The organism is Duganella phyllosphaerae (assembly GCF_001758785.1).
Taxonomy (GTDB): domain Bacteria; phylum Pseudomonadota; class Gammaproteobacteria; order Burkholderiales; family Burkholderiaceae_D; genus Rugamonas; species Rugamonas phyllosphaerae.
The window spans coordinates 57672-114515 of record NZ_LROM01000082.1 but is presented as its reverse complement, the minus strand read 5'-3'; the positions used below and the strand labels follow the sequence as shown (position 1 = coordinate 114515).

General features: G+C 63.6%; 54 protein-coding genes and 1 other RNA gene (2 of these 55 running past the window's edge). 37 read left to right on the top strand and 18 right to left on the bottom strand.

What is annotated here, in order from left to right; all coding sequences use genetic code 11:
• From DUPY_RS11840 to DUPY_RS11805, 8 genes are all read left to right on the top strand, one after another.
• On the top strand, nucleotides 1-142 hold the 3' end of the coding sequence (locus DUPY_RS11840) for a TerD family protein (protein WP_070248245.1). It extends 434 nt beyond the left edge of the window; 142 of the gene's 576 nt are visible here — the last part of the coding sequence; its start codon lies beyond the left edge, outside the window; the stop codon is at nucleotides 140-142.
• A gap of 18 nt (nucleotides 143-160) precedes the next feature.
• Complete coding sequence (locus DUPY_RS11835) at nucleotides 161-856, top strand: TIGR00266 family protein (RefSeq protein ID WP_070248243.1); 696 nt, start codon at nucleotides 161-163, stop codon at nucleotides 854-856.
• 24 nt (nucleotides 857-880) lie between these two features.
• Nucleotides 881-1462 (top strand): TerD family protein, encoded by a 582-nt coding sequence (locus DUPY_RS11830; RefSeq protein ID WP_070248241.1) that lies wholly within the window; start codon nucleotides 881-883, stop codon nucleotides 1460-1462.
• Nucleotides 1463-1569: 107 nt separating this feature from the next.
• A complete protein-coding gene (locus DUPY_RS11825; protein ID WP_070248240.1) occupies nucleotides 1570-2388 on the top strand; it encodes an HDOD domain-containing protein in 819 nt (272 codons plus the stop codon).
• A 127-nt stretch (nucleotides 2389-2515) separates the two neighbouring features.
• Entirely contained in the window at nucleotides 2516-3289 is a 774-nt protein-coding gene (locus tag DUPY_RS11820) for a FadR/GntR family transcriptional regulator (protein ID WP_084640670.1), read from the top strand.
• A 186-nt stretch (nucleotides 3290-3475) separates the two neighbouring features.
• Nucleotides 3476-4384, top strand: a complete 909-nt coding sequence (gene kdgD / locus DUPY_RS11815; RefSeq protein WP_070248238.1) for a 5-dehydro-4-deoxyglucarate dehydratase — start codon at nucleotides 3476-3478, stop codon at nucleotides 4382-4384.
• 71 nt (nucleotides 4385-4455) lie between these two features.
• Entirely contained in the window at nucleotides 4456-6030 is a 1575-nt protein-coding gene (locus DUPY_RS11810) for an aldehyde dehydrogenase (NADP(+)) (RefSeq protein ID WP_070248236.1), read from the top strand.
• Nucleotides 6018-6893, top strand: a complete 876-nt coding sequence (locus DUPY_RS11805; RefSeq protein WP_070248234.1) for an SMP-30/gluconolactonase/LRE family protein — start codon at nucleotides 6018-6020, stop codon at nucleotides 6891-6893. The genes DUPY_RS11810 and DUPY_RS11805 overlap by 13 nt, the downstream gene beginning before the upstream one ends.
• 59 nt (nucleotides 6894-6952) lie before the next feature.
• Here DUPY_RS11805 and DUPY_RS27895 read toward each other — a convergent pair whose 3' ends face one another.
• The 6 genes from DUPY_RS27895 to DUPY_RS11780 form a co-directional block, all read right to left on the bottom strand.
• Nucleotides 6953-7402, bottom strand: a complete 450-nt coding sequence (locus DUPY_RS27895) for an STY0301 family protein (RefSeq protein WP_141749516.1) — start codon at nucleotides 7400-7402, stop codon at nucleotides 6953-6955.
• Between the two features lie 16 nt (nucleotides 7403-7418).
• The gene (locus DUPY_RS11800) at nucleotides 7419-7796 is read right to left on the bottom strand and encodes a BPSL0067 family protein (protein WP_084640669.1); all 378 of its coding nucleotides are present in this window, start codon (nucleotides 7794-7796) and stop codon (nucleotides 7419-7421) included.
• 126 nt (nucleotides 7797-7922) lie between these two features.
• Nucleotides 7923-9773 (bottom strand): glycoside hydrolase family 28 protein, encoded by a 1851-nt coding sequence (locus DUPY_RS11795; RefSeq protein ID WP_070248232.1) that lies wholly within the window; start codon nucleotides 9771-9773, stop codon nucleotides 7923-7925.
• Between the two features lie 12 nt (nucleotides 9774-9785).
• Complete coding sequence (locus tag DUPY_RS11790) at nucleotides 9786-11213, bottom strand: pectinesterase family protein (RefSeq protein ID WP_229255335.1); 1428 nt, start codon at nucleotides 11211-11213, stop codon at nucleotides 9786-9788.
• An 8-nt stretch (nucleotides 11214-11221) separates the two neighbouring features.
• The gene (locus DUPY_RS11785) at nucleotides 11222-12016 is read right to left on the bottom strand and encodes a rhamnogalacturonan acetylesterase (RefSeq protein ID WP_084640677.1); all 795 of its coding nucleotides are present in this window, start codon (nucleotides 12014-12016) and stop codon (nucleotides 11222-11224) included.
• Between the two features lie 132 nt (nucleotides 12017-12148).
• On the bottom strand, nucleotides 12149-12847 hold the full coding sequence (locus DUPY_RS11780) for a FadR/GntR family transcriptional regulator (RefSeq protein WP_070248231.1): 699 nt from the start codon (nucleotides 12845-12847) through the stop codon (nucleotides 12149-12151).
• Nucleotides 12848-13261: 414 nt separating this feature from the next.
• On the opposite strand from DUPY_RS11780, the gene garD reads away from it, so the two are divergent.
• Both garD and DUPY_RS11770 read left to right on the top strand, forming a co-directional pair.
• Nucleotides 13262-14782 (top strand): galactarate dehydratase, encoded by a 1521-nt coding sequence (gene garD / locus DUPY_RS11775; protein WP_070248366.1) that lies wholly within the window; start codon nucleotides 13262-13264, stop codon nucleotides 14780-14782.
• A 71-nt stretch (nucleotides 14783-14853) separates the two neighbouring features.
• Nucleotides 14854-15660 (top strand): NAD-dependent epimerase/dehydratase family protein, encoded by an 807-nt coding sequence (locus tag DUPY_RS11770; protein WP_070248230.1) that lies wholly within the window; start codon nucleotides 14854-14856, stop codon nucleotides 15658-15660.
• On the opposite strand, the gene DUPY_RS11765 is transcribed toward DUPY_RS11770, so the two are convergent.
• The 4 genes from DUPY_RS11765 to DUPY_RS11750 are packed head-to-tail and all read right to left on the bottom strand — an operon-like array spanning nucleotide 15657 to nucleotide 21119.
• Entirely contained in the window at nucleotides 15657-18053 is a 2397-nt protein-coding gene (locus tag DUPY_RS11765) for a type II CAAX endopeptidase family protein (RefSeq protein ID WP_229255334.1), read from the bottom strand. The two genes, DUPY_RS11770 and DUPY_RS11765, sit on opposite strands and share 4 nt — an antisense overlap.
• Nucleotides 18040-18780 carry an ABC transporter ATP-binding protein gene (locus tag DUPY_RS11760; RefSeq protein ID WP_070248226.1) on the bottom strand — a complete coding sequence of 247 codons (741 nt, stop codon included), beginning with the start codon at nucleotides 18778-18780 and terminating at the stop codon, nucleotides 18040-18042. Before DUPY_RS11760 ends, DUPY_RS11765 begins: the two co-directional genes overlap by 14 nt.
• A gap of 10 nt (nucleotides 18781-18790) precedes the next feature.
• Nucleotides 18791-20551 (bottom strand): gamma-glutamyltransferase, encoded by a 1761-nt coding sequence (ggt, locus tag DUPY_RS11755; RefSeq protein WP_070248224.1) that lies wholly within the window; start codon nucleotides 20549-20551, stop codon nucleotides 18791-18793.
• A 58-nt stretch (nucleotides 20552-20609) separates the two neighbouring features.
• A complete protein-coding gene (locus DUPY_RS11750; protein WP_070248222.1) occupies nucleotides 20610-21119 on the bottom strand; it encodes a hypothetical protein in 510 nt (169 codons plus the stop codon).
• Between the two features lie 169 nt (nucleotides 21120-21288).
• Here DUPY_RS11750 and DUPY_RS11745 point away from each other — a divergent pair, with 169 nt between their 5' ends.
• Entirely contained in the window at nucleotides 21289-21552 is a 264-nt protein-coding gene (locus DUPY_RS11745; RefSeq protein WP_056137638.1) for a hypothetical protein, read from the top strand.
• 89 nt (nucleotides 21553-21641) lie between these two features.
• Here DUPY_RS11745 and rpoH read toward each other — a convergent pair whose 3' ends face one another.
• From rpoH to ftsY, 4 genes are all read right to left on the bottom strand, one after another.
• On the bottom strand, nucleotides 21642-22541 hold the full coding sequence (gene rpoH, locus DUPY_RS11740) for an RNA polymerase sigma factor RpoH (RefSeq protein ID WP_208600035.1): 900 nt from the start codon (nucleotides 22539-22541) through the stop codon (nucleotides 21642-21644).
• Between the two features lie 283 nt (nucleotides 22542-22824).
• Complete coding sequence (ftsX, locus tag DUPY_RS11735; protein WP_070248217.1) at nucleotides 22825-23745, bottom strand: permease-like cell division protein FtsX; 921 nt, start codon at nucleotides 23743-23745, stop codon at nucleotides 22825-22827.
• The gene (gene ftsE / locus DUPY_RS11730) at nucleotides 23742-24398 is read right to left on the bottom strand and encodes a cell division ATP-binding protein FtsE (protein WP_070248215.1); all 657 of its coding nucleotides are present in this window, start codon (nucleotides 24396-24398) and stop codon (nucleotides 23742-23744) included. Before ftsE ends, ftsX begins: the two co-directional genes overlap by 4 nt.
• A gap of 24 nt (nucleotides 24399-24422) precedes the next feature.
• The gene (ftsY, locus tag DUPY_RS11725; RefSeq protein WP_070248213.1) at nucleotides 24423-25475 is read right to left on the bottom strand and encodes a signal recognition particle-docking protein FtsY; all 1053 of its coding nucleotides are present in this window, start codon (nucleotides 25473-25475) and stop codon (nucleotides 24423-24425) included.
• A 756-nt stretch (nucleotides 25476-26231) separates the two neighbouring features.
• Here ftsY and DUPY_RS11720 point away from each other — a divergent pair.
• Nucleotides 26232-27329, top strand: coding sequence for a porin (locus tag DUPY_RS11720; RefSeq protein WP_070248211.1), 1098 nt, complete (start codon nucleotides 26232-26234; stop codon nucleotides 27327-27329).
• A 74-nt stretch (nucleotides 27330-27403) separates the two neighbouring features.
• Entirely contained in the window at nucleotides 27404-27928 is a 525-nt protein-coding gene (locus DUPY_RS11715; protein ID WP_070248209.1) for a hypothetical protein, read from the top strand.
• Between the two features lie 2 nt (nucleotides 27929-27930).
• Here the strand turns inward: DUPY_RS11715 and DUPY_RS11710 are convergent, their stop codons facing one another.
• Nucleotides 27931-29640: a thiamine pyrophosphate-binding protein gene (locus tag DUPY_RS11710; RefSeq protein ID WP_070248207.1), complete on the bottom strand. Its 1710-nt coding sequence runs from the start codon at nucleotides 29638-29640 to the stop codon at nucleotides 27931-27933.
• Between the two features lie 114 nt (nucleotides 29641-29754).
• Here DUPY_RS11710 and rnpB point away from each other — a divergent pair.
• The 18 genes from rnpB (at nucleotide 29755) to DUPY_RS11620 (ending at nucleotide 50075) form a co-directional block, all read left to right on the top strand.
• Nucleotides 29755-30101, top strand: an RNA gene (rnpB, locus tag DUPY_RS11705) — RNase P RNA component class A.
• A gap of 56 nt (nucleotides 30102-30157) precedes the next feature.
• A complete protein-coding gene (gene glpK / locus DUPY_RS11700) occupies nucleotides 30158-31669 on the top strand; it encodes a glycerol kinase GlpK (protein ID WP_070248204.1) in 1512 nt (503 codons plus the stop codon).
• Nucleotides 31670-32260: 591 nt separating this feature from the next.
• Nucleotides 32261-32689: a division/cell wall cluster transcriptional repressor MraZ gene (mraZ, locus tag DUPY_RS11695; protein WP_070248203.1), complete on the top strand. Its 429-nt coding sequence runs from the start codon at nucleotides 32261-32263 to the stop codon at nucleotides 32687-32689.
• An 8-nt stretch (nucleotides 32690-32697) separates the two neighbouring features.
• A complete protein-coding gene (gene rsmH / locus DUPY_RS11690) occupies nucleotides 32698-33708 on the top strand; it encodes a 16S rRNA (cytosine(1402)-N(4))-methyltransferase RsmH (protein ID WP_071651621.1) in 1011 nt (336 codons plus the stop codon).
• Nucleotides 33705-33980 carry a cell division protein FtsL gene (gene ftsL, locus DUPY_RS11685; protein ID WP_070248201.1) on the top strand — a complete coding sequence of 92 codons (276 nt, stop codon included), beginning with the start codon at nucleotides 33705-33707 and terminating at the stop codon, nucleotides 33978-33980. Before rsmH ends, ftsL begins: the two co-directional genes overlap by 4 nt.
• A complete protein-coding gene (locus tag DUPY_RS11680; RefSeq protein ID WP_070248199.1) occupies nucleotides 33977-35752 on the top strand; it encodes a peptidoglycan D,D-transpeptidase FtsI family protein in 1776 nt (591 codons plus the stop codon). The genes ftsL and DUPY_RS11680 overlap by 4 nt, the downstream gene beginning before the upstream one ends.
• Nucleotides 35749-37305 carry a UDP-N-acetylmuramoyl-L-alanyl-D-glutamate--2,6-diaminopimelate ligase gene (locus DUPY_RS11675; RefSeq protein ID WP_229255333.1) on the top strand — a complete coding sequence of 519 codons (1557 nt, stop codon included), beginning with the start codon at nucleotides 35749-35751 and terminating at the stop codon, nucleotides 37303-37305. Before DUPY_RS11680 ends, DUPY_RS11675 begins: the two co-directional genes overlap by 4 nt.
• Entirely contained in the window at nucleotides 37305-38711 is a 1407-nt protein-coding gene (locus tag DUPY_RS11670; RefSeq protein ID WP_070248198.1) for a UDP-N-acetylmuramoyl-tripeptide--D-alanyl-D-alanine ligase, read from the top strand. Before DUPY_RS11675 ends, DUPY_RS11670 begins: the two co-directional genes overlap by 1 nt.
• Before the next feature lie 2 nt (nucleotides 38712-38713).
• On the top strand, nucleotides 38714-39883 hold the full coding sequence (mraY, locus tag DUPY_RS11665) for a phospho-N-acetylmuramoyl-pentapeptide-transferase (RefSeq protein ID WP_070248197.1): 1170 nt from the start codon (nucleotides 38714-38716) through the stop codon (nucleotides 39881-39883).
• Nucleotides 39880-41388, top strand: coding sequence for a UDP-N-acetylmuramoyl-L-alanine--D-glutamate ligase (gene murD / locus DUPY_RS11660; protein ID WP_070248196.1), 1509 nt, complete (start codon nucleotides 39880-39882; stop codon nucleotides 41386-41388). Before mraY ends, murD begins: the two co-directional genes overlap by 4 nt.
• Nucleotides 41388-42608, top strand: a complete 1221-nt coding sequence (gene ftsW / locus DUPY_RS11655) for a putative lipid II flippase FtsW (protein WP_070248195.1) — start codon at nucleotides 41388-41390, stop codon at nucleotides 42606-42608. The genes murD and ftsW overlap by 1 nt, the downstream gene beginning before the upstream one ends.
• Nucleotides 42605-43681: an undecaprenyldiphospho-muramoylpentapeptide beta-N-acetylglucosaminyltransferase gene (gene murG, locus DUPY_RS11650; RefSeq protein WP_070248193.1), complete on the top strand. Its 1077-nt coding sequence runs from the start codon at nucleotides 42605-42607 to the stop codon at nucleotides 43679-43681. Before ftsW ends, murG begins: the two co-directional genes overlap by 4 nt.
• A gap of 24 nt (nucleotides 43682-43705) precedes the next feature.
• Nucleotides 43706-45115 carry a UDP-N-acetylmuramate--L-alanine ligase gene (murC, locus tag DUPY_RS11645; protein WP_070248191.1) on the top strand — a complete coding sequence of 470 codons (1410 nt, stop codon included), beginning with the start codon at nucleotides 43706-43708 and terminating at the stop codon, nucleotides 45113-45115.
• Entirely contained in the window at nucleotides 45112-46071 is a 960-nt protein-coding gene (locus DUPY_RS11640; RefSeq protein WP_070248189.1) for a D-alanine--D-alanine ligase, read from the top strand. The genes murC and DUPY_RS11640 overlap by 4 nt, the downstream gene beginning before the upstream one ends.
• Before the next feature lie 7 nt (nucleotides 46072-46078).
• A complete protein-coding gene (locus DUPY_RS11635; RefSeq protein WP_070248187.1) occupies nucleotides 46079-46903 on the top strand; it encodes a cell division protein FtsQ/DivIB in 825 nt (274 codons plus the stop codon).
• Nucleotides 46904-46942: 39 nt separating this feature from the next.
• Complete coding sequence (gene ftsA / locus DUPY_RS11630; RefSeq protein ID WP_070248185.1) at nucleotides 46943-48175, top strand: cell division protein FtsA; 1233 nt, start codon at nucleotides 46943-46945, stop codon at nucleotides 48173-48175.
• A gap of 150 nt (nucleotides 48176-48325) precedes the next feature.
• On the top strand, nucleotides 48326-49543 hold the full coding sequence (gene ftsZ, locus DUPY_RS11625) for a cell division protein FtsZ (protein WP_070248183.1): 1218 nt from the start codon (nucleotides 48326-48328) through the stop codon (nucleotides 49541-49543).
• 28 nt (nucleotides 49544-49571) lie between these two features.
• Complete coding sequence (locus tag DUPY_RS11620) at nucleotides 49572-50075, top strand: peroxiredoxin (protein WP_070248181.1); 504 nt, start codon at nucleotides 49572-49574, stop codon at nucleotides 50073-50075.
• Between the two features lie 177 nt (nucleotides 50076-50252).
• Here the strand turns inward: DUPY_RS11620 and DUPY_RS11615 are convergent, their stop codons facing one another.
• Together DUPY_RS11615 and ctaD are read right to left on the bottom strand one after the other, a co-directional pair.
• Nucleotides 50253-50753, bottom strand: a complete 501-nt coding sequence (locus DUPY_RS11615; protein ID WP_070248180.1) for a DUF2244 domain-containing protein — start codon at nucleotides 50751-50753, stop codon at nucleotides 50253-50255.
• A 10-nt stretch (nucleotides 50754-50763) separates the two neighbouring features.
• Entirely contained in the window at nucleotides 50764-52407 is a 1644-nt protein-coding gene (gene ctaD, locus DUPY_RS11610; protein WP_084640666.1) for a cytochrome c oxidase subunit I, read from the bottom strand.
• 249 nt (nucleotides 52408-52656) lie between these two features.
• Here ctaD and DUPY_RS11605 point away from each other — a divergent pair, with 249 nt between their 5' ends.
• Entirely contained in the window at nucleotides 52657-52869 is a 213-nt protein-coding gene (locus DUPY_RS11605; protein WP_070248178.1) for a hypothetical protein, read from the top strand.
• Nucleotides 52870-52887: 18 nt separating this feature from the next.
• Here DUPY_RS11605 and DUPY_RS11600 read toward each other — a convergent pair whose 3' ends face one another.
• A complete protein-coding gene (locus DUPY_RS11600) occupies nucleotides 52888-53661 on the bottom strand; it encodes a class I SAM-dependent methyltransferase (RefSeq protein ID WP_070248176.1) in 774 nt (257 codons plus the stop codon).
• A gap of 94 nt (nucleotides 53662-53755) precedes the next feature.
• Between DUPY_RS11600 and DUPY_RS11595 the strand changes: the two genes are divergently transcribed.
• The 5 genes from DUPY_RS11595 to lpxC all read left to right on the top strand — a co-directional run.
• Entirely contained in the window at nucleotides 53756-54520 is a 765-nt protein-coding gene (locus tag DUPY_RS11595; RefSeq protein WP_070248174.1) for a helix-turn-helix transcriptional regulator, read from the top strand.
• 100 nt (nucleotides 54521-54620) lie between these two features.
• Nucleotides 54621-54986 carry a hypothetical protein gene (locus tag DUPY_RS11590; RefSeq protein WP_070248172.1) on the top strand — a complete coding sequence of 122 codons (366 nt, stop codon included), beginning with the start codon at nucleotides 54621-54623 and terminating at the stop codon, nucleotides 54984-54986.
• Complete coding sequence (locus DUPY_RS11585) at nucleotides 54986-55261, top strand: type II toxin-antitoxin system RelE/ParE family toxin (RefSeq protein WP_070248170.1); 276 nt, start codon at nucleotides 54986-54988, stop codon at nucleotides 55259-55261. Before DUPY_RS11590 ends, DUPY_RS11585 begins: the two co-directional genes overlap by 1 nt.
• A gap of 228 nt (nucleotides 55262-55489) precedes the next feature.
• Complete coding sequence (locus DUPY_RS11580) at nucleotides 55490-56332, top strand: DMT family transporter (protein ID WP_070248168.1); 843 nt, start codon at nucleotides 55490-55492, stop codon at nucleotides 56330-56332.
• Nucleotides 56333-56377: 45 nt separating this feature from the next.
• On the top strand, nucleotides 56378-56844 hold the 5' end (the start) of the coding sequence (gene lpxC, locus DUPY_RS11575) for a UDP-3-O-acyl-N-acetylglucosamine deacetylase (protein WP_070248166.1). It continues 469 nt past the right edge of the window; only the first 467 of its 936 coding nucleotides appear in the window; it begins with the start codon at nucleotides 56378-56380; its stop codon lies off the right edge, out of view.

Genomic DNA, 56844 nt, shown 5'->3' with positions numbered 1-56844 from the left:
GTCGGAAGACGGTTCGACCGAGTCGGCCATGATCTTCGGCGAGGTGTATCGCAACGGCGCCGAGTGGAAATTCAAGGCCGTGGGCCAGGGCTTCAAGGGCGGCCTCGGCCCTCTCGCAGCCTCGTTCGGCGTCAGCGTTTAAACCAGGAAAGGATTCGTCATGCCAAAATTTTCGGTCACCGGTGATATCGATCCGTTCCTGCATGTGTCGCTGGCACGCGGTGAAAAGATTTACTGCGAGTCCGATGCGATGGTGATGATGGAAGAGGCGCTTGACCTCAAGGGCAAGATGACCGGCGGCATTGGTGCTGCCATCATGCGGCGCTTTGCCAACGGCGAATCCTTCTTCCAGCAGCATATCGAAGCGGTGCGCGGCGACGGCGATTGCCTGCTGTCGCCGCGGCTGCCGGGCGCGGTGCAAATCCTCGATGTCGGCAAGGAGCAGTACATGCTCAGCGACGGCGCCTTCGTGGCGGCGTCCGAAACGGTGGAACTGAAGGTGCGTACGCAAAACCTCGGCAATGCGCTGTTCGCCCAGAGCGGCGGCTTCTTCATCACCGAGACCGGTGGCAATGGCCAGGTGGCGGTGTCGGGCTTCGGTTCGATGTCGCAATTGGACGTCACGCCCGGGCGCGACGTCGTCATCGACAATGCGCACGTGGTGGCGTGGGACAGTCGCCTGCGCTACGAGATCTCGGTCACCACCGGTGGCAGCAGCGGCTTCCTCGGCAACCTGGTCAATAGCCAGACCAGCGGCGAAGGCATGGTGCTGCGCTTTTCCGGCAGCGGCAAAGTGCTGATCTGCTCGCGCAACAGCACGGCCTTCAAAACCTGGGTGCAGACCCCGGCCCAGTAAAACCTACAATCAAGGAGAACAAACATGTCAGTCAGTTTGAGCAAAGGCCAGAAGATCAATCTGGAAAAACAAGGCGGCGGCGCCCTCGGCAAGGTCACCATGGGCCTGGGCTGGGATGCCATCAAGTCCAAGGGCTTCCTCGGCTTCGGCTCGAAGAGCGAAGCGGTCGATCTCGACGCTTCGGTCGTCATGTTCGACGAAGGCAACAGTCCGGTGGACGTGATCTGGTTCCGCCAGCTGCGCAGCAAGGACGGCAGCGTGGTCCACACCGGTGACAACCGCACCGGCGCCGGCGATGGCGACGACGAACAGATCAACGTCGACCTGGGCGCCGTGCCAGCGTCCGTCAAGAGCCTGGTGTTTACCGTCAACAGCTTCACCGGCCAGACCTTCGCGCAGGTGGAAAACGCCTACTGCCGCCTGGTCGATGCCAGCAACGGTCAGGAAGTGGCGCGCTTCAACCTGTCGGTACAAGGCCCGCACTCGGCCCAGATCATGGCCAAGGTCTACCGTCACAACGGCGCCTGGAAAATGCACGCGATCGGCGAAAACGGCAACGGCCGTACCTTTGACGACCTGCTGCCGCAAATTTCCGCGCACCTGTAAAAGAGTAATACCGCAGCAAAGCCCCGCGTACCGGCGCGGGGCCCCATCCCACACACCGCGCATGAAAGCGGTTGAAGCATCATTGGCCGTGCGGCTATAATGTTTCCATGATTAAACTTAACCAGATCTCGCAGATAGTGACGCAAGCCGCGCGCGGCGAGCTGGTCTTCCCTACCAGCGTCAACGCGGCCCTGCGCCTGCAGATGATGCTGGCCGATCCCGATGCCGAGGCCGAAGAGGTGCTGCGCTGTGTGCTGGCCGAGCCGGTCCTGGCCGCCCGCACCGTGGCGCTGGCCAATGCCGCCGTGTTCAACCGGGGCGGCACGCCGATTACCAGCGTGCGCGCCGCCGTGGCGCGCGTGGGCTACCGCCACCTGTACTCGATGGCGGCAGCGATGGTGGTGCGCCAATTCGGCGCGCGCATCCGCGACCCGCAACTGCGTGCCAAGGCCGAGCAATTATGGCGCCATACCGCCCACGTGGCCGCGCTGTCGTATGTGATCGGCGGCAAGCTGACCGCCACCGATCCCGATACCGCGCTGTTCGCCGGCATCATCCACGAAGCAGGGGGCTTTTACCTGCTGTCCAGGGCCGACGACATGCCTGGTCTGCTGGACGACCCGGCCGACTGGTTTGGCGCACCGCAGGAAATCATCGCCCGCGAACTGATGAAAAAGCTGTGCATCCCGGATCCGGTGGCGCTGTCCGTGGTATCGCTGCCCGGCGCCACGCTCACGCCGCCACCGCTGGGCCTGCGCGATACCTTGCTCATCGCCAAACACCTGGCGCCGGTGGCCTCGCCGCTGGCGCCCGCCGGCCAGCCGGCTGGCCTGGCCGGTTTTATCGACGACAATGCCGCGCTCGAGCAGATCCTGCGCGAGTCGCGCGCCGACGCCGCTTCGATGAGTGCCGCGCTGCTGGTTTGATTGCCCCTGTTTGTGGCATAAACGATGTGTTAATCATCATTTTGACCAGAAATCCGCCATTCGGCGTCGATCGGCATGGCTGCATGGGCGATAATGGCAACAGTCGTCATACAACAAGCCCGTCACCATGAATCACACCGCAGCAGCCACCATTCCACCATCGCCAGTGCTCGCGCCTACGCCCGCGCCGCGCAAGAAGCACCGCAACCTGGCCCAGGGCGTGGTGGAAAGCTTTACCCAGACCATACAGGCCGGCACCCTGAAACCGGGCGAAAAGCTGCCGACCGAATCGGTGATCATGGAAATGCATGGCGTCAGCCGCACCGTGGTGCGCGAAGCGATTTCGCACCTGCAAGCCGCCGGCCTGGTGCAAACGCGCCACGGCATCGGCACCTTCGTGCTGGCGCCGCAACCGGCCAACCTGCGCATCTCGTCCGACACCATCCGCACCATCGGCGACGTGCTGTCCATACTGGAACTGCGCATCAGCCTGGAAACCGAGGCGGCCTGGCTGGCGGCCAGCCGCCGCAGCGAAGAGCAGGTGCAGCAGATGGGCGAGGCCCTGGCGCGGATTCAAAGTTCGGCCGGCTTGCCGGGCTCGGTGGAGGCGGACGTCCACTTCCACCTGTTGATCGCGCAATCGACGGGCAACCGTTACTTTGTCGATATCCTGAGCGACCTTGGCAACACCATCATCCCGCGCGCGCGCGTGAACTCGGCGCAACTGGCCCATTCCGATCCGGCAGCTTACCTCGAGCGCGTGAACCGCGAACACGACGATATCTACCGCGCCATCCTGCGCCAGGATGCCGAAGCAGCGCGCGCGGCCATGCGCACCCACTTGAGCAATAGCCGCGAACGCCTGCGACGGGCCCAGGAGGGCATCGAGGCCGACGCCTGACCTTGGCGTTACAGTCAAATCCGTGAGTGTTTTGCCCGGCGGCCACACACCCTGTAACGGTTCTCAGGAAAGTGCTTGCCCCCGGTCGTATATGGTTGTACGATGTCATACAACCGGTGCAGATGATCGTGATCACACCGAGTGAGACCCCTTCCACACACTAGATGTCGATTATTGGAGACTGTTATGCAACCGAATGACCTGAAAAAAATCCTTTCCTCTGGCCTGCTGTCGTTCCCTATCACCGACTTCGATGCCCAGGGTGACTTCAACAAGAAATCGTACATCGAGCGCCTGGAGTGGCTGTCGCCATTCGGCGCCAGCGCCCTGTTCGCCGCCGGCGGCACCGGCGAGTTCTTCTCGCTGACCCCACAAGAATTCCCTGAAATCATCAAGACCGCGGTTGACACCTGCCGTGGCCAGGTACCGATCCTGGCCGGCGTCGGTGGTCCGACCCGCGTTGCTGCAGCTTACGCCAAAGAAGCCGAGAAAGCCGGCGCGCAAGGCTTGCTGCTGCTGCCACACTACCTGACCGAAGCGAGCCAGGACGGCCTGGTCGAGCACGTTGCTGAAGTCTGCAAAGCCACCAACCTGGGCGTGGTCGTGTACAACCGCGCCAACTGCCGCCTGACCCCTGATTCGCTGGCCCGCCTGGCCGACCGTTGCCCTAACCTGATCGGCTTCAAGGACGGCATCGGCGACATCGAACTGATGGTGTCGATCTGGCGCAAAATGGGCGACCGCTTCAGCTACCTGGGCGGCCTGCCTACTGCCGAAGTGTACGCCGCTGCCTACAAGGCCATCGGTACTCCGGTATACTCGTCGGCAGTGTTCAACTTCGTGCCACAACTGGCGATGGACTTCTACCATGCAGTTGCTGCGGATAACTTCGCAGAACAAAACCGCATGATCGACGAGTTCTTCCTGCCATACCTGGAAATCCGCAACCGCAAAGCCGGTTACGCCGTCAGCATCGTCAAGGCCGGCGCCCGCCTGGTTGGCCACGATGCCGGTCCGGTCCGCGCTCCGCTGACCGACCTGACCGCGGAAGAGTGCGACATGCTGGACAAACTGATCAAGAAACAAGCCAAGTAATTTGAAGCCTGTTTTTTGATTTGAATTCAAGCGCGGCTGGTCCGCGCTTTTCACACATCTAAGGAGTCGATATGCAAGTAGCTGGCGAAATGATCATTGGCGGTAAAGCACTGACAGGTAAAGAGGGCACGATCAAGGCGATCGACCCGTCGCGCAACGCGGAAATCGAACCGGCGTTCGGCCTGGCCAGCGCCGCCGACCTGGAGCAAGCGGCCCAACTGGCCGACGCCGCCTTCGACCCGTACCGCAACACCAGCCTGGAAGTGCGCGCCAAGTTCCTGGAAACCATTGCCGACCGCATCATGGACCTGGGCCCGGCCCTGATCGAACGCGCGATGCAGGAAACCGGCCTGCCGCAAGCCCGCCTGGAAGGCGAGCGCGGTCGTACCGTGAATCAACTGAAACTGTTTGCCAAAGTCGTGCGCGACGGCCGCTTCCAGTCCGCCACGCTCGACAGCGCGCTGCCGGAACGCACCCCGCCACGTCCCGACCTGCGCCTGCGCAAGATCGGCCTGGGCCCGGTTGCCGTGTTCGGCGCCTCGAACTTCCCGCTGGCGTTCTCGGTGGCTGGTGGCGATACCGCCTCCGCCCTGGCCGCCGGTTGCCCGGTCATCGTCAAGGCCCACTCGGCCCACCTCGGCACCTCCGAGCTGGTCGGTAAAGCCGTTGCCAAAGCCGTGGAAGAGTCCGGCCTGCCAGCTGGCGTGTTCTCGATGATCATCGGCTCCGGCCAGACCGTGGGCCAGGCCCTGGTCAGCCATCCAGCCATCAAGGCCGTGGGCTTCACCGGCTCGCGCGCCGGTGGCCTGGCACTGATGAAAACCGCCGCCGAACGCAAGGAACCAATCCCTGTGTACGCCGAGATGAGCTCGATCAACCCGGTGTTCCTGCTGCCAGGCGCGCTGGCCAACGACAAGCTGCCGCAAGCGTTTGCCGATTCGCTGACCATGGGCGCCGGCCAGTTCTGCACCAACCCGGGCCTCTTGATCGGCATCAAGGGCGACAAGCTGCAAGCCTTCGTTGACGCCACCGCCGGCACCATCGGCGCCAAGGCTGCTTCGACCATGCTGACCCCGGGTATCCACAAGGCCTACCTGTCCGGCGTGAAAAACCTCGCTGGCGTCGACGGCGTGCAGCAGGTTGCTGCCGGCCAGGGCACCGAAGCCCCATGCGCTGCACAAGCTTTCCTGTACCAAGTGCCAGCGAAGAAATTCCTGGCCGACGACAAGCTCGAAGGCGAAATCTTTGGACCAACCTCGCTGCTGGTCGTGGCGGAAGACGAAGCCGAACTGCTGGCTGTTGCCAACCACGTCGAAGGCCAGCTGACCGGCGCCGTGCACGCCACCGCCGACGACCGCGACCTGGCTGCGCGCCTGCTGCCGATCCTGGAACGCAAAGTGGGCCGCATCCTATTCAACGGTTTCGGTACCGGTGTGGAAGTGGCGCACGCCATGGTCCACGGCGGCCCGTTCCCGTCGACGTCCGACAGCCGCACCACCTCGGTGGGCGCGTCGGCCATCGACCGCTTCCTGCGTCCAGTGAGCTACCAGGACGTGCCGTCGTACCTGCTGCCAACTTCGCTCGCTGACGACAATCCGGAAAAACTTCCGCGCATCGTCAACGGTGACCTGGTATGGAACGCATAAGCGATATCAAGTGTGCGGTGGGGGAAAGCCCCACCTGGAGCGCGGCGGAGTCGGTTTTTTACTGGACCGACATTCCGGCCAAGCGCATCTGGCGGCTTGATCCGGCCACCGGCGCCACCCGTTTCTGGACCCTGGACCAGATGGCAGGCTGCATCGCCACCCGGGCCGGCGGCGGGCTGATCGCCGGCATGGAAACCGGCGTGTTCCAGCTCGATCTGAATGACGGCGAAGCTGCCGTCCAGACCAAGCTGGCTACGCCGGGCGCCGACCTGGGCGAGGGCATGCGCTTCAACGATGGCCGTTGCGACCGCCAAGGCCGTTTCTGGTCCGGCACCATGTTCATGGACATGGCCCAGGCGCGTCCGGTGGGCAAGCTGTATCGCTACGACAGCCGTGGCATCTCGAAGCCGATGGTCGCCGACCTGCTCACGCAAAACGGCCTGGGGTTCTCGCCGGACGGGCGCACCATGTACCTGTCCGACTCGCACCCGCTGCGGCGCATGGTGTGGGCGTTCGACTACGACATTGATGACGGCGTACCGAGCAAGCAGCGCGTGTTTGCCGATCTGACCAAGTCGGTAGGCCGGCCCGACGGCGCGGCAGTCGATAGCGAAGGCTGCTACTGGGTGTGCGGCAACGACGGCGGCTACATCCTGCGCTTCACGCCACAGGGCAAGCTCGACCGCAAGCTTGATGTGCCGATGCTGAAACCGGCCATGTGTGCGTTCGGCGGCAAGCACCTGGACCAGTTGCTGGTGACGTCGATTCCGTCCGGAAAACCGGAAGATGCCGAGTGGGGCGGGGCGGTGATTTTGCTCGAGCCTGGCGTGAAGGGGCTGGCGGAAACGCCGTTCGGGGCTTGATGGTGTAGCAAAGTAAGGCAGATGCGTGAGCACCTGCCTTTTTTAATGGGCATCAAGCTCTACGGTATCCGCTGGCACAGAATGGTGATGTTTTTTTGTCCGGCCTTTATGCCTTGAACGATTTCAACTTTGCAGGAACTAGTTCGTTCATCAAGCCGCACCGAATAGCTGATCTGATCGTATTCACCATACCTGCATTCCATCCATTTTCCTTCAGGAAAACCAGCGCCAGCAAGATCGTAGGTCGTCGTCCACGCAGTCGCCCCTTTTTTCCAGGTCGAATCCCCCATCAGCACGGCTTTACGTTCGGGCGGTCCCGCCGTGGCACCAGCGGAGGAAAGCGGTATGGACGCCGCCACATGGGCTTTCCATGGCTCAGGCGTGTCAATCAGCCGGATCGACGACATTGGTATTTCAGCAGGGCAGACGATACGCTGCTCCCTGGCGCCAGCGGTCGATCCCAGCATGAGCGTAGCGAGCAGCAACGGAATACACGCGTTAGATGTCATCGCTTTTCCTATTCAATTACCCAGAATGCATCGGCATTGTCGGTCGGGTTCGCGTACGTACCGTCCTGGTGACGGCCCTTTTGCGGATGAACCGGATGGAGATATTTTTCTTTTCCGGCGAGGGCCACTGGTCGACCACATAGATGCCGTCGGAAACCTGGCCCAGGTAGAACGCAGAATGGTTGCCTTTGCTGCGACCCGGCCAACGCCCGTTCTCGAAGTTGGCGATCGCGGTCCCCGGCAGTATCGCTTTATTGCCAAGAACCTTGGCCCCTTGGCGCCACAGCCGTGTAGCGGGGGCATTGGTGTAGTGCCTGGTTAGCGTAACGCATTCAGCGTCGCCGATTTTGGGTTTGCCATCGAGTGAGCGGGCATCTGCGTAATGGTATGACATGGGGCCTCCTTGACCTGAGCGGCTGATGTTGCCGCCAGGCCGGAGGAGGGTATTGCCGGTTGCCAAACAATGAAGCGTGGCCTTATGTCAGAAATCAAGACAGGTCAACCAAGGCTTGCTGTGTTGTCATGCAGGAGCATTCAAAACGGTGTTGTACACCTTGCCCGCAATGGTGACGTTCTTGAGCGTCACCCCCTTTACGTTATACACAAACCACGGTTCCGCCGCATTGGTTGGTGCGCCGAAATCGCAGTCGGTAATCGTCACGTCGGTGATCGGCACCACCGGCGGCGCCGGTTGCGGGCCGTTGTAGTCCGACGCGACAGGGCCGAGCAGCATGATGGCCTGGAAGCAGGAGGCGGTCTTGCCGTCTTTGGTCACATTGCCGACGCGGACGTTCGAGATGTGGATGTTGTTGACCACCGGCGGCCGGGTGCGTACGTGATCGGCGGTCGGGATGTAGTCGCAGTCGAAGGCGACGACCGCGCCGGCCGCAGTGGCCACCTGCTTGCCGTTGATCGGCGAGTCGGGAAAAGTGGCGTAGTGCGAAGCGGTCAGCTGCACGCCGTTCGGGATCGAGACGTCGCGCACATAGAAATTGCGCAGGTAGCCGCCGCGATTGAGGTTGGTCTTCAAACGGATGGCGATATTGAGCGGGTTGGTTTGCCAGTTGGCGTTCTGGAACACCAGCTTTTGCGCAAACACGTTCTGGATGCCGCCGGCCATCTCGCTGCCCAGCGTGACGGCGCCGTGCCCGCTGTGCATGATGCAGTTCTGGATCACGATGTTTTGCGACGGGCCGTATTGCGTATCCTGGTTCTTGCCGGCCTTGATGGCGATGCAGTCGTCGCCGGTGTCGAAGGTGCAGTCCTCCACCAGCACGTGGTCGCACGCTTCCGGGTCGAAGCCGTCGCTGTTGGGGCCATGGCTTTCGCAGTGCACCTTGCGGATCACCAGGTTGCGGCAGTGGACCGGGTGGTGCATCCAGAACGGCGTGCGCATCACGTGGTAGCCCTGCAGCAGCACGTTGGTGCAGCCGATGATCTGGATCATCGGCGGGCGCAGGTAGTGGCCCACGCCGAATACGCGCCTGGCCAGCCGCACGCCCGCTTCCGACAGCGATGGCAGGTATTTCGAGTCGGTGCGCCAGCTTTGATCCTTGCCTTCGATCAGCGCGCGCTCGGCGTCGGTGATGCCGGGGGCGATGTCGGCCAGCGACCTGGCGTTGTTGGGGTTCTCGGTATTTTCCGACATTTTGCCGGCGACGAAATTGGGCGTGTTGCCCTGGCCGATCGAGTTGATGGTTTTCTGCTTGCCCTTCCAGGTCCACCAGCAGTCGCCGGCGTCGTTGAACGGCACGCCGCCCTGGCCATCGAGCACGCTGGTCCAGTCTTCGCCGGTCAACGCGATGTTGTCCTGGCCGTAGGCGTAGATCATCGACGAATAATTGAGGCAGTCGTTGCTCTGCCAGCGCGAGACCACCAGCTTGCCATTCTTGCCGCAATCGATATCGCCGTACCTGGCGTAGTCGGCCGGGTCGTGACTGAAGTAGATGTGCGCACCCGCGCTCAGGTGCACGTTGACGTTCGACAGCAGCACGATGGGACCGGCGCAGTACCAGTTCCCGGCCGGGATCACCACGCGGCCACCGCCGGCGTCATGGCAGGCCTTGATGGCAGCCTTGATGGCGCCGTAGCAGTCGGGCGACTTGGCGGCCGGCCTGGCCAGCGTGTCCTGTCCTTCGAACGATACCCAGGCCTTGATGTTGGTGAGCTTGCACGGCTTGGCGCCAAACTTCGTCACCACGAAATCCTGCTGGCGGAATTTCAAAGGCTTCGACACGCGGTCGATGATGGCTTGCGCCTGCAACCACGGATCGGGCGCCACGGCGGCGGTAGCGGGCAGGGCCAGCGTGAGGCCGGCGGCCGGCAAGGCTTTCATCAGGCTGCGGCGCTGGGTATCGATAGGTCGGGTCATACGGTCTCCTGGTTATTCGTCGTCGTGCTGGTTATTGAATTCCGCGACAAAGATGTCGGCCGGCGACGGCTGCGCGCCGTAGCCCAGGTCTCGCACTGGATCGATGCCGTTCCTGGCCAGGTTGTGCCAGTAGTCGTTGCTGCTGTACTGGACCGGCCGGTAGGCAATCGCCCCCGGCTTGTTCCAGTCCGCCCATGGTCGCTCGCGGTTGATGTGGGCGCCGATGCGCGAGTTAAGCACCACCATCTTGCCCACCGTTTCCAGCGTGGTTTTGGTGAGCGTGCCTGCCGGTGCGCGATAGACGTCGGTTGTACCCAGCGTGCAGCGGTAGCCGGTCAGGGCCACCTTCGCGTACGGCGTGCACTTGGAATTGTGGAACCACTGGCGCATCAGGTGGAACTGGCCGGCGCGCGCGTTGGCCGATCCATCGTGCGTGAAGCGGCTGCTGTCGAACACGAAACCGTACCTGGTTTTGATGTTGGTGTTGGGCGCAGCCACGTACGACACGCCGCGGTCGCCCAGCGTCTTGATCTCGGACTGGTAAAAATAGGCGGTGCTGTCGCCGAAAATGAAATCGACGTCACCCTCGATATACGATTTGTTGAAGAAGCTGCGCGTGCTGGTGGCCACCGCCTTGGCCTTGACGTACAGGGTGTCCTGGAAGCCGATCAGGCGCACGTTCTCGAACTGCGCCTTGTCGGCGCCGTCCACTTGCAGCGCCAGCGCCTGGTGGTGGACGTTGTTCACATTGGGGAGCGCTTCCGCGCGGGCGTTGCCGATGTCCTTGTTGTAGCCGTTTTCGAACGTCAGGTTGCGGGCCTGGAAGCCGTCGCTCTGCACCCACACGGTGGCGGTGCCGAAGGTGCGAATCTGGTCGCGGTCTTTCACGCTGTCGAACATGGCGCGGATCTCGGGCGCCACGGCGGCAAACTGCCCGGCATACAGGGCAGTGTAATCGGCGCCGGTGGCGGACGCGTCGAGCTTGGCCGTGATGCGGGTGGCGGCGGCGTCCTTGCCGTCGCCGTACAGCGTGAGCGGCGCAGCAACTGCCGGCACGTACACCAGCTCCGGGTAGGTGCCCGGTTTGACCAGCAGGTACAGGCGCTTCGTTGGCGCAGCCTTGCTGTCGGCCACCGCACGGCTCACCGCCGCCTGCACCGTGTTGAAGATTTTTATGCCGTCGGCTTTGGCCGCCTGGTCCACCACGTAATCAGGGGTAAGCGCTGCATTGCGTGCCAGTGGATCGGCCAGCGGATCCCACGGGTCGATGCGCTCGCTGCCGGCGGGTCCCACGTACTTGAGCACTTCGCTGTAGGCGTAGTGTCTGGCTTGTTCGGCTGTCAGTTGGGGGCGCCGCGCCGGTTCGCTTTGCGCCTGGACGCTGCTCGCACAAGTGAGCAGTACCGCAGCCGCAGCCGCTGCTGCAGTGGTTATATGCACCACCGTCGTCATGGCCGTGGCGCGATGAACAGGCCGGCCGACACCGGCACCGCCGTTTTCATCTCCCCCACCACCATGTCGGCAAAGTAGGCCGCGCCCCTGGGGCCGAGGTGGGTGTAGTCGAACGCCGACTTGGCGGCGCCAGCCACCTCCACGTTACCGGGCGTGAGTGCGGCCGCGTCTTTTTTAGCTGGCGGCGGTTCCACCGCAAAGGTGTCGGCCTGCTCGGCGCCCATCGCCTGCACGGCGGCAAAGCTGTCGGCGTTGAGGTCGAGCAGCGGCACCTGTTGCGCCTTGGCGATGGCGCGGATCACGTCGGCCCACGGCGTCAGGTTGTTTTGCAGGACGCCGTCCCGGAAACTGCGACGCGTGAGCGGGGTGACCAGCACCGGAATGCCGCCCAGCGCTTTCACTTCCTGCGCGTAGCGCGTCATATTGGCCGGGAATTCGGTGGCGAGGTCGGTGGAGCGGCCAGGTTTGCCGGGCTGGTCGTTGTGGCCGAACTGGATCAGCACATAGGTGGTGCTGTAGGCGGCGCCGCCGCGCAGCAGCCCCTCGACTTCATTCCAGCGGCCCTCGACGCGGAAGCTGCCCGAGCTGCGGCCGCCCTTGGCCAGGTTGATGCAGGTATTGGCGCGGTGGACGCGGGCGCAGAAGGCGTCGCCGTAGCCGCTGTTGCTGGCCATGGTGGAGTCGCCCACCAGGATCAGGCGCGCCGGCTTGGCCGGTTCGGCGGCGTGGACCGGCGCGCACAGCAGCGCAGAGGAGGTGGCAAGAGCAGCAAGGATCAGGCGAGTCATCATGGTCATCTCACGGACAGTTGGGGCGACTGTTGTGCAAAGCACACGTACCGCACGGCCAGTCGCAAATACTCAATAAGTTGATCGCCACGCGCGCCGCAGGCGGGGCGTGCGCGCGGCGGCCGGATGCTGTTGTCAGCCGCGCGAGAACGTGCGCGTGACGCGTTCGAGGTGGGCGCGCATGGCCTTGCGGGCGGCAGCAGGATCGTGGGCGGCAATCGCCTCCAGGATGCGGCGATGGTCCTTGAGCGTTTCCTGGCGCAGCTCCTCGGTCTGGAAGTGCTCCTTGAGCTTGTGCCACAGGCGGCCGCGCTGGTCCCACAGGTAGTTGAGCGAGCCGACCAGCGCGCTGTTGCCGGTGGCGCGTGCAATGGCCAGGTGGAAGTTGCGGTCGGCCTGCTCGTTGCTCGAGTAGTTGGCGTGGCTCTGCTCCATTTCGACCACGGCCTGCAGGATGGCGTCGATGGCGCTGTCGGTGGCCACGCGCGCGGCAATCGCCGCGATCTCCGCTTCGATCAGGCGCCGCGCCGACAGCACCTCGAACGGGCCGGGACCTGCCTCGGGCAGGTCGGCGGGCGCGGGGCGCTCGCTGACATACACGCCGGAACCGCCGCGCACCTCGATCACGCCGCCCAGTTCGAGCGCGATCAGCGCTTCGCGCAGCGAGGCGCGGCTGACACTGAGCTTGGTGGCGAGATCGCGTTCGGACGGCAGACGTTCGCCGGGAGCGATGTTTTCGGTACGGATCAGGTCCTGGATGCGGTCGGCCACCACGCGGTAGAGGCGTGCTTCATGGACATGCGGTTCGGGGAGTGCGGAAGTTCTCTTCTGCATCGTTGTCTCGTTTTTTTAGTTATGGCTTTAGGAATGAATTCTCTGCCATTTGGTCAGGCCATTCTAAGGTGGTCTGACCAAATTGGTCAACGCGGACTAGCCAAATACTTTTTTAGGTGGCATACTCGGAGCGTCAAATAGCCTCCCGAATACCGTTTCAGCGGCCTGAAAACAGGATTAAAGCACGGTGGAATGCGGGTTGCAAGGGCGCGGTTTGTCCCCATATGAAAAAAGTGGGCGGACCAATATCGAAATTGGCCTGACCAATTTGACAGCCGAAAAAACAACGTTAGCCGGGCAGAGACTCCCGGAAAGGAAGCCAGAATGACGCCACCGTCCAGCATCACCGATATCCAGCGTTTGCCCGCCACCGCCCCCGGCGCTACCCCGGTCAATACTCCGCGCTACATCCTCATGCACGACAACGACAACGTCGCCATTGTCGTCAACGACGGCGGCCTGCCGGCCGGCGCCGTGTTCGAAAACGGCCTGACCCTGCTCGAAGCCGTCCCGCAAGGCCACAAGGTGGCGCTGCGCGACCTGGCCAAGGGCGATGAAGTCGTGCGCTACAACGTCACCATCGGCTTTGCCGGTGAAGACCTGCCGGCCGGCCGCTGGCTCAACGAAGGCAACGTCATCATGCCGGGCGCGCTGGGCCTCGAAGGCCTGCCGATTTCCACCCGGGCGCTGCCCAAGGCCGAGCCGCTCGAAGGCTACACCTTCCAGGGCTTCCGCAACCCGGACGGCAGCGTCGGTACCCGCAACATCCTCGGCATCACCACCACCGTGCAATGCGTCTCGGGGGTGGTGGAGTTTGCCGTGGACCGTATCAAGAAAGAGCTGCTGCCCAAGTATCCGAACGTCGACGACGTGGTCTGCCTCGAGCATACGTACGGCTGCGGCGTGGCGATCGACGCGCCCGGCGCCGAGATCCCGATCCGTACCGTGCGCAACATCGCCCTGAACCCCAACTTCGGCGGCCAGGCCATGGTGGTGAGTCTCGGTTGCGAGAAGCTGCAACCCACGCGCCTGTTCCCCAAGGGTTCGATCCCGATCCAGAACGAAGGCGGCGCCGATCCGGCGCTGGTCTGCCTGCAAGATGGTGAACACGTCGGCTTCATGTCGATGATCGACTCGATCATGAAGCAGGCCGACACCAACCTCAGGCGCCTCAACGCGCGCCAGCGCGAAACCGTGCCGGCGTCGGAACTGGTGGTGGGCGTGCAGTGCGGCGGCAGCGACGCCTTCTCGGGCGTGACCGCCAACCCGGCCGTGGGCTTTGCCACCGACTTGCTGGTGCGCGCCGGCGCCACCGTGATGTTCTCGGAAACCACCGAAGTGCGCGACGGTATCGACCAGCTGACCTCGCGCGCCGAAACGCCGGAAGTGGCGGCAGCGATGATCCGCGAGATGGCCTGGTATGACCGCTACCTCGAACACGGCGGCGTCGATCGCAGCGCCAACACCACGCCCGGTAACAAGAAGGGTGGCTTGTCGAACATCGTCGAGAAAGCCATGGGCTCGATCGTCAAGTCGGGCAGCAGTGCAATCAACGGCGTGATTAGTCCTGGCGAAAAGCTCAAACAGAAGGGTTTGATCTACGCCGCCACGCCCGCCAGCGATTTCATTTGCGGTACACTGCAACTGGCTGCGGGGATGAATGTGCACATCTTCACCACCGGCCGCGGCACTCCTTACGGCCTGGCCGAAGTCCCGGTGATCAAGGTCGCCACCCGCAACGATCTGGCCAAGCGCTGGCACGACCTGATGGACATCAACGCCGGCCGCATCGCCAGCGGCGACGCCACCATTGCGGACGTGGGCTGGGAGATGTTCCAGCTGGTGCTCGACGTGGCCAGCGGCCGCGAAACCTGGGCCGAAAAATGGAAGCTGCAAAACGCGCTGGTGCTGTTCAACCCGGCCCCGGTGACGTAATCGGCGCCGTGTTGGCAGCGAGCGTACTTTAAAAAGACTTACAGTTAAATACAGTTAAAAAATAAGAGACCATGACTAAGCCATTCAAACGTTTGCTGCTGACCGGCGCCGCCGGCGGCCTGGGTAAGATTCTGCGTGACCGTATCAAGCCTTGGGCCGATGTGGTGGTGCTGTCCGACATCGCCGACCTGGGCGAGGCCCGCGCAGGCGAGGAAATCATCGAGTGCGACCTGTCCGACAAGGCCGCGGTAATGAAGCTGCTCGAAGGCGTGGAAGCGGTGCTGCACTTCGGCGGCATCTCTACCGAGAACACGTTTGAAAACATCGTCCAGGCCAATATCATCGGCACTGCCAACCTGTACGAAGCGGCGCACAAGCATGGTACCAAGCGCATCATCTTCGCCAGCTCGAATCACACGGTGGGCTTTTACCGCAACACCGACTATATCGACGCCACCGCGCCCACCCGCCCGGACAGCTTCTATGGCGTATCGAAATGCTTCGGCGAGCAGCTGGCCAGCTACTACTACGATCGCACCGGCCTCGAGACAGTCTGCCTGCGCATCGGTTCCTCGTTCCCGGAGCCGGCCGACCGCCGCATGATGGTCACGTGGCTCAGCTACGACGACCTGGTGGAAGCGCTGCGCAGCTCCCTGTTCGCCACCCGCGTGGGCTTTACCATCCTGTTCGGCACGTCCAACAACGACGTCGCCTGGTGGGACAACAGCAAGGCCTCGCACATCGGCTACCGCCCCAAGGACAGCTCGAAACAGTTCGACGGCAAGTTCCCCGACAGCGGCGTGTACCCGGACCCGAACAGCTCCGTGACGTACCACGGCGGCGCCTTTGCGCTGGCGCCGATGCGGTTCAAGGACTAGTTCCCGGCTCCCAGCTGCCATTGCGCGGCCAGCACGGCCGCGTTGTACACCGCATGGACCAGCATGGGCGCGAGCAGCGTCTTGCTGCGTTCATAGGTCCAGGCCGCGCAGCATCCGAGCACGAACACCGGCAGCATCGACAGCGGCGGGTGCACTACCGCGAAGATCGCCGCGCTCACCATGATCGCCGACCACGTCGGCAGCGAGCGGCGCAAGCCGCCGTAGATCAGTCCCCGGAAAATGAATTCCTCGCACAGCGGCGCAGCCAAGACCGCCAGCGCCACCATCCACAGCTGCGCATGGGCCACCGAGTCAACCGGCCCCTGGCCGGCCGACAGCGGCACATCGAGCACCTTGAGCGCGGTCAGGTACGCCAGCGCCGTCACGCACGCCAGGGCCGATGGCAGCAACGCCACCTTCACCGACGGCCACCAGCTGGCGCCGCGCAAGATCGCCGGCACCCCGGTGGTTTTCGCGCGCCAGTAAATGAAACGCATCAGCGCGTACACCAGCAGGCCAGCGATGCCAAAGGCGATCGTCAGTGCGGGCAGGGTGGCCTGGGCTTTGCCGCGCATGAGAATGAGCGCGACGATGGCCTGCACGATGAAAAAGCCGGTGGCGGCAATCAGTCCGTCGGACGCCGATACCCGCGCCGGTGGCGACGCGCCCGGATCGAGCAAATAGGGCAGGGCGTCGCGCGCCTTCTGCCACAGGGCCAGCGCCAGCGCGCCGCTGAGCACCATGATCACCACTTTTTGTGACCACAGGCTAGTGTAGATCGACCACGTATAAAAGCTGGCCAGCAGCAGGAACAGGTAGCTGTAGGTAGGCCGGATGCGCTTGTGTACCTCGATGGCGGTAGGGTCGCACGCGAACACGCCCAGCGCCACCGCGATGGTCGAATAGATCGGAATGCCTGCCATTACGATCAACAGCAGCACCAGCATCTGCCACGTCGGCTGCGGTGCGGTAGCAAGCGTGATTGCGCCGACAATCAGCGGATAGACCATGGCCAACGCACCCCACAGCCGCGCCTTTTGCTTCAAGACGTTTTCCACCGAATCGGGCACGGTGTACAGCAGCCACAGGGCGTTGCCTTCGTTGTTGAGGGTCTGGAAGGCCGACAGCATCAGCACATAGACGCCGATGCCGAAGGCGATCGCCGCCGCCACGGTGGGCATCTCGCCGAATTGCGAGATGGTGTCCAGCTTGCCGTTGAAGACCAGCTGGCTGCCCACCACGATGAGCGGCAGCACCAGGGTTTGCACCAGGAAGTTGCGGTCGCGCGCCAGCAGGCGCAGTTCGCGCCGCATCACCGGCGACAGTGGCAAGTGCAGCTTGCCCACCGGCGCCGGTGCGGAGATGGCGGCTTTGCGTCCGCTCTCGCGCACGCCCGAGCCGACCACACCGTTACGTAGCTGCCAGCGCAGCAGCGCCACGCCGGCCCACAGCAGCACCACGAGCTGCGCGGCCAGCAGCGCCGCCAGCACGGCAAAGTGTTGCAGGCCCTGGGCCTGGATCGCCTGCAGCAGCACGCCCGTGGGCAGCCACAGGCCCCAGGCCGGGAAGCCGCGCGCCAGGTCCATCACGAAGCTGCTGGCGGCTGGCATCGATAGCGCGAACACCAGGTACAGCATGGGCGCGTTGAGCAGCGAGAGCAGCGCCTGCAGGTTGCGCAGTTGCGCCGCCGCCAGCCACAATCGCACACCGGTGTCGATCAGGGTGTGCAGCAGCGCCGCCAGCGGCAGCAGCAGCGCGGTGGCCAGCAGCGCGACCGGCACGGCGCTCCACTGCAAGCCGGAATACCAGGCGATCACCAGGTACGGTGGAAACAGCGCGAAGATGCCGGACAGGTTGCTGGCGCTGCGTTCCAGCAGCCGTCCCCACAGCAGGGTGGAGCGCTCAACCGGCAGCGTCACCAGCCATTCGAGGTCCCAATCCGGCTTGGCCAGCTCCTTGCCGGCCAGCGGCAGTAGCACCGAGATGGCGAACAGCGCGGTCAGCACCATCGACAGGCCGCCCATCAGGGACGGGTCGAATGGCATTGCATGCAGTTCGCTGGCTGCCATGTCGAAGTCGAAGCCATCGCGCGTGACGCTTTGCGCGCAGGCGCCGTCATCGACCAGCCGGCACTGCATATTGAGCACCGCCATGCGCGACATGTTCAGGCACACGAACAGCATCAGCACCGCCACCACGGCCGAGACGATCCACATGCCATTGCGCTTGCCGCCGTGGGCAACGCGGGTGACCGGAGCCCTGGCCTTTTTCTTTTTGCGGGAAAAGGCGTTGCCGACCTGGTTGAACTGGCGCGTGAGTCGCATCCTGGTCATCAGCCAGACCGCGCGCGCCGGTGACGGCGGCGCTTTCAAGCCGCGATCAGCGTCCATCATCGGCAGCCGCGTCGTCGGTAATCTTGAGGAACACGTCTTCGAGCGAGCCGCTGGTGGACGCTTCGGTGCGGATGTCGTCGAGCGTGCCGGTGGCCACCAGCTGGCCGCGGTGAATGATGCCCACGCGGTCGCACAGTTTTTCGGCCATGTCGAGCAAATGGGTGGAGACAAAAATGGTGACACCGCGCGCAGCGGCAGCCAGCAGCAGCTCCTGCACATCGCGCGACGCGCGCGGGTCGAGGCCGTTGATCGGCTCGTCGAGGATCAGCACCGCCGGATCGTGGATCAGCGCGCAGGCCAGGCCCAGGCGCTTCTTCATACCCAGCGAGTAGTTGACCGCGTAGTCTTCGCCCGCTTCTTCCAGGCCGAACTCGGCCAGCAGGCGCGCACTGCGGGCCGCCGCTTCCGCGCGCGGATAGCCGTGCATCTCGGCGACAAACCGCAGGATCTCGCGTCCGCGCAGGTAGTCGTAGAACACCGGCGTATCGGGCAGGTAGCCCACGCGGCGCTTGACCTCGGCCGGCTGCGCGTGGCAATCGTAGCCGTCGATCAGCACCCGCCCGGCGCTGGGCACCAGGATACCCATCATCATGCGAATGGTGGTGGTCTTGCCGGCGCCATTGGGGCCGAGGAAGCCGAACAGCTCACCGCGCGGCACGGTCAGGTTCAACGGTTTGACGGCGTCGAAAGCGCCGTAAGTCTTGGCCAGGCCATGGAATTCGATCATGGCAAGGCAATCAATGCGCAGCTTTTTGCGCCATGGCGCTGCCCACGCCGTGGCGCCAGCCTTCGCTCACTGCCGTCACTGTGCCGTCCGGGTTGAACACCAGCGCGTTGGCGGCGCCGATTTCTTCCGGCTCTGCGCTCCAGCGCTGGCCGCGTTTGGCCAGCGCCTGCGCGGCCGGCAGTGTGGTGTAACCGGGTTCGATATCGGTGGCCATGCCGTTGCGCTCGGACAGGCGCGGCGCATCGACCGCCTGCGGCATCGGCAGGCCCAGGTCGATGTAATTGAAGATCGTTTGCAGTACGGTGGTGATGATGGTGGCGCCGCCCGGACTGCCGATCGAGAACGCCGGCTTGCCGTCCTTGAAGGCCAGCGTGGGCGACATGCTGCTGCGCGGGCGCTTGCCCGCCTCCGGTACATTCGGCGCGGGGCCGGTGAAGTCGAAGTCGGTCATCTCGTTATTGAGCAGGAAGCCGTAGCCCGGCACGACCATGCCGCTGCCGCCCCACGACTCGATGGTGTACGTGTACGAGACGATATTGCCGTCCTTGTCGGACACCGTCAGGTGGGTGGTGTGGGCGCCTTCGGACAGCAGTTTATAGCCGGCCGGTCGCAGCGGCACACTGGTATCGTTCTGGAACGGATACGGATCGCCGGCCGGTGCATGCAGTGCGGCGCGGGTCGGATCGATGGCTTCGCGGCGGCGCGCGGCGTAGTTTTTACTGAGCAGGCCGGCCACCGGCGCGTCGACGAATTCCGGGTCGGCCAGGTAGGCATTGCGGTCGGCAAAGGCCAAGCGGCTCGCTTCGAGGTACAGGTGCTCGGCCTGGTCGCGCGGCATGGCCTTGAGGTCGTAGCCTTCGAGGATGTTGAGCGCCTCGGCAATCGCCACGCCACCCGAACTGGGCAGCGGCATGCCGTAGACGTCATAGCCGCGATAGGTGCTGTGCACTGGCAGGCGCAGGCGCGCTTCGTAGTTGGCCAGGTCGGCCATCGTCATGTTACCGCGCCGGACACTTGCGCCGGCGGCCACCGTGGGACGATTGACGGCATCGATCACCGCGCGGCCCATTTTGCCGGTGTAGAAAGCCTTGGCGCCGCCCGCGCCCAGTTCGCGGTAGGCGCGCGCCAGGTCCGGGTTGCGCAGCACGCTGCCGGCCACTGGCGGCTTGCCGTTTTTCAGGTAGATGGCAGCGGTGGCGGGGAATTTGCCGAACTTGACGAGGTTGATGCCGAGCAGCCGGTTGAAATTGTCGCTGACGGTAAAGCCATCGGTGGCCACTTTCACCGCTGGCGCGAGCACCTGCTTGAACGACATCGAGCCGTAGCGGGTGAGCGCCTCGTCCCAGCCGCGCACGGTGCCGGGTACGCCCGCCGACATGCCGCTGGCCACCACGGTCTCGAAATCCATGGGCTTGCCCTGGTCGAGGAACACGGTAGGGGAGAAGCTGGCAGGCGCCGTTTCGCGGTGATCGATGGTGATCACGCGCTTGTCCTTGGCCAGGTAAATCACCATGAAGCCGCCACCGCCGATGCCGCAGCTGAACGGATCGGTCACGCCCAGCGTGGCGGCCGCCGCCACTGCCGCATCGATCGCATTGCCACCCTGGTCGAGAATGGCGATGGCTGCTTTCGAGGCCGGTGCGCTGATGGTGGCGACCGCACCGCCGGTGCCCGTTGCCACCGGCGTCTTGGCCCAGGCTGGTTGTAGCGTCAGCGTGACGACGATGGTGGAAACCAGGAGGGGGCAGACGGAAGGATGACGGAAAATCATGGAAGCGGCTCTCGAGTCGGTAGTTACCGCTAGCTTACCCGATCCTGCTGGCAATAAATCAATGAATCAATGCTGTCGCTGCCGCCACCTTCGCTACATTGCTCACCCGGATACTGACCCGGTAATCGGGAATGATATCGTTCTTGGGCGGCACCGCTTGCGGCTCCACGCCGGCCAGGGTAAAGGTCAGGCCATCCTGGGTGACGCTGGTAGCGCCGTTGGGCATGCTGTCGGACAGCACGAAACTGCTGGTGGCGCCGTCGGGGCGGGTAAGGCTGAAACTGTAGCTGATATACCCGGCCCAAACGCACACGGCGCCCTCGCGGCAGCGGCTGTCGTTGACGCGGTCGAGGCGCACAACCGGTGCGATCGCCTTGCCACTGGCAACGGGTTGGGCGGCTGGCGCGATCAGGGCGCTGGCGCCTTGCGCGAGCACATAGGTGGTGGCAAATGGCTGCGGCGTGGCAGCGGCGCGGCTGGTGCCGGACGCCGAACCGCAGGCGTACAGCCCGGCCATCACGACCGTCAGCAGGGGCAGGACGATCAGTTGGCGCAAAACAGACTTCATCTTGACCTCTCTGAATAATTCGGTTGAAAATATTAACAAAACAATCATTAGTGTGTCGCACGATTAAGCATCGGCAACGTAAATCAACGCTTGGCGCAAACTAAGCCCACCGGCTGCGCCCAAGCTGCGTAGAATGTCGGCACTTAGCAAACACTCACAGGGAATTACCATGCGCAAGACCGAACTGGCCAAGGCCGACGCCAAAAAAATCATGGGCAAAATGTCGGCGGGCCACGCGTCCAGCTTCGGCAAGGCGCCGGAAGTGATCGACAAGCGCGAACAACGCCGCCGCGACCAGGCCCTGGGCCTGGTGCCGTTCGCCGTCAAACTCAATAGCGACCTGGTTGCGCAATTAAATGCACAAGCAACTGCACGTGGCGTTGATATGAATCAGCTGGTGGGCGAATTGTTGGCGAAGAGCCTGGCTGAATAAGAGGAACTGCACCCCGTAGGCGGTCAGCCTACGCGGGTTATGTTGCCTGGGGCCGCACCTGCTGGGTCCGGCCCCGTTCGCGGCGCGGCTTAAACGTAAGCCGCCAGCGAACCCTTCATTTTCTTCAGCGCTGCCGACTCGATCTGGCGAATGCGCTCGGCCGATACGCCGAACTCTTCAGCCAGCGTGTGCAGCGTGGCGCCCGAACCGTCGTCGTTGGCCAGCCAGCGCGCCTCGACAATGCGGCGCGAACGGGCGTCGAGCTTGCCCAACGCCTGCTCCAGGCCTTCCGATTGCAGGCGCGTGACTTGCTCCGCTTCCAGCACCCGGGTCGGTTCCGACTGCTCGGACGACAGGTAGGCGATCGGTGCGAACTTGTCGTCTTCGTCGTCGGTGGGCGACTCCAGCGCGATGTCACGGCCGCTGAGACGGGTTTCCATCTCGATCACTTCTTCGCGTTTGACGTCGAGCATCTTGGCCAGGCTGTCCACTTGCGCCGGGCTCATCGCATCGAGACCGGTCTTGTGGCTGCGCAGGTTGAAGAACAGCTTGCGCTGGGCCTTGGTGGTTGCCACCTTGACCAGGCGCCAGTTTTTCAGGATGTACTCGTGCATCTCGGCCTTGATCCAGTGCATGGCGTACGAGACCAGGCGCACGTTCTGATCGGGGTCGAAACGCTTGACCGCCTTCATCAGGCCGATATTGCCTTCCTGAATCAGGTCAGCATGCGGCAAGCCATAACCGAGGTAGCCCCGGGCGATCGATACCACCAGGCGCAGGTGCGACAGCACCAGCTGCTGCGCGGCGGCCAGGTCATTGTTTTCCTTGAGACGCTTACCCAGCGATACCTCATCGTCGTGCGTCAACATCGGCAGGCGGTTGACGGCCGAAATGTAGGCGTCCAGGTTCCCCAGGTTGCCAGTGAACCCGAGTCCCAAAGCACTGTTGTTGGCAGGGGCCAACGAGGTCGTTGCGGACATCATAGTCATTTTCATTTCCTTCGCTCGATGATTGCTGGTTGCTACAAAGACTTGATAAGCTCTGCAGTGTTCCCATATTAGCACTCTCTGTACGAGAGTGCCAATTGCTGCAAATCTATCGTCTTGATAGTGATTTTGCTATGAGCTTGTTCGAACTCATCGCTTCCATGTATGAAGTGTGCGCGTTGGAGCTTAGACAGGACTTAACGTCGTGCCTATCCTGACGGGAGGGGCTTGGGAAGTCGGTTAAAGGCCGCACATGCCGCAACCAATTGGTTGCGGCACCGGGTAATTACTGCACGCGCGCCAGGTGGCGTTGCACGGAGAGCACCGCGCCGATCAGGCCGAGGCCGGCCGACAGGGCCAGCAGGGCAGCCATCAGCAATGGCGACAACGGCGTCAGCTGATACTCGGAGGCATACAGGCGGGCAAATTCGGCAATCGCCGCATTGAGCGGACGCAGCGCCAGCGCCACCGCGCCCAGCGCCAGCGCACCCGAGCACAGGCCCAGCAGCGCACCGGTGTAATAGAACGGGCGGTGAATAAAGCTGTCGGTGGCGCCGATCAGCTTGGAGACCTGGATTTCCTCGCGTTGCGTGAGCACCTGCAAACGGATGGTATTGAACACCACGGCCACGACCACCGTGCCCAGCGTTGCCGCCAGCAGCAGCAGCGCCAGGCGCAGGATGCCCAGCAGCGCGGCCAGGCGCTTGACCCAGGCCGAATCGACCTGCACCGTATCGACGCCGGGCAGTTCGCGGATTTGCTCGGCCAGCGCATCGACGTCGCCGCCGGACTCGGCCAGGCGGAACGCGTCGAGTTTCAGCACGTAGCTGTCCGGCAGCGGGTTTTCGCCCAGCGTGGTCAACACATCGGCCAGGCCGCTTTTTTCCTTGAGGGTTTCGAGCGCCTTTTCGCGCTCGGTAAAGATGATCTTGGCTTGCTTGTCGGGCACCGCCTGGCGCAACAGCACGGCCAGTTCCTCGGCTTGCTGGCGCGGCGTGTCCTGCTTGAGGAAGATGCTCAGCTCGGGATCGACCGACAGTTGCTCGGACATGGGGCGCACGTTGTCGAGCAGGGTGGCGCCCATGAACGGCAGCGCCAGCGCAATTGCCACCACTAATATATTGAACAGGAAACTGCCGGGCGCGCGGCGCAGGTGCACCAGCGCCACCGACAGCGCGTAATGGTGCTGGCGGAACCAGTAAGTCATGGCGCCACCTCCAGCTGGCCGTGGTCGAGCCGGATCACGCGCGCTGCGGCGTCCAGCATCTGCTCATCGTGGCTGGAAATCAGGCAGGTCACGCCCACCGAGTGGAACGCCTTGAGTGCGTCGAGCACCTTGTTGGCGCTGGCGCGGTCGAGGTTGGCGGTGGGTTCGTCGGCCAGGATCACCTGCGGCCGGTTGACGATGGCGCGCGCGATCGAAACGCGCTGCTGCTCGCCGCCGGACAGCGCCAGCGGCTGGGCGCTGGCGCGCTCGAGCAGGCCTACCTTGTCGAGCGCGGCGCGGGCGCGTTGCTCGGCCTCGCGGTGCGAGGAACCGGTCACCAGCAGCGGCAGCATCACGTTGGCCAGGATGGTGCGGTCGATGAGCAGGCGCTGCTGCTGGAAGATCAGGCCCAGCTTGCGGCGCAGGAACGGCACGGCCGACGCGCGGATGCGCGAGATGTCCTGGCCGTTGACGATCACCTGGCCGGCCGTGGGGCGCTCGACGGCGGCGATCATTTTCAGCAAGGTGGACTTGCCGGCGCCGGACGGCCCGGCCAGGAACACCAGTTCGCCCTTGTCGACGTTGAACGAGATGTCGCGCAGCGCCACCGCATCGGGGGAGTACTGCTTGGAGACGTTGCGGAATTCGATCATTCTATGGTGTGCTTATCTCTGTAATTATCCGAGCAGGGCTTCAACAAACTCGGCCGCGACAAACGGCTGCAAGTCTTCGATTTTTTCACCGATGCCGATGAAATACACGGGCACCGGACGCACGCGGGCGATGGCGGCCAGCACGCCGCCCTTGGCTGTGCCGTCCAGCTTGGTAATCACGAGGCCGGTCAGCTTGAGGGCGTCGTCGAACGCTTTCACTTGCGCCAGCGCATTTTGCCCGGTATTGCCGTCGATGACCAACAAGGTTTCGTGCGGTGCGCCGTCCATGCCCTTGCCGATCACGCGCTGGACCTTTTTCAGCTCTTCCATCAGGTGCAGCTGGGTGGGCAGGCGGCCGGCGGTATCGATCATCACCACGTCGAGGCCGCGCGCCTTGCCCGACTGTACCGCGTCGAACGACACGGCCGCCGGGTCGCCCGAGGCCTGCGAAATCACGGTGATGTTATTGCGCTGGCCCCAGACCATCAATTGTTCGCGGGCGGCGGCGCGGAAAGTGTCGCCGGCGGCCAGCAAGACCGACTGGCCGTTCGACTGCATGTGCTTGGCCAGCTTGCCGATGGTGGTGGTCTTGCCGGCGCCGTTCACGCCCGAGATCATCATCACCATCGGCTGGTGGCGGCCCAGCTCGAACGGCTTTTGCAGCGGCAGCAGCAGCTCGGTCAGCAGTTGCTTGAGCGCGGCCTTGACGGCGGCGGCGTCGAGCAGCTTGTCTTCCTTGACCTTGCGCTTGAGTGCGGTAAGCAGGTAATCGGTCGCATCGACGCCGGCATCGGCCATCAAGAGCGCCGCTTCCAGCTCGTCGTACAGGTCGTCGTCGATCTTGGCGCCGACGAACAGCAGTGAGAGGTTGTTCGAGGTCTTGGACAGGCCAGCCTTCAGGCGCGTCATCCACGATTGCTTTTGCGCCGGTTCCTCGATCGGCAGCAGGGCCGGAAGATCAGGAATGGCAGGGATGGCAGGGGTGGCGGGCGTGGATGGGGGCGCCGGCACTGGTGCCGGGGTGGCGACCTGCGGCACTTCGGGGGCGACAGGTTTTTTCTTGAAGAAACTAAACATAGGTGGTTGGGGGCGCTTCAAGCTGATGCCCGGCCAGGCCGGACATGGGGGAAATGATGCTATTTTAACAGAGCGCGTGCGGCAGACCGCTGGCCGCCGTCCGCCGCAGTCCGCACTTGCCGGCCGGATCCGGTGTTTTTCGCCGGTGTCTGGCAGCGTTTTCGGTGCATCGCGCCCCCGTTTGGGGCGAATTACGCACGAAGTGGTGCAGCTTTTGTGGCTGCGGCGCAACAGGTAGCATTTACTTACAAAATCTTGAGTTGCCTTTAAAAGTTGCAATTCGGGCAGAATTTACCCCTGTCATACGCCTGTAATACGGCTTGCAAAGTTGGTTTTTAACATCTTCTGGATTTTTTTAGGCGCAAACCAGGCGACGACTTGTAAGCTTATTAGCAATGAGTTAGGGGTGAATACGAGCTCTTCGTTATAAAATAGCGCGGTAAATAGCAATGTAGCTATTTTTACTTGGTCCGACCACGATGTTGTAATGATGCATGACATGGCAACGTTACACAGGCAGGCCGCACAACGGACTGTCACCCATGTTCATCGTGCGGAAAGAACGCGTCTGATTCGCTTGCTCGGCATGAAATATTGCGATGCGATAAAATAGCGCCACAGAAAGACAGCAGTGGCCGCTCGGGAGTGAGCTCTCAGGCGCAAACGACGTCGCAGCAGGCGTCGATAAGCAACCGAATTGAGCCGCACTATTAGCTGCTTTACCTTTGATAGCAATACAACTGAAGGAAATAAAGAATGAAAAAATCCCTGATCTCCATCGCCATCCTGGGCGCCCTGAGCAACGTGGCAATGGCACAATCGAACGTTACCCTGTACGGTATCGTTGATGCCGGTATCGTCGCAGAACGCGGTGGCATCAATGGCAACGTGACCAAACTGGGTAGCGGCACTGCTTCGGCTTCGCGTATCGGCTTCAAAGGTACCGAAGACCTGGGTGGCGGTCTGAACGCTATCTTCAAGCTGGAAGCCGGCGTAAAAACCGACGACGGCGCACTGGACAACAGCACCAATCGCCTGTTCAACCGCGAAGCCTACGTTGGTCTGAGCTCGAAAACTGCCGGTACCCTGACCCTGGGTCGTCAGTACACCCCTTACTACGAAGTTCTGCGCGACGTGGCTGACCCGTTCGCAATGGGCATGGCCGGTACCGCCAAAAACTTGTTCCCAGTGGGCTCGACCAGCGCCGTGGCTAACGTCACCACCGGCACCCGCAACGACAACGCTGTTGTCTACAAAACCCCTAGCTACTACGGTTTCTCGGGTTCGGTTTCGTACAGCCTGGGCGAACAAGCTGGCGATTCGGGCGCACAGCGTCAAATCGGCGCGTCGGGTCTGTACACCAATGGCGACCTGAACGTTGGTATCGCGTACAACACGCACAACAACGACACCGCGACCAATCCTAACCTGCGTAACGGCCACAACACCCTGGTTGGTGTGAACTACAACTTCAAAGTTGTTAAAGCTTACGTTGCCTACGGCAACAACAAAGGCCTGAACAGCTCGAACGTTGCAGTGCCTAACGCTTACAGCAACCTGCCTTACGGCAACTCGGAAAACACCGTCAACGCGCTGATCGGTCTGACCGCACCAGTTGGCGACGCCGGCACCGTGATGGCTTCGTACACCCGCAAGAACGACAAAGATCCACTGAACCGCGATGCTAACCAGTTCGCTGTTGGTTACTCGTATGCTCTGTCGAAGCGCACCAGCACCTATGTTGCTTTCGCTAAAATCAACAACAAAAACGGCGCTGCTTACACCGTCGGTAACAACACCGAAGCCGGTACGGGCGACAAAGCCTTCAACCTGGGCGTAAAACACGCATTCTAATCTGACTTCTCAGGTTTAGAATCCACAACGGCTGCCTGGTGCAGCCGTTGTTCTTTTGGGAAAGCGATTGACGAATGAAGAACCGACAACGTGCGCTGCTGGCCGGCGCCCTGCTGCTGGCCTCGTGCGCGGTGCTGGCGGCATCCAAGGCGCCCGGCGCGCGCAAGGCCGACGAGCGCGGCTTGCCGCGCTACGGCATGCTCGTGTTTTCCGACTTGTGCATCAATGCCGACAGCGGCGAATTCGGCGGCCAGCGCATCACCTTGCAACGGTTTAACGAGGTCGATACCGTGCTGTACGAATACACGGCCGGCGGCATCAGTTGGCCGGTGGTGGCCAGCGACGTCAATATCGATCCGCGCGGCAGGCAGATGTACTTCACCGTGCAGCCACCGGAAGAGGACGAGCGCACCATCAGCGGCAAGATCGTCGAAGGCGGCAAGGCGCTGGTGCTCGATGGCGGCTACTGCGGCGACGCCACGGTGCCGATGCGGTTGCCTTTGGTGACCGATTTTGGCCGCAAGGCGGGCGTGTGCCGCGCCTGTCCGCCGCAAAAAGAGCAGAAGGATGCGCCGGCCGCCAGCAACGGCGGCGCCTGACCCTAGATTTTCCGGGCTGCCTGCGCGGCCTGCGCCGTGCTGCGGATGGTGGCCAAGGTGGCCCCCGGCGTAATCAGCTCGCCGTCATAGCGCAGCTCGATCAGCGCCGGCAGTTGTTTTTCGTTGGCCCACGCCAGCGCGCGTTCGAGCGCCGGGCCGAATTCGGCTGTCGCCGTCACCACTTCTCCGTGGCCGCCGTAGGCCACCGCCAGCGCCGCAAAATCGGGGTTGTGCAATTCCGTGCCCGACACGCGGCCCGGATAATCGCGCTCCTGGTGCATGCGGATAGTGCCGAACATACCGTTGTTAAACACGATCACCACTACGCCCGCGCGGTACTGCACCGCCGTGGCCAGCTCCTGGCCGTTCATCATGTATTCGCCGTCGCCGGCAAAGGTGATCACGGTGCGCTCAGGGTCGATGATCTTGGCCGCCACGCCGGCCGGCACGCTGTAGCCCATGGCGCCGCTGGTGGGCGCGAGCTGGGTGCGCATGCCGCCGTAGCGGTGGAAGCGGTGTGCCCAGGTGGCGTAGTTGCCGGCGCCGTTGGTGATGATGACGTCGTGCGGGGCGATACGGTCGATGTCCTGCACCACCTGCCACAGGTCGAGCGGTGCGGCGCCGTCCTGGAAAATCGGTGGCTGTTGTTGCCACGCCGCCAGGTCGGCGCGCGCCGCCGCCACGCTCGCTTGCCACGCGTCGCTCTGCAATGGCGCCAGCGCGGCCAGCATGGCCGTAAATTGCGGCATGCCGCTGTTGATCATCAGCTCGGCCTGGTACACGCTGCCCAGTTCCTCGGCGTCGGCATGAACGTGGACCAGGCGCTGCTGCGGTACTGGCGCGGCCAGCAGGCCGTAGCCGCCAGTGGTCATCTCGCCCAGGCGCGGGCCGATGGCAACGATGACGTCGGCCTCGCGCACGCGTTTGGCCAGCGCGGGGTTGATGCCGATGCCGACGTCGCCGGCGTAATTGGGATGGTCGTTGTCGAGCAGGTCCTGGAAGCGGAACGCGCACGCCACCGGCAGGTGGTTCACTTCGGCAAAGCGCCGCACATCGGCGCAGGCCTGCTCGGTCCAGCCGCCGCCGCCCAGCAGCAGCAACGGGCGCTGTGCGCCTTGCAGCATGGTGCGAACGGTGTCCATTTGCGCGCTTGATGGCGACGCCTGCACCGGCTGGTAGCGGCGCGTATCGGCGACTGCGGCCATGGTAGTGAGCATGTCCTCGGGCAGGGCCAGCACCACCGGGCCGGGGCGGCCGCTGGTGGCCACCTGGAACGCGCGCGCCAGGTACTCGGGAATGCGGTCGGCGCGGTCGATCTGCGCCACCCACTTGGCCATTTGCCCGAACATGCGGCGGTAGTCGATTTCCTGGAACGCTTCGCGGTCGATGAAGTCACTGCCCACCTGGCCGATGAACAGGATCATCGGCGTCGAATCCTGGTACGCGGTATGCACGCCGATCGAGGCATTGGTGGCGCCCGGTCCGCGCGTGACGAAGCAGATTCCAGGGCGGCCGGTCATCTTGCCGTAGGCGTCGGCCATGAAGGCGGCGCCGCCTTCCTGGCGGTTGATGATGAAGCGGATGCCGGAGTCGTGCAGCGCGTCGAGCACGTCGAGATAGCTTTCGCCGGGCACGCCGAAGGCGGTATCGACGCCGTGGATCTGGAGGGCGTCGACCAGGATCTGGCCGCCGCTGCGGGTGGGGTGCGTCATGTGTGGCCTTTACAGGTAGGGATTCATCATTCTAAGGCGGCGCCCCGGCGCGGGCTTTAACAATGGCGACACCAAATTTCAGAATTGGCGGCATGGGCTGTTACAATGCCGCCTGAAGCAAGCCAGACAGCCGCTGGCCAGTGCGTAATGCCTGGCGGGAGGAAGGTCCGGACTCCACAGAGCGGGGTGACGGTTAACGGCCGTCCGCCGAAAGCCTTTGCTGGCGCAAGCCGGCGAGGTATAAGGCGAGGAACAGGGCCACAGAGACGAGCGTATTAAGTTACGGTGAAACGCGGTAACCTCCACCTGGTGCAATTCCAAATAGGCACGCGATGATGCTGCTCGCGGAGCGTGCGGGTAGGAAGCTTGAGCGCTGGAGTAATCCAGCGCCTAGAGGAATGGCTGTCATAGCGCGGTTCGCCGCGCCGTAACAAAATCCGGCCTATCGGCTTGCTTCAACTAATAACCATGCGGCTGCCGCCGGATCGATGCGACACCGCGCCGACCGGGGACGCCGATGAAACAGTACATACTGGCCTTGGACCAAGGCACCACCAGTTCGCGCGCCATCGTGTTCGATCACGCCGGCCACATCTGCGGCAGCGCGGCAGCCGAATATCCCCAGCATTTCCCCCATCCCGGCTGGGTCGAACACGACCCGCAGGACATCTGGCAAAGCCAGCTCGCCGTGGCCCGCCAGGTCCTGCGCGACAACCACATCGACCCGCGCCAGATCCGCGCCATCGGCATCGCCAACCAGCGCGAAACCACGCTGGTGTGGGACCGCGCTACCGGTGCGGCGATCGCCCCGGCCATTGTCTGGCAGGACCGCCGTACGGCCGATACCTGCGACGCGTTGCGCGCGGCCGGCAAGGCGGCGCTGATCAAGTCCGCCACCGGGCTCGAACTCGACGCCTATTTCTCCGCCACCAAGCTCAAATGGCTGCTCGACCACGTGCCGGGCGCACGCGAACGCGCGCGGCGCGGCGAACTGGCCTTCGGCACCGTGGACAGCTGGCTGGCGTTCCAGCTGACCGGCCGCCACGTCACCGACATGGGTAATGCGTCGCGCACCATGCTGTTCAACATCCACCTGCTGCGCTGGGACAGCGACATGCTGGCGCTGTTCGACATCCCCGAGGAGCTGCTGCCGCAGGTGGTGTCGTCGAGCGAGGAAATCGGCACGACGAAGCCCGAACTGTTCGGCGTGCCGATTGCCGTGGCCGGCATCGCCGGCGACCAGCAGGCCGCCACCTTCGGCCAGGCCTGCCTGCAGCCGGGCATGGTCAAGAATACCTATGGCACCGGCTGCTTCATGCTGATGCACCTGGGTCGCCACCCGGTCGCATCGCACAACCGCCTGCTCACCACCGTGGGCTGGCGCCTCGACGGCGAAACCGACTACCTGATGGAAGGCAGCGTGTTCATGGGCGGCGCCACCGTGCAGTGGTTGCGCGATGGCCTGGGCCTGATCCAGAAATCGAGCGACGTGGAAGCGCTGGCCGCCAGCGTGGCCGACAGCGGCGGCGTGTTCCTGGTGCCGGCTTTTGCCGGCCTCGGTGCGCCGCACTGGGACCCGTATGCGCGCGGCGCCCTGGTGGGCCTGAGCCGGGGCAGCCATCGCGGCCATATCGCCCGCGCCGCACTGGAAGCGATCGCCTACCAGAGCGCCGAGCTGATGATCGCCATGCAGCGCGACGTGGCGGCCTCGCGCCGCGACTTCAGCTTGAGCGAGGTGCGCGCCGACGGCGGCGCGGCGCGTAATGACCTGCTGATGCAGTTCCAGGCCGACTTGCTGGGCGTGCCGGTGGTGCGTCCGCACGTGACCGAAACCACGGCGTTGGGTGCCGCCTACCTGGCCGGTCTGGCGGTGGGCTACTGGGACAGCCGCGAGCAAGTGGCGGCGCAATGGACCTGCGAACGGCGCTTCGAACCGGCCATGGGCGATGACCGGCGCCAGGCCTTGCTGGCCAACTGGGGCAGGGCAGTGGCGCGCTCACGCGACTGGCATCAGGACCAGGAAAGCTAATATGGCACGGCACTGCCTCGCGCTAATATGTATAGACAACTTAAGCCAGCTGGTATGTTCGGCTTATGGACCGGTTTGATACGCCGAAAGCCGACTGAAAGTCACTGACCCGCTATTCCCCCGCCCCCAGAGCCGCTTTGCACGGCATTCATCGTCCTTGTCCCGCTTTTGCCTCCTCGACATTACCGAACTCGACTGTTGTAAATAATTTAATGCAATGTTGGTATCTGGCAACTTTATGCGATTATTTTATTGTTTTGACCCAGTCATTTTTGATCGAGCGCAACCCCCAAACACATGTGCATAGATGAGAGTCCACATTCAGTTTTGGACATAAGTACTTAATTTGTTGAGCTATTTTGTTTCTAGCTGGCTTCAAGGAAGCGCGCTAAGTCCTTAATTTCATTACTAAAATCGGGATTTCGATTGCCGGAAAGCGCTTGACCACGATACGGCCATCCACTAAAGTGGGCATCTGTGTGAAAAAGTGTCTTTTTGTGGGAAATTTCTACTGACTTAGCGGCAGGGGAAGTTGGACGACAAAAGTTGCAATTCATGCTCCGCTAACAATTTGAGGTCAAAGGTAATCCCGTGTTTCAAGGCGCGTCCGCAATCAATCTCGATGCAAAAGGCAGGATGTCTATCCCTGCCAAGCATCGTGACGCGCTGGCCATCCAATGCGAAGGCCGCCTCACGCTCACCCGCCATCCCGATGGCTGCGTCATGCTGTTCCCCCGTCCCGTGTGGGAGCAGCACCGTCAGCAGATCGCCCAGTGGCCCATGCAGGCACGCGCCTGGCAGCGCATCTTCCTCGGCTACGCCACCGACGTCGAACTCGACACCGCCGGCCGCATCCTGGTCGCGCCCGAGCTGCGCAGCGCGGTCGGCATCGAGCGCGAAGTGATGTTGATGGGTATGGGCTCGCATTTCGAAATCTGGGACGCCGCCAAGATGGCGGAAAAAGAGCAGCAGGCAATCGAAGCCGGCACCCCCGATGTCCTCGCCAATTTCTCTTTCTAAGGTACTCCGTGATCACGACACCTACGGTACCTGACAGCGCGGTACCCGACCGCGCATCACCGGTAGCCGCCGCCGACTTCCAGCATCGCACCGTGCTGCTCGACGAGGCGGTCGATGCACTGGCGCTCACCGGCGCGCGCGCCAACGGCGTCTTCGTCGACGGCACTTTCGGCCGTGGCGGCCACTCGCGCCTGATCCTGGCCAAGCTGGGCGCCAGTGCGCGCCTGGTCGCCTTCGACAAGGATCTGCAGGCGATCGCCACCGCCGAACAAATCGACGATCCACGCTTCACCATCGTTCACGACAGCTTTGCCACCATGGGCGCGGCCCTGGCCGAGCGCGGCGTGGCGCAGGTGGACGGCATCCTGCTTGACCTGGGCATTTCGTCGCCACAGGTGGACGACGCCGCGCGCGGCTTCAGCTTCCGCAACGACGGTCCGCTCGACATGCGCATGGACACCACGCGCGGCATGTCGGCAGCCGAATGGCTTGCCATCGAAAACGAAAAGACACTGGAAAAGGTTATTAAAGAATATGGGGAAGAACGGTTTGCTTTCCAGATTGCAAAGGCGATTGTTGCTCGCCGGGCAATCGAGCCAATTTCGACCACACGACAGCTTGCCGGCATCGTGGCAGGCGCGGTCAAAACCCGGGAGAAGGGCAAGGATCCGGCCACTCGCACCTTTCAGGCTATCCGGATTTTCATCAATAAAGAGCTTGAAGACCTCGAAATCGGTCTGAACCAGGCGTACGCCAGCCTGGCGCCGGGCGGCATCATGGCCATCATCAGCTTCCACTCGCTGGAAGACCGCATGGTCAAGCGCTTCTTTGCCGCCCGCGCCAATGTCGAACAGCCCGACCGCCGCCTGCCGATCCGCGCGGTGGACCTGCCGCAGCCCGAGATCAAGCTGCTGGCCAAGGTCAAGCCATCGGACGCCGAAGTGGACGCCAACCCGCGCGCCCGCTCGGCGGTGATGCGCGTGGCGCGCCGCCTGCCATTCCCTGAGGACGCAGCGTGAGCGGCAAGATCAACATCGTGCTGGCCGCCTTGCTGGTGGGCTGCGGCCTGTCGCTGGTCAACGCCCAGTACCAGGCGCGTCACCTGTACATCGAACTGGAACGCTCGCAGTCGCAGGCGCGCCAGCTCGACATCGAATGGTCGCAGCTGCAGCTCGACCAGTCCACGCTCGGCAAGCACGCGCGCATCGAGGAAATCGCCCGCCGCGACCTGGGCATGACGGCGCTCACCGCGGCGCGCACGCAGTACTTGACGCCAGAGGCATCGAAATGAGTCGCAGCGGCCACCAGAACAACGGGCGCGTCGCCCGCTCCAAGGGCGTGCCGTTCTCGAAGAACCCGGTACTGGCGGTGAGCCTGCCGGTATGGCGCTCGCGCGTGGTGCTGTTCGTGCTGTTCTTTGCCTTTGCCGCGCTGGCCGGCCGCGCCATGTGGTTGCAGGGCATGTCCACCCAGTTCCTGCAAAAGCAGGGCGAGGCCCGCTACGCGCGCACCCTGATCCTGCCTGCCACGCGCGGCAAGATCACCGACCGCGATGGCCAGGTGCTGGCGTCGTCGGTGCCGGTCAAGGGCATCTGGGCCAACCCGGACGACGTGCAGAATGCACCGGCCGACCAGCTCAAGGAATTGGCCACGCTGCTGGGCATGACCAACGCCGAACTGCAGAAAAAGCTCGACTCCGACCGCAGCTTCGTCTATCTCAAGCGCCAGGTCGAAATGGACGTGGCCGACAAGATCGCCAAGCTCAAGATCACCGGCATCGGCTCGGAAAAAGAATACAAGCGCTTCTACCCGCAGGGCGAAGTGACCACCCACGTGGTGGGCTTTACCAACCTGGAAGACGTGGGCCAGGAATCGATGGAGCTGGCCCAGCAAAAGAACCTGGTCGGCCAGACCGGCACCCGCCGCGTGATCCGCGACCGCCTGGGCCACATCGTCGAGGATATCGGCTCGGTGCGCGAACCGCACGACGGCAAGGACCTCACGCTGTCGATCGACGGCAAGATCCAGTACATTGCCTTCACCCAGGTGAAAGACGCAGTGGAAAAATTCAAGGCCAAGGCCGGTGCTGCGGTGGTGCTCGACGTCCACACGGGCGAAGTGCTGGCGCTGGCCAACTATCCGACCTACAACCCCAACGACCGCTCCAAGCTCACCGGCGAGCAACTGCGCAATCGCGTAATGACCGACAGCTTTGAACCCGGCTCCACGCTCAAGCCGTTCACGGTGGGCCTGGCGCTCGATGAAAAACGCGTCACGCCGCATACCATGATCGATACCGGTAACGGCGCGATCATGGTCGGCGGCCATGCCATCCACGACACCAGCGCGCACCACACCATCGACGTCCAGACCGTGATCCAGAAGTCGTCCAACATCGGCACGCTGAAGATCGCGCTGGCCATGCCGGCGCAGGACCTGTGGGAAATCTATACCAAGGTGGGCTTTGGCCAGCCGCCGCGCTGGGGCTTCCCGGGCGCCGTGGCGGGCCGCCTGCGTCCCTACAAAACCTGGCGCACGGTGGAACACGCCAATATCAGCTTCGGCCAGGGTCTGACGGTGTCGCTGATCCAGCTGGCACGCGCGTACATGATTTTCGCGCGCAACGGCGACATCATTCCACTGTCGTTCCAGAAAGTGACCGAAGCGCCGCACGGCACCCAGGTGGTGAGCGCCAAGACTGCCGCCGAAATGCGCGAGATGCTGGAAATGGTCACACTGCCGGGCGGCTCCGCGGTCAAGGCGCAAGTGCCCGGCTACCGCGTGGGCGGCAAGACCGGTACCGCGCAAAAGGTGGTCAACGGTCGCTATTCGCACACCAAGTACATCGGCAACTTCGTCGGCATGGCGCCGATGTCGGACCCGCGCTTCATCATCGCCGTCATGATCGATGAGCCGAGCGGCCCCCTCAAATACGGCGGCGACGTCGCCGGCCCGATTTTTTCGGCCCTGGCCGCGCAGGCGCTGCGCGCCAAGAACGTGGCGCCGGACTCCGACCTGACCCATATCATCATTCCTGAATCCGCAGCACAGGGGAACATGTGACGACTTTAAACTTCGACCCGTTGGCCGGAATACCCGCCATCGCCGACGCGATCCGCAAGCTGGCGCCAGGCGCCCGCCTGACGTCTGACTCGCGCCGCGTGGAGCCGGGCGACGTGTTTTTCGCTTTTGCCGAAGGCCGCGCCTTTATCGACAGCGCGGTTGCCAATGGCGCCGCGCTGGTGGTATTCGACCCCGCCGGTGGCGACCTGCCCGACCACGTGACCGTGGCCCGCATCGGCGTGACCAATCTCAAGCAACACGCCGGCCCGATCGCCCACGCGTATTACGCGCAGCCAGATACCGCCATGTTTACCGTCGGCGTGACCGGCACCAATGGCAAGACATCGAGCGCCGTGTGGCTCGGCCAGGCGCTGGCGCGCGGCGGTGAACTGGCTGCCGTCATCGGCACCCTGGGCGTGGGCGTGTTCCGTGCTCGTGGCGAAGTCGATTACGACGTCACCGGCTATACCACGCCCGACGCCGTGCTGCTGGCGCGTACGCTGGCCGGCCTGCGCGAACAAGGCGCCAGGTCGCTCGCCATCGAAGTGTCGTCGATCGGGCTCGACCAGCATCGCGTGGCCGGCATGCATTTCGACGTGGCGGTGTTTACCAACCTCACGCGCGACCACCTCGACTACCACGGCGACATGGCCGCGTACGAAGCGGCCAAGGTCAAACTGTTCGACTGGCCGGGACTGAAAACCGCTGTCGTCAACCTCGACGACCCGGCCGGCCTGCGCCTGATCGCTTACTTGAAGACCAAGCCTGCGTTGGCTGGCACCATTCCGCTGATCGGCTACACGCTCCAGGATGACGCTGCGCAGCCCGATATCGACGACGTGCTGATGCTGCGCGCCAGCCAGCTGCGTACTGGCCGCGCCGGTGGTACCGAGTTCCACCTTGACTGCCCGCTGGGCGTGGCGCTGGTGAAAACCCACCTGGTGGGCGCCTTCAATATCAGCAACGCGCTGGGCGTGATGGGCGCGCTGCTGGCCAAGGGCACCGGCCTGCGCGGCGCCATCGACGCTGTGGAAGCACTGGAACCCGCCCCCGGCCGCATGCAGCAGGTGGGTGGCCAGGATGCGCCGTTGATCGTGATCGACTACGCCCACACGCCCGACGCGCTGGAAAAAACCCTGGCCGCGCTGCGCGCTGTCGCCAGCGACCGCCAGGGCCAGCTGTGGTGCGTGTTCGGCTGCGGCGGCGACCGCGATCCGGGCAAGCGTCCGCAAATGGGCCGTATCGCCCAGGCGGCCGACCAGGTGATTGTCACCAGCGATAACCCGCGCAGCGAAGACCCGCACGCCATCATCGAGCAGATCGTTGCCGGCATGGACTTGAGCAACCCTGCCTCGCGCGTGCAAACCCAGGACGACCGCGCCGGCGCCATCCTGTCTGCCATCAAGCACGCCGCCAAGGCCGACGTGATTCTGCTCGCTGGCAAAGGCCATGAGCCGTACCAGGAAATCAAGGGCAAGAAGCTGTCGTTCTCCGACACCGACCACGCCCAGCTGGCGCTGTCGGCGCGCCTGACCATGATGAGGACCCATTGATGCGCGCTGTACTCGCACAGGTCCTTCCCGCACTGGCTGGCGTCACCTTCGCTGGCGATGATGCCATAGCCTTCAATGGTGTTTCCACCGACAGCCGCAGCGTCGCAAGCGGCGCCCTGTTCGTCGCACTGCGCGGCGAGGTGTTCGACGCTCACCGGTTCCTGCATGACGTTGCCGCCAAGGGCGTCGCCGCCGTGGTGGTGGAAGAAGTGCCGGCAGGTTTGACGGTGCCGGCCATTGTCGTGCCCAACACCTTGACGGCGCTGGGCCAGCTGGCCAACTGGTGGCGCGGGCAGTTCGCGGTGCCGGTGATCGGCGTCACCGGCAGCAACGGCAAGACCACGGTCAAGGAGATGATCGCCACCATCCTCGCTGCCGCCCACGGCGAAGCAGGGCGGCTGGCCACGCGCGGCAACCTGAATAACGAAATCGGCGTGCCATTGACCTTGTTCCGCATGGACGCACAGCAGCAGTCGGCCGTGATCGAGATGGGCATGAACCATCCGGGCGAAATCGCCCGCCTGGCCGCGATTGCCGCGCCCACGATCGCCATGGTCAACAACGCCCAGCGCGAACACCAGGAATTCATGCACACGGTGGAAGCGGTGGCGCGTGAAAACGGCGCCGTGCTGTCCGCTTTGCCGGCCGATGGCGTGGCGGTCTACCCGCACGGCGACGAATACACGCCGGTGTGGGACGAACTGGCCGCCGGTCGCCGCGCGCTGCGCTTCGGCTTGAGCAAGGCGGCCGAGGTGTCGTGCACGTTCCGGGCCGACGACTCAGGTGCCACATTCGGCAACCAGATGTTCGTCACCATCCGCGAAAGTGAAGGTGAAGGCGAGCGCGAACAGCAGTTCTTCGTCAACCTGCAGGCCGCCGGCGAACACAATGTGCGCAATGCGCTGGCCGCTGTCGCCTGCACCTACGCAGCCGGCATCGCGCTCGAACATATCAAGCTGGGACTCGACACCTTTGCACCGGTCAGCGGTCGCCTGCAAAGGAAGCTTTCCGCCAATGGCGCCACCGTCATCGACGACACCTACAACGCCAACCCGGACTCGGTGCGCGCCGCCATCGACGTACTGGCCAAGGCTGCCGCGCCGCGCGTGCTGGTGCTGGGCGACATGGGCGAAGTGGGCATGCAGGGCCGCGAGTTCCACGAAGAGATCGGCGCATACGCGCAGAGCAAAGGCATCGAACAGGTGCTCGTTACCGGCGAACTGGCCGCCCACATGCGTGGGGACGCCATTCGTCATTTTGAACAATTCGACGCGTTATTGTCCGCAGTGGATGCGGCAGTCACGTCGAACGCAACCGTATTGATCAAGGGCTCCCGCTTCATGAAAATGGAACGGGTCGTGCAGCATTTGATTGGATTGCAACAAGCTATTAAAGGAAGTCACTAATCATGCTGCTTTGGCTCGCTCAGTTTTTCCAGGACGAGATTGGCCCGCTTCGGGTCTTTAACTTCATCACTTTCCGCGCTGTCGCTGCGGCGGCCACCGCCCTGATCATCGGCCTGGCGGCCGGTCCGGCCGTGATCCGCATGCTGACGTCGCTCAAGTACGGCCAGGCCGTGCGCACCGACGGTCCGCAAACGCACCTGAAAAAACACGGCACCCCGACCATGGGCGGCGTGCTGATCCTGATCGGCATCGGCGTCTCCACCTTGCTGTGGTGCGACCTGTCGAACCGCCTGATCTGGCCGGTGCTGGTGGTCACGCTGGGCTTTGGCGCCATCGGCTGGGTCGATGACTACCGCAAGGTGGTCAACCAGGACCCGGAGGGCATGCGCTCGGCCGAAAAATACTTTTGGCAGTCACTGGTCGGCCTGGCCGCCGCGCTGTACCTGGCGTTCTCGGTGTCCGCCCCGAATGCGGGCAAGGTGTTCGAGCTGTTCTTCGCCTGGGTGCAGTCGGGCTTCCAGCTCGACCTGCCGCCGAAGGCCGACCTGATCGTGCCGTTCTTCAAGACCATCAGCTATCCGCTGGGCGTGTGGGGATTTATCGCGCTGACGTACTGCGTGATCGTTGGCACCAGCAACGCCGTCAACTTCACCGACGGCCTCGATGGCCTGGCCATCATGCCGACGATTATGGTCGGCGCGGCCCTGGGCCTGTTCGCCTACCTGACCGGTAGCGCCACCTATTCGAAGTACCTGCTGATTCCGCACATTCCGGGCGCGGGCGAGTTGATCATTTTCTGCGGCGCGCTCGCTGGCGCCGGCCTGGCCTTTTTGTGGTTTAACACCCATCCGGCCCAGGTGTTCATGGGCGACGTCGGCGCACTCGCCCTGGGCGGCGCGCTGGGCACCATCGCCGTGATCGTGCGCCAGGAAATCGTACTGTTCATCATGGGCGGTATTTTCGTGGCCGAAACCGTGTCGGTGATCATGCAGGTGAGCTGGTTCAAGTTCACCAAGAAGCGTTACGGCGTGGGCCGCCGCGTGTTCCTGATGGCGCCCTTGCACCACCACTTCGAACAAAAAGGCTGGAAAGAGACCCAGGTCGTCGTGCGTTTCTGGATCATCACGATGATGCTGGTGCTGGTTGGTTTGTCTACCCTGAAGCTGCGATGATCTACGACGGCAAAAACGCTCTTGTTTTGGGGCTCGGAGAATCGGGCCTGGCGATGGCGCTGTGGCTCGCCCGCAGCGGCGCGCGCGTGCGCGTGGCCGATACCCGCGCGGCGCCCGAGCGCCTGCCTGCCTTGCAGGCGGCCGTGCCAGGCGTGGAATTTGTCGCCGGCGCGTTCGACGCGGCCTTGCTCGATGGCGTCGATTTCGTGGCCGTGAGTCCTGGCCTGGCGCCGGGCCGCGAGCTGGCCGTGATCGCGCCGGCAGCGGCTGCCGCCGGCATTGCCGTGTGGGGCGAGATCGAGTTGTTCGCGCAAGCGCTGGAATGGCTGAAGAATGAGCGCGCGTATGCGCCGAAAATCATTGCCATCACCGGCACCAACGGCAAGACCACGGTGACCACGCTGGTGGGGCAGTTGTGCGAACGCGCCGGCAAGACCGTGCGCGTGGCCGGCAATATCAGCCCGGCGGCGCTCGACGTGCTGCGCGAAGTCCTGGACAGCGACAACTTGCCGGACATTTGGGTACTCGAACTCTCCAGCTTCCAGTTGGAGACCACCTTCACCCTCGAAGCCCACGCCGCCACGGTGCTCAACGTCACGCAAGACCACCTGGACTGGCACGGCGACATGCCGTCGTACGCGGCCTCCAAGCACCGCATCTTCGCCCACCACACCGTGCGCGTACTCAATCGCGACGACGCCACCGTGATGCGCATGGCCAGCAACAATGGCGTCAATGTCAGCTTCGGCACCGACGCGCCCAAACATCTCGGCGACTTCGGCCTGAACAACGAACGCAACGTGCTGTGGCTGGCCACCGCCGTGCCGGCCGAGGAAGAGGGCGAACCGAAGAAGCGCAAGAAGAACGATCCGCCGCCGCCACCGGTCGAGACCACGGTGAAAAACCTGATGCCGTCCGACGCGCTGCAAATCCGTGGCGTGCACAATGCCGCCAATGCGCTGGCGGCACTGGCGCTGTGCCGCGCCATCGACCTGCCACTGGCGCCCCTGCTGCATGGTCTGCGCGACTACCGCGGCCAGCCGCACCGGGTCGAACTGGTGGCCGCCATCAACGACGTCGAATACTACGACGACAGCAAGGGCACCAACGTGGGCGCCACCGTGGCCGCCTTGAACGGCCTCGGCAGAGCCTTCACCGGCGCCGAGCAGCGCCTGGTGGTGATCCTCGGCGGCGACGGCAAGGGCCAGGACTTCGGCCCGCTGGCCGAACCGGCCAGCCGCTACGTGCGCGCCGCGCTCTTGATCGGCCGCGATGCAGCGTTGTTGCGCGCGGCGCTGGCGCACACCGGCATCGCCCTCGAAGACTGCGGCGCCGACCTGCCCAAGGCGGTCATGCGTGCGCGCGACCTGGCGCAAACCGGCGACGCCGTGCTGCTGTCGCCGGCGTGCGCCAGCATGGACATGTTCAGGAACTACGCGCATCGCGCCCAGGTGTTCATCGACACCGTGCGCGAGATCGCCCTCGACAACGGACAGGAGCTCTGATGGCCTTCCAGATGCCGTTCCGCTTCGGACAGAAATCGGCGGTCACGCCGATCGATGGCCGCGCGCGGCAGTCGAAGATGATGGAATACGACCAGCCGCTGGTCTGGGTCACCATCATCCTGATGTTGCTCGGCATGGTGATGGTGTATTCGGCGTCGATCTCGCTGCCCGATTCGCCGCGCTTTGCCAACTACGTGCGCTGGCAGAACACCTACTTCCTGCAACGCCAGGCCATGTTCGTGGTGGTGTCGCTGGTCATCGGCATGTTCGTGTTCCGCACCCGTATCGCCACCTTGCAAAAGTGGGCGCCGTACCTGTTCATCGGCACCCTGGTGCTCTTGGTGATGGTGCTGATTCCGGGCCTGGGCTCGGTGGTCAATGGCAGCCGCCGCTGGTTGTCGCTGGTGGTGATCAAGATCCAGCCGTCGGAACTGATGAAGGTGGTGGCGGTGCTGTACGCGGCCGACTACACGGTGCGCAAGCAGGAATACATGCACAAGCTGACCAAGGGCTTTTTGCCGATGGCTGCGGCCGTCGGTTTCGTCGGCTTGCTGCTGCTGCTCGAGCCCGACCTGGGCGCGTTCGGCGTGATCGTCTGCATCACCATGGGCATCCTGTTCCTGGGCGGGATCAACGCGGTGTGGTTCGGCGGCATCGGCGTGATGCTCGTCGCCATTTTTGGCTCGATCATCGCGCTGTCGAAATTCCGCCGCGAGCGCTACTTCGCCTACCTCAATCCGTGGGACGAGAACAATGCGATGAACAAGGCGTACCAGTTGACGCACTCGCTGATCGCGTTCGGCCGTGGCGAAATCTTCGGCGTTGGCCTGGGTGGCAGCGTGGAAAAGTTGCACTACCTGCCCGAAGCGCACACCGACTTTTTGATGGCGGTGATCGGCGAAGAACTGGGCCTGGTCGGCGTACTGGTCGTGATTGCCATGTTCTACTGGATCGTCAAGCGCGCCTTCGACATCGGCCGCCAGGCGATTGCCATCGACCAGACTTTTGCCGGCCTGACCGCCAAGGGCATCGGCATCTGGATCGGCGTACAGACCTTTATCAATATGGGCGTGAACCTTGGTTTGCTGCCTACCAAGGGATTGACCCTGCCGCTGATGAGCTATGGCGGCACGGGCGTGGTAATTAACTGCATCGGCCTGGCGATCCTGCTCCGGATCGACTACGAAAACCGGGTCCTGATGCGTGGTGGCAGATTATGAAACGACTGATGATCATGGCAGCCGGCACCGGCGGCCACATTTTCCCCGGCCTGGCGATTGCGCAGACCATGCGCGCGCGCGGCTGGGAAGTGACCTGGCTGGGTACCTCTGCGGGCATGGAGCAGGACCTGGTGCCCAGGAGCGGCATCGCGATGGACAGCATCGACTTCACCGGCATGCGCGGCAAGGGCCTGTCGCACTCGATCGGCGGCGCGCTGAAAATGGTGAAAGCCTTTATCGCGTGCCACGGCTTTATCGGCCGGCGCAAGCCCGATGTCATCCTCGGCATGGGCGGCTACGTTACTGTCCCTGGGGGCTTGATGGCGAAGATGCGCGCCACGCCGCTGGTGCTGGTCAATGCCGACGCCGCGCTGCTGTTGTCGAACAAGACGCTGGTGCCGTTCGCCGAGCGCGTTTGCTTCGGCTTCCCCGCCAACTTCGGCAAGGCGGCCGACAAGGCGGTGGTCACCGGCAACCCGGTGCGCAAGGAGATCCTCGATCTGCCGGCGCCAGCCGAACGTTTTGTCGGCCGCAGCGGTGCGCTGCGCATCCTGGTCGTCGGCGGCAGCCTGGGCGCGAAAGCGCTCAACGACAACCTGCCTGCCGCGCTGGCGCTGATCCCGGCCGAGCAGCGCCCGCTGGTCACCCACCAGTCGGGCAAGAAGAATATCGACGCGCTGCGGGCGTCGTATGCGCAGGCCGGCGTGACCGCCAACGTGGTCGACTTCATCGACGACATGGCCAGCGCCTACGCCCAGGCCGACGTGGTGATCTGCCGCGCCGGTGCGATCACGGTGTCGGAACTGACTGCCGCCGGCGTGGCCAGCGTACTGGTGCCGCTGGTGGCGTCGACCACCAGCCACCAGCGCGACAACGCGCAGTGGATGGCGAAGCAGAATGCGGCGATCCACATGCCGCAGACGGAAATGAGCGCGCAAAGCGTGGCGACGCTGCTCGAAACGCTCACCCGCACCGCGTGTCTCACCATGGCGACGGCGGCGCACCAGGTGGGCAAGCGCGATGCGAACCAGGCGATCGCACAGGTAATTGAACAACTTGCAGTAAAAGCATAGCGCTTAGAACATAGGAACCAGGCAGTGAAACATAAAGTACAGAACATACACTTCGTCGGCATCGGCGGCAGCGGCATGAGCGGCATCGCCGAAGTGCTGCTCACGCTCGGCTATTCCGTTTCCGGCTCTGACCTGGGCAGCAACGCTGTCACCCAGCGCCTGGCGGACATGGGCGCCAAAGTGTTCCAGGGTCATGCGGCCGACAATATCGGCGCCGCCGACGCTGTGGTCACCTCGACCGCTGTGCAGCAGGACAATCCCGAAGTACTGGCAGCGCGCGCGCGCAAGGTGCCGATCGTGCCGCGCGCCGTGATGCTGGGCGAGTTGATGCGCCTGAAACGCGGCATCGCCATCGCCGGCACCCACGGCAAAACCACCACCACCAGCCTGGTGGCGTCGGTACTGGCCGAAGGTGGGCTGGATCCGACGTTCGTGATCGGTGGCCGGCTGACGTCCGCCGGCGCCAACGCCAAGCTGGGCACCGGCGACTACCTGGTGGCCGAAGCCGACGAGTCGGACGCATCGTTCCTGAACCTGACGCCGATGATCGAAGTGATCACCAACATCGACGCCGACCACATGGACACGTACGAGCACGATTTCGAAAAGCTCAAGCAGGCGTTCGTGCACTTCACGCACCGCCTGCCGTTCTACGGCCGCGTCATGCTGTGCATCGACGATGCGCACGTGCGCTCGATCATCCCGCACGTGACCAAGCCGGTCACCACCTACGGCTTCCACGAGGAAGCGGAGGTGCGCGCCATCAATGCCCGCGCCGTCGGCGTGGAAATGCACTTCACGGTGCTGCAGGACGGCTACCCGGACCTGGACGTGGTGCTGAACCAGCCCGGCATGCACAACGTGCAGAATGCCTGCTCGGCGATTGCGATCGCCCGCGAAATCGGCATCGAAGACCACCATACGCAAGCGGGCCTGGCCGGCTTCGGCGGCGTGGGCCGCCGCTTTACGCGCTATGGCGAGGTTGCCATCCAAGGTGGAGCCGAACCGCGCGGCACCTTTGCGCTGGTCGATGACTTCGGCCACCACCCGGTGGAAACCGAAGTCACGCTGGCCGCCGCGCGCGCCGCGTACCCGGGCCGCCGCCTGGTGCTGGCGTTCCAGCCGCACCGCTACAGCCGCACCCGCGACCTGTTCGAAGATTTCGTCAAGGTGCTGGGCGCGCCCGACGTGCTGGTGCTGGCCGAGGTGTACGCCGCCGGCGAAGCGCCGATCGTCGCGGCCGACGGCCGCTCGCTGGCGCATGCCTTGCGTGCACGCGGCAAGATCGAACCGATTTTCGTGGAAAACATCGGCGACATGCCGGAAACCATCATGAGCGTGGTGCGCGACGGCGACGTTGTCATCACCATGGGCGCCGGCGCCATCAGCGCCGTGCCGGCCAAACTGACTAATTACCCAAAGGTCCGAGCATGAGCATTATTTCAACTGAAGACATCAAGGCGCTGGGCAAGGTAGGCGTACTGCTCGGTGGCCGCTCGGCCGAGCGCGAAGTGTCGCTGATGTCCGGCGCCGGCGTATTGAAAGCGCTGCAATCGAAGGGCGTCGATGCCCACGGTTTCGATACCGGCGAGCGTAGCCTGGCCGAACTGGCCGAGCAAAAATTCGATCGCGTGTTCATCGCGCTGCACGGCCGCTACGGCGAAGACGGCAGCCTGCAGGGAGCACTGGAACTGCTGCGCATTCCATACACCGGCAGCGGCGTGATGAGCAGCGCGGTGGCGATGGACAAGATCACCACCAAGATCCTGTGGCTGGCCGCTGGCCTGCCTACGCCGCGCTACGCGGTGATCGATGCAAGCTCGGACCTGGACGCCATCAGCGCCGACCTGGGCCTGCCGCTGATCGTCAAGCCGCCGCACGAAGGCTCGACCATCGGCATCACCAAGGTGGCGGCGGCTGCCGACTTCAAGGCCGCGTGCGACATCGCCGCCGCCATCGACGATGCCGTGCTGGCCGAGGAGTTTGTTACCGGCCGCGAGTTCACGGTGGCCGTGATCGGCTCCGGTGCCGATGCACGGGCATTGCCGATCGTGGAGATCGTCGCGCCAGCGGGCAACTACGACTACCAGAACAAGTACTTCACCGACGACACCCAGTACATCTGCCCGGCCGTGCTGCCGGCCGCACTGACGGCCGAGATGCAGCGCATCGCCGTGGCGGCCTACCGCAACATCGGTTGCGAGGGCTGGGGCCGGGTGGACGTGCTGCTGCGCGAACGCGACCAGAAGCCGTTCCTGCTCGAAGTGAACACGTCGCCCGGCATGACCGGCCACTCGCTGGTGCCGATGGCCGCGCGTGCCGAGGGCATGAGCTACGAAGACCTGTGCGTGGCGATCCTGCGCACGGCCCGTTTGAAAATGAAGGGTTGAGAGCACGATGTGGCAAGACGCTAAAGCCTTGAATGCCACCGCCAGCGCGCTGTTCGCAGCCGCGCTGCTGGCATGCATCGCCGCCGGCGTGTGGTGGGTGGCGCAGCGTCCGATGTTCGACCTGCGTACCATCCGCATCGAGAGCATGGACCAGGACGGCCTGCGCCACGTGAACCAGCTGACCCTGCGTAACAGCGCGCTGTGGCGCCTCAAGGGCAACTTCTTCACCACCAACCTCGACGCCGTGCGCCAGGTGTTCGAGGCGGTGCCGTGGGTGCGCCGCGCCACCGTGCGCCGCGAGTGGCCCAACCAGCTGATCGTCACGCTGGAAGAGCACGAGGCGCTGGGCACGTGGGGCGAGGACGGCCGCCTGCTCTCGACCAAGGGCGATGTGTTTACCGCCAACCTGGCCGAGGCGGAAGAGGATCACGACCTGCCGGAATTCGACGGCCCCGATGGCAGCGAGAAGGAAGTGCTGGCCCGTTACGGCGAGCTGCGCACCTGGTTTGCGCCGCTCAAGCTGGTGCCAGAGGCGCTGTCGCTGTCTTCGCGCTACGCGTGGACCGTGAAGCTCGATAACGGCATGAGCGTGGCGCTGGGCCGCGAGCAGACCAGCAGCACGCTGCGTGAGCGGGTGGAGCGGCTGCTGGGCATCTACCCGCAACTGGTCGAGCACCTGCCCGAGATCGAGACCATCGACATGCGTTACCAGAACGGCCTGGCGCTGAGCGCCAGGGGATTGAAGATACCGAAAGACGGCGCCTGGCCGAAAAAGCAGGCCATGAAGAAGACTGCGGCTGGCGCCCAAAAGCCATTGCCAGCAACACGATAACCACGATAACAATCACAAGCAGAACAGAGCAGGCAACACATGACAAAAGACGCGAAAAACCTGATCGTCGGTCTCGACATCGGCACCTCCAAGGTGGTGGCCGTGGTGGCCGAGGTGATGAGCGATGGACGCCACGAAGTGATCGGGCTGGGTCAGCACGAATCGAAGGGCCTGAAAAAAGGCGTGGTCGTCAACATCGAAGCGACCGTCGAATCGATCCAGCGCGCGCTCGAGGAAGCGGAGCTCATGGCCGACTGCAAAATCCGCAATGTGTACGCGGGCATTGCCGGCAGTCATATCCGCAGCTTCAATTCGAGCGGCATGGTGGCCATCAAGGAAAAGGAAGTGACGGCCACCGACGTAGCGCGCGTCATCGAAACGGCAAAGGCGGTTAACATTCCGACTGATCAGCAATTGCTGCACACCGTGCCGCAGGAGTTCATTGTCGACAGCCAGGAAGATGTGCGCGAGCCGATCGGCATGAGCGGCATCCGTCTCGAAGTCAAAGTCCATATCGTTACCGGCGCCGTCTCTGCGGTGCAGAACATCGTCAAGTGCGTACGTCGCTGCGGGCTGGAAGTATCGGACCTGATACTGCAGCCTATGGCCTCGGCCGACGCGGTGCTGACCACCGACGAAAAAGAACTCGGCGTGGTGCTGATCGACATCGGCGGCGGCACCACCGACGTGGCAGTGTTCTCCGACGGCGCGATCCGTCACACGGCAGTGATTCCGATCGCGGGCGACCAGATCACCAACGACGTCGCCATGGCGCTGCGCACGCCGACGGCGGAAGCGGAAGAGATCAAGATCCGCTTCGGCGTGGCCAAGCAGGTGCTGGCCGATCCGGGCGAGACACTGGAAGTGCCGGGGCTGGGCGACCGTGGTCCGCGCACGCTGTCGCGCCAGGCGCTGGCAGCGGTGATCGAACCGCGCGTGGAAGAGCTGTTTGCGATGGTGCACCAGGTGGTGCGCGAGTCCGGTTACGAAGGCGTGCTCTCGTCGGGCATCGTCCTTACCGGCGGTACATCCATCATGCCGGGCATGGTGGAGATGGCGGAAGACATCTTCCTGCGGCCGGCGCGCCTGGGCACGCCGGACTACCGGGGCCAGCTGGCCGACGTGGTGCGCAGCCCGCGCTACGCCACCGTGCTGGGCCTGCTGCTGGAAGCGAAAAAACAGTACCTGCGCGGGCACATCGTGACGCGCCAGGATGGGTCGGTGAAGGCAGTGTGGCAACGCATGAAGGAATGGTTCCTCGGGAACTTTTAAGCAGAACGAAGTACAGAACGGTAGCAAAAGCAGCTGAACGAAAACGTAAGCATCTAAATTATTTAAATTAATCCGCAGTTTTCAATCTCCAGTTCTCCTACTAATATGAGGACTGGCGCTTGGAAACGGCAAACTGATAGGGAGCACATCATGGAGTTCGATATGGTCGATAACGCAGCTTTGGGCACCGTCATCAAGGTGGTCGGTGTCGGCGGAGCAGGTGGCAATGCGGTTCAACACATGATCAACAAGGGCATGTCCGGCGTGGAATTCATCGCCGCCAATACCGACGCGCAGGCGCTGGCTACCTCGCGCGCACACAACGTCATCCAGATCGGCGAGACCGGCCTGGGTGCCGGCATGAAGCCGGACGTCGGCCGCAAGCTGGCCGAAGAATCGCGCGCGCGCATCGAAGATGCACTGCGCGGCGCGCACATGGTCTTCATCGCCGCCGGCATGGGCGGCGGCACCGGCACCGGCGCCGCACCGATCGTGGCCGAAGTGGCCAAGTCGCTGGGCGCGCTGACCGTCGCCGTGGTCTCCAAGCCGTTCTCGCACGAAGGCCAGAAGTGCATGGACATCGCCGATGAAGGCCTGGAACAGCTGTCGGCCAACGTCGACTCGCTGATCGTGATCCTCAACGAAAAACTCGAAGAGATCTACGAAGACGAATCGCTGATCGAATGGCTGCAACACGCTGACGATGTACTGAACAACGCGGTGGCCGGTATCGCCGAGATCATCAACGTGCCGGGCCACATCAACGTCGACTTCAACGACGTCAAGACCATCATGGGCGAGCAGGGCAAGGCCATGATGGGCACCGCGACCGCATCCGGCATCGACCGTGCGCGCATCGCCGCCGAACAGGCCGTGGCCTCGCCACTGCTCGACGGCGTCGACCTGTCGGGCGCCCGTGGCGTGCTGGTCAATGTGACCGCCAGCCGTGGCCTCAAAGGTAAAGAGATCAAGGAAGTCATGGCTGCCGTGCGCGCCTTTGCCGCACCGGACGCATCGATCGCGCAAGGTATCGCGTACGACGACGCCATGGGCGACGAAATCCGCGTCACCGTGGTCGCCACTGGCCTGGGCAAGAACAAGAAGCACGTGCAACTGGTACCGCAGCAAATGCTGCGCACCGGCACCCACAACAGCCCGATGATGCCATCGGCCGGCATGGGCGGCGCGGCGGTCAACGTGGGCATGGGTTCGACCGGCGTGATGGGTTCGGGCGCTGCCGGCTTCGACGGCATGAAGGCGCCAGCCGTATGGCGCCGCGAGTCGGCCTCCGAGCAAGTGCGCGCGATGGAAAAGAATGGCATGGAAACCTATGACATTCCAGCCTTCCTGCGCAAGCAAGCCGACTAATCATTCATACACATACAAAGGAAACACCATGACCATCAAGATCGGCGACCAACTGCCAGAAGGCACCCTGTCCGAATTCATCGACACCGAAACCGAAGGCTGCGCACTGGGTCCGAACACGTTCAACGTGCAAGACCTGGTCAAGGGCAAGAAGATCGCCATCTTCGGCCTGCCGGGCGCCTATACCCCGACCTGCTCGGCACAACACGTGCCAGGTTACGTCCAGCACGCGGAAGCCTTCAAGGCCAAGGGCGTCGATGAAATCTGGTGCATCTCGGTCAACGACGCGTTCGTGATGGGCGCCTGGGGCCGCGACCAGAAAGCCACCGGCATCGTGCGCATGATGGCCGACGGTAACGCCGCCTACAGCAAGGCCCTGGGCCTGGACGCCGACTTCAGCAAGTTCGGCATGGGCACCCGCTCGCAGCGTTACTCGCTGCTGGTGGAAGACGGCAAGGTCACCCAGCTGAACGTGGAAGAGGGCGGCAAGTTCGAAGTGTCGAACGCGGAAACGCTGCTGGGCCAGCTGTAATCGGCTTCGGTTCGCAGTAACGACAAACGGCGCTTCGGCGCCGTTTTTTTTGGCAAACCCGCAATGCCAACCGGGGTCGGACCCACGTGGCGGGGCATGCGTATCGCAGGGTGGGTTTGAGGGGAGCTTACTTACCGCTCCGTCGGGCGGCAGTCATATTTCAAAAGCCCCGACTTTTCAGCCATGCTGGCGTGGGTACAACCACGCCGTGAGTTCGATCGCGACCTGGCGCCGCGCCACAGCAGGCGCATGGCGTCCGAGCGGTACGCGCAGGTCGCCACAGGCCAGCTGCGGCACGGCGTGGTCGGTGGGCGGCATCAGCACGCGCGTGTGCCACGGCGGCATCGACCACAGGCTGTGGGAGCGTCCGCGCCGCTGCTCGACCAGCAGGCAGTCAGCGGACAGTTCGATGCGGTCGAAGTCGTCCAGGTGCCGCGCATGGTGGTGCAGGCAGGCGGCCATCACGGCCGCTTCCAGCGCGGCGTAGGCCAGCATGTGCCAGTAGCCCCACCACAGGAAAACCGCCGCCAGCGCCAGCGTGGGCAGGCACAGCGCCGCGCCCAGCAACAGCAACTGGCGGTCGGTCAGCCTGCTGCGCCGGCGCAGCCACCAGCAGCGATGCAGGGGCGGGCCTTGCCACCCGCTGCCGCCGTTGCCGATACTGGTATCGCGCGGCATGGTGCGCCCTTTACGCCACCACCGGCGGCTTCTCGAAGGTATGGAACGGCGCCGGGCTCGGCACGGTCCACTCCAGGCCTTCCGCGCCTTCCCATGGCTTGGCGGGCGCCAGTGCGCCACCGCGGATGGTGGGCAGCACGATGGCGAACACGAAGTACACCTGGGTGAGGCCGAACAGCAGCGCGCCGATGGTGGTGAGCTGGTTGTAGTCGGTGAACTGGGTGGAGTAATCGACATAGCGGCGCGGCATGCCGGCCAGTCCCAGGAAATGCATCGGGAAGAAGGTCACGTTTACCCACACCAGCGAATTCCAGAAGTGGAACGCCGCGCGCTTTTGGTTGACCATGTGGCCGGTCCACTTGGGCGCCCAGTAGTAAAAGCCGGTGAAGATGGCGAACAGCGAACCTGCCACCAGTACATAGTGGAAATGGGCGACGACGTAATAGGTGTCATGCACCTGGATGTCGATCGGCGTGACCGCCAGAATCAGGCCCGAGAAGCCGCCAATGGTAAATACCCAGATGAAGCCGATGGCAAACAGCATCGGCGCCTCGAACGTGAGCGCTCCGCGCCACATGGTGGCGACCCAGTTGAACACCTTCACGCCAGTGGGCACGGCCACCAGCATGGTTGCGTACATGAAGAACAGCTGGCCCGTGATGGGCATGCCGGTGGCGAACATGTGGTGCGCCCACACGATGAAGGAAATGATGGCGATCGATGCTGCCGCATAGACCATCGATGCATAGCCGAACAGCGGCTTGCGCGAGAACGTGGGCACCACCTCGGAGATGATGCCGAAGGCGGGCAGGATCATGATGTATACCTCGGGGTGGCCGAAAAACCAGAAAATATGCTGGAACATGATCGGGTCGCCGCCAGCGGCGGCGTTGAAGAACGATGTGCCGAAGTGGCGGTCGGTGAGCAGCATGGTGACCGCCCCCGACAGCACCGGCATCACGGCGATCAGCAAGTAGGCGGTGATCAGCCAGGTCCAGGAAAACATCGGCATCTTCATCAGCGTCATGCCCGGCGCGCGCATATTGAGGATGGTGGTGATGATGTTGATTGCGCCCATGATGGACGAGATGCCCATCAGGTGAATGGCGAAAATCGCCATGTCCATGCCGGGGCCCATCTGGATCGACAGGGGTGGGTACAGCGTCCACCCCGAGGCGGTGGCGCCGCCGCCGGCAAAGAAGGAGCCGATCAGCAGCAGCGCGGCCGGCGGCAGCAGCCAGAACGAAAAATTGTTCATGCGCGCGAACGCCATGTCGGAAGCACCAATTTGCAGTGGGATCATCCAGTTGGCGAACCCCACGAACGACGGCATGATGGCGCCGAAAATCATCACCAGGCCATGCATGGTCACCATCTGGTTGTAGAACTCGGGCTGGAAGAATTGCAGCCCTGGCTGGAACAGTTCGAGCCGGATCAGCATGGCCAGTGCACCGCCACTCATCAGCATCACCAGCGAAAACCACAGGTACAGGGTGCCGATGTCCTTGTGGTTGGTGGCGTAGAGCCAGCGCCGCCAGCCGCGCGGGTGGTCGTGCTGGTGAGCGTGATCTTTGGCAAGGTCGTCGCCGTGGCGAAAGCCGTCGGGCGCACTTTTTTTGGTGGGAACGAAAGCGTTGTCGATGGTGTCGCTCATGGCGGCTGTCTCCGGTCAATTGGATCAGCATAGGAGGGCGGCATGCTGGCTCGTGTGGGGCAGTTTTCCGCAGACGTGTAGGACAGCGCGCTCCGATAATTTTGGCTTCTTCGGACTGTTATAGGATAACGCCGAGGGATGACACCGAGGGATGACGTCGAGGGACGACACAGAGACCGGGCAAGGCGGCACAGGCCGCGAGGGAACTTGCCGCAGTTTCCTACCTCCAACCACGTTTAAGGAGCCGAGATGAATACGCAAAACCGATCCGACAAGCTGCTGCCCGCCGATGACCAGGTGGCCGAAGAAGTCAATACCGACCAGCAATCCCCCGCCACGCGCCGCATCGGCCAGTTGCCGCAGCAGCCCGTGGGTGGGCAGTCGGTGGAAGAGGCGGTGGCTGATGCTGCCGGGGCGGTCGATGGCATCGAAAGCCCGCGCCAAGACAAAGATGAGAAGTAGCCTTCATCCGCTGGCAAGCTATTGTTTCAAGCATGCCCTGAACATCGTCGAATCGATGGTAAAGGTTTCCTCCTCGCGCACCGCAAAGTAGTCGCGGGTTTCCTGCGGCGCCCCGCGCAGCAGGCTGCGGATGGCGGTCACGCGCTCGGCCGGTGTGCGCATGCGTGCGGTCCATTCGTCGAACTGCATGTCCAGCTTCCAGCCGTCCACGCGCTCGCCGGCGAAGCCGGCCTCGGCTAACATGCGCAACCACTCGGACGCCCGGTAGTCGCGCACGTGCGAGCCGTCGCGCAGCAGTTCCACCGCTTGCAAGGTGGTGTCGTGCAGCGGCGACTCGGGCGCGGTGATGTCGATGACGACCAACACGCCGCCCGGCTTGAGCACGCGTTTCACTTCTTGCAGCGCGGCAGGCACATCGAACCAGTGATGGGCGGAAAAGCGCGTCATCACCATGCAGAACGAGGCGTCGGCAAACGGCAGGTTCGCCACGTTGCCTTGTTGCGTGACGATCCGTTCCAGCCCACGCTCCTGCGCGGCGCCAGCCACTACCGCCAGCATTTCCGGCGCCAGGTCGAACGCCGTGACCGACTGCGCCACCGGCGCCACCGCGAAGCTGGCGTGGCCGGCGCCGCAGCCGAGGTCCAGCACCACCGGGCGCTTGCTGCTGCCGGTCAGGTTGGCGGCGATGTCGCGCAAGGCGGTCAGGTCGGCGCCTTGCGCGTGGACCGCGCTGGTCAGGTAGGCGCTGGCGGTGTTGCCGAACTGTTGGGCGACGAGGGCTGGCTGTTGCATGAGATTTTCTCCAAAAAAGGTGGCGGTCAGGGCAGAATAAGCGGGTTTGTATCCTGTAACAAGACAAGGATTTATCCTGGTATAAGGAACTACCATGCAGAATCTCGGTGACTTCATCCGCGCCCACCGCGAGCGCACCACGCCCGACCGGGTGGGCCTGCCAGCGGGCGGGCGCCGTCGCACGCCCGGCCTGCGCCGCGAAGAACTGGCGCAACTGTGCGACGTCAGTCCCACCTGGCTGACCTGGCTCGAGCAGGGCCGCGACGTGGCGCCATCGGGCAAGCTGCTGGCGCGCCTGGCCGACGTGCTGCATTTGCGTGCGGCAGAGCGCGCTTACCTGTTCAGCCTGGCCGAACGGCTCGACCCCCATGGGGACGAGATGCACGAAGAAGTGCAGCCGTTGCAGGCGATGGTCGATGCGATCAACGCTCCGGCCTATGTGCTCGACCGCCAGTGGGACGCGCTGGCCTGGAACGCCGATGCGCTGGCGCTGTTCGGCGCCTGGCTGGACGTGGCGGCCGATGCGCCGACGCGGCCGAACCTGCTGCGCTTCATGTTCCGCAGCGCCGCGGCGCGCGGCCTGATCGTCGAATGGGGCGAGCGCGCCAGCCGCCTGGTGGCCGAGTTTCGCGCCGACATCGGCAAGCACACGGGCCTGCCCGCCATCGTGGGCCTGATCGCCGAGCTGGCGCAAGGCAGTACCGAGTTCCAGGCGCGGTGGACCTTGCAGGACGTGGTAGCCCGCGACGGCGGCCTGCGCCGTTTTCAGCATCCGGCCATGGGCGAGCTGGCTTTTACCCAGGTGACCATGCACCTGGCCAAGCGGCACGATCTGAAGCTGGTGATGTTGTTGCCTTGATCTCAATCTGGCTGAACTTAATGAGACAAGGGCTGTCCAAACTGGATGCGTGTGCGGAGTATGATGATTGGCTGAGATTCCAAGACCTGCGGAGGATGCTATGCAATATTTTGAGTTGCCGGAACTGATACAGATGTACCGGGACGGTGGCGTCCGCTCATTGAAAGTGGCGGAGGTCGGCGCAAAATATCAAATACACGTCATGACTGCGCAGGGCAGCGGTACCTTGCGCGATGGCACACTCGACCGTGGCATCGAATTTTCCACCTCCCAGCGTGCGGCGGCTTATCTTGTGGAGCAAGGGCTGTACGACAACGGCCAGTTGTCGTCCGTCGCACACGATGACTGGGTACGCTCCAAGGTTCAGGCATCGCTTGACGGCCTACGCGATGGCAGTAATGCAGTTTATTCAGAAGATGAGTGGGCTGAAATTCGTCGGGTAAAAAAAGCCAAGCTTGGTGTGTGATGAAGCGCCTCGTGCGTAGCGCGACATATCGCCTGGATCTGGACGACATCGAGAGGTATGTAGCACGCAGGGATCCCTTGGCAGCAGCGAAGCTTGTGGACCATATCGACGACCAGTTTGCCCATCTCGCCGATCCTGAATTTCCTCGCCGAGCAGGAAAAGTGAAGGATACTTTTGAACTGGTGGTCAATAAAAACTACATCGTCATTTTTATTGAGTCGGACACCGATATCGTTGCGCTCAACGTGGTACATGCCAAGCGACGCTACCCATGACTAGCGGTGTCCGTGTCAACTGCCTTCCTCGCACCCGCTGCAAAGCCGTTGTCACTTTGCTATAATCAGAGCCGGCCACGCATGTCCCATACCGACGGCCCTGGCTCCGGACGTCGCCATGATGACGTTCCCAGTGGCCCCTCCGGCCAGCGTAGCAAGGAGCTTCCCCTGACTTCCGCTTTCACCAATCCCATCTCCCGCAAGGAAAACCTGCACAGCATCTACGCCATGCTGATCGCCGTGATGATGTTCTCGTTCATGGACACCACCATGAAACTGCTCTCGGCGACCTATCCCGCCACCCAGGTCACCGCGCTGCGTGCGCTCAGCTCCCTGCCGCTGCTGTGCGCCTACATCTGGTACCGCGGCGCGTTTCGCGGCATCTTTAATGTTCGCTGGGGCATGCACGTGTTCCGCGCCGTGCTCGGCATCGCCATGCTCACCACGTTCGCCTATGGCTTGAAGGCGCTGTCGCTGGCCGAGGCGTATTCGATTTTCTTCATTGCGCCTGCGCTCATCACCATGCTGTCGGTGTTCGTGCTCAAGGAGCGCGTGGTGGCCGGGCAGTGGGTGGCCATCGTGGTCGGACTGGTCGGTGTGCTGGTGGTGCTGCGCCCCGAAGGCAGCGGCTTTCTCACGCTGGGCGGGCTGGCGATCCTGGCAGCGGCCGCGTGCTACGCGGTCTCGGCCATTACCGCGCGGCTGCTGGCGCGCACCGACAGCACCGAGTCGATGATGTTCTGGCTGCTCACCTTGATGGCAATCGGCGCGGTGGCGCTGGCGTGGCCCATGTGGGTGCCGGTGCGGGCGGCCGATGGCGCGACCTTGCTGGCGCTGGCGCTGTCGGGCTTTTTCGGCCAGCTGGCCATTACCAAGGCGTTCAGTACCGGCAAGGCTTCGATCGTGGCGCCGTTCGAGTACACGGCGCTGGCCTGGGGCGTGGCGATCGACAGGCTGTTGTGGCAGGCGCTGCCCGATGGCTATACCTTGCTGGGAGCGGGTATCATCATTGCCAGCGGCATCTACCTGGTGCGGCGCGAGTCTGCGCACAAGGAGTCGGAGCACCCATAGTCACCCTTAGCAACCCCGGCCAGACAACTTGGATATAATCAGCCCATGTTAAAACAACGCACCATCAAAGAACTGGTCCGCACCACTGGCGTGGGCCTGCATTCCGGGCGCAAGGTCGAACTGACCCTGCGCCCGGCCGAGCCCGATACCGGCATCGTGTTCCGCCGTGTCGACCTGTCGCCCATGGTCGAGTTTCCGTCGAGCGCGATGGCGGTCGGCGACACCCGCATGGCCTCGGTGCTGGTCAAGGACGGCGCCCGCGTCTCCACGGTCGAGCACCTGATGTCGGCCTGCGCCGGTCTCGGGATCGACAACCTGTACATCGAAGTCAGTGCCGAAGAAATCCCGATCATGGATGGCTCGGCCTCCTCGTTCGTGTTCCTGTTGCAGCAGGCCGGGGTGCTGGAACAGCCGGCGGCCAAGAAATTCATCCGCGTATTAAAACCGGTAGAAATCCGCGAAGGCACGGGCGAGCGCGAAAAATGGGCGCGCCTGGTGCCGCACGACGGCTT

Excerpts from the sequence above, each read along its gene's own strand:
- DUPY_RS11835 (WP_070248243.1), top strand. The coding sequence starts at position 161 with ATGCCAAAATTTTCGGTCACCGGTGATATCGATCCGTTCCTGCATGTG.
- DUPY_RS11830 (WP_070248241.1), top strand. The coding sequence starts at position 881 with ATGTCAGTCAGTTTGAGCAAAGGCCAGAAGATCAATCTGGAAAAACAA.
- DUPY_RS11825 (WP_070248240.1), top strand. The coding sequence starts at position 1,570 with ATGATTAAACTTAACCAGATCTCGCAGATAGTGACGCAAGCCGCGCGC.
- DUPY_RS11820 (WP_084640670.1), top strand. The coding sequence starts at position 2,516 with ATGAATCACACCGCAGCAGCCACCATTCCACCATCGCCAGTGCTCGCG.
- kdgD (WP_070248238.1), top strand. The coding sequence starts at position 3,476 with ATGCAACCGAATGACCTGAAAAAAATCCTTTCCTCTGGCCTGCTGTCG.
- DUPY_RS11810 (WP_070248236.1), top strand. The coding sequence starts at position 4,456 with ATGCAAGTAGCTGGCGAAATGATCATTGGCGGTAAAGCACTGACAGGT.
- DUPY_RS11805 (WP_070248234.1), top strand. The coding sequence starts at position 6,018 with ATGGAACGCATAAGCGATATCAAGTGTGCGGTGGGGGAAAGCCCCACC.
- DUPY_RS27895 (WP_141749516.1), bottom strand. The coding sequence starts at position 7,402 with ATGACATCTAACGCGTGTATTCCGTTGCTGCTCGCTACGCTCATGCTG.
- DUPY_RS11800 (WP_084640669.1), bottom strand. The coding sequence starts at position 7,796 with ATGTCATACCATTACGCAGATGCCCGCTCACTCGATGGCAAACCCAAA.
- DUPY_RS11795 (WP_070248232.1), bottom strand. The coding sequence starts at position 9,773 with ATGACCCGACCTATCGATACCCAGCGCCGCAGCCTGATGAAAGCCTTG.
- DUPY_RS11785 (WP_084640677.1), bottom strand. The coding sequence starts at position 12,016 with ATGATGACTCGCCTGATCCTTGCTGCTCTTGCCACCTCCTCTGCGCTG.
- DUPY_RS11780 (WP_070248231.1), bottom strand. The coding sequence starts at position 12,847 with ATGCAGAAGAGAACTTCCGCACTCCCCGAACCGCATGTCCATGAAGCA.
- garD (WP_070248366.1), top strand. The coding sequence starts at position 13,262 with ATGCACGACAACGACAACGTCGCCATTGTCGTCAACGACGGCGGCCTG.
- DUPY_RS11770 (WP_070248230.1), top strand. The coding sequence starts at position 14,854 with ATGACTAAGCCATTCAAACGTTTGCTGCTGACCGGCGCCGCCGGCGGC.
- DUPY_RS11765 (WP_229255334.1), bottom strand. The coding sequence starts at position 18,053 with ATGATGGACGCTGATCGCGGCTTGAAAGCGCCGCCGTCACCGGCGCGC.
- DUPY_RS11760 (WP_070248226.1), bottom strand. The coding sequence starts at position 18,780 with ATGATCGAATTCCATGGCCTGGCCAAGACTTACGGCGCTTTCGACGCC.
- ggt (WP_070248224.1), bottom strand. The coding sequence starts at position 20,551 with ATGATTTTCCGTCATCCTTCCGTCTGCCCCCTCCTGGTTTCCACCATC.
- DUPY_RS11750 (WP_070248222.1), bottom strand. The coding sequence starts at position 21,119 with ATGAAGTCTGTTTTGCGCCAACTGATCGTCCTGCCCCTGCTGACGGTC.
- DUPY_RS11745 (WP_056137638.1), top strand. The coding sequence starts at position 21,289 with ATGCGCAAGACCGAACTGGCCAAGGCCGACGCCAAAAAAATCATGGGC.
- rpoH (WP_208600035.1), bottom strand. The coding sequence starts at position 22,541 with ATGACTATGATGTCCGCAACGACCTCGTTGGCCCCTGCCAACAACAGT.
- ftsX (WP_070248217.1), bottom strand. The coding sequence starts at position 23,745 with ATGACTTACTGGTTCCGCCAGCACCATTACGCGCTGTCGGTGGCGCTG.
- ftsE (WP_070248215.1), bottom strand. The coding sequence starts at position 24,398 with ATGATCGAATTCCGCAACGTCTCCAAGCAGTACTCCCCCGATGCGGTG.
- ftsY (WP_070248213.1), bottom strand. The coding sequence starts at position 25,475 with ATGTTTAGTTTCTTCAAGAAAAAACCTGTCGCCCCCGAAGTGCCGCAG.
- DUPY_RS11720 (WP_070248211.1), top strand. The coding sequence starts at position 26,232 with ATGAAAAAATCCCTGATCTCCATCGCCATCCTGGGCGCCCTGAGCAAC.
- DUPY_RS11715 (WP_070248209.1), top strand. The coding sequence starts at position 27,404 with ATGAAGAACCGACAACGTGCGCTGCTGGCCGGCGCCCTGCTGCTGGCC.
- DUPY_RS11710 (WP_070248207.1), bottom strand. The coding sequence starts at position 29,640 with ATGACGCACCCCACCCGCAGCGGCGGCCAGATCCTGGTCGACGCCCTC.
- glpK (WP_070248204.1), top strand. The coding sequence starts at position 30,158 with ATGAAACAGTACATACTGGCCTTGGACCAAGGCACCACCAGTTCGCGC.
- DUPY_RS11680 (WP_070248199.1), top strand. The coding sequence starts at position 33,977 with ATGAGTCGCAGCGGCCACCAGAACAACGGGCGCGTCGCCCGCTCCAAG.
- DUPY_RS11670 (WP_070248198.1), top strand. The coding sequence starts at position 37,305 with ATGCGCGCTGTACTCGCACAGGTCCTTCCCGCACTGGCTGGCGTCACC.
- mraY (WP_070248197.1), top strand. The coding sequence starts at position 38,714 with ATGCTGCTTTGGCTCGCTCAGTTTTTCCAGGACGAGATTGGCCCGCTT.
- murD (WP_070248196.1), top strand. The coding sequence starts at position 39,880 with ATGATCTACGACGGCAAAAACGCTCTTGTTTTGGGGCTCGGAGAATCG.
- ftsW (WP_070248195.1), top strand. The coding sequence starts at position 41,388 with ATGGCCTTCCAGATGCCGTTCCGCTTCGGACAGAAATCGGCGGTCACG.
- murG (WP_070248193.1), top strand. The coding sequence starts at position 42,605 with ATGAAACGACTGATGATCATGGCAGCCGGCACCGGCGGCCACATTTTC.
- DUPY_RS11640 (WP_070248189.1), top strand. The coding sequence starts at position 45,112 with ATGAGCATTATTTCAACTGAAGACATCAAGGCGCTGGGCAAGGTAGGC.
- DUPY_RS11635 (WP_070248187.1), top strand. The coding sequence starts at position 46,079 with ATGTGGCAAGACGCTAAAGCCTTGAATGCCACCGCCAGCGCGCTGTTC.
- ftsA (WP_070248185.1), top strand. The coding sequence starts at position 46,943 with ATGACAAAAGACGCGAAAAACCTGATCGTCGGTCTCGACATCGGCACC.
- ftsZ (WP_070248183.1), top strand. The coding sequence starts at position 48,326 with ATGGAGTTCGATATGGTCGATAACGCAGCTTTGGGCACCGTCATCAAG.
- DUPY_RS11620 (WP_070248181.1), top strand. The coding sequence starts at position 49,572 with ATGACCATCAAGATCGGCGACCAACTGCCAGAAGGCACCCTGTCCGAA.
- DUPY_RS11615 (WP_070248180.1), bottom strand. The coding sequence starts at position 50,753 with ATGCCGCGCGATACCAGTATCGGCAACGGCGGCAGCGGGTGGCAAGGC.
- ctaD (WP_084640666.1), bottom strand. The coding sequence starts at position 52,407 with ATGAGCGACACCATCGACAACGCTTTCGTTCCCACCAAAAAAAGTGCG.
- DUPY_RS11605 (WP_070248178.1), top strand. The coding sequence starts at position 52,657 with ATGAATACGCAAAACCGATCCGACAAGCTGCTGCCCGCCGATGACCAG.
- DUPY_RS11600 (WP_070248176.1), bottom strand. The coding sequence starts at position 53,661 with ATGCAACAGCCAGCCCTCGTCGCCCAACAGTTCGGCAACACCGCCAGC.
- DUPY_RS11595 (WP_070248174.1), top strand. The coding sequence starts at position 53,756 with ATGCAGAATCTCGGTGACTTCATCCGCGCCCACCGCGAGCGCACCACG.
- DUPY_RS11590 (WP_070248172.1), top strand. The coding sequence starts at position 54,621 with ATGCAATATTTTGAGTTGCCGGAACTGATACAGATGTACCGGGACGGT.
- DUPY_RS11585 (WP_070248170.1), top strand. The coding sequence starts at position 54,986 with ATGAAGCGCCTCGTGCGTAGCGCGACATATCGCCTGGATCTGGACGAC.
- DUPY_RS11580 (WP_070248168.1), top strand. The coding sequence starts at position 55,490 with ATGCTGATCGCCGTGATGATGTTCTCGTTCATGGACACCACCATGAAA.